The organism is Arthrobacter sp. zg-Y1110, from assembly GCF_025244865.1.
GTDB lineage: Bacteria > Actinomycetota > Actinomycetes > Actinomycetales > Micrococcaceae > Arthrobacter_B.
In genome coordinates this window covers 2279044-2336714 of sequence record NZ_CP104272.1, presented here as the reverse complement: position 1 = coordinate 2336714, position 57671 = coordinate 2279044, and the positions used below count along the sequence as shown (strand labels likewise).

General features: G+C 65.0%; 50 protein-coding genes, 2 tRNA genes and 3 rRNA genes (2 of these 55 only partly in view). 39 read left to right on the top strand and 16 right to left on the bottom strand.

Features of this window, described 5'->3' with window-relative positions; genetic code table 11:
* The 5 genes from N2K99_RS10915 to metG all read left to right on the top strand — a co-directional run.
* Positions 1 to 1415, top strand: the 3' portion of a protein-coding gene (locus tag N2K99_RS10915) for an acetolactate synthase large subunit (RefSeq protein WP_227933216.1). Its footprint begins 493 nt before the window's first position; only the last 1415 of its 1908 coding nucleotides appear in the window; its start codon lies beyond the left edge, outside the window; the stop codon is at positions 1413 to 1415.
* A gap of 3 nt (positions 1416 to 1418) precedes the next feature.
* Positions 1419 to 1931 carry an acetolactate synthase small subunit gene (gene ilvN / locus N2K99_RS10910; protein ID WP_227918205.1) on the top strand — a complete coding sequence of 171 codons (513 nt, stop codon included), beginning with the start codon at positions 1419 to 1421 and terminating at the stop codon, positions 1929 to 1931.
* 58 nt (positions 1932 to 1989) lie between these two features.
* The gene (gene ilvC / locus N2K99_RS10905) at positions 1990 to 3015 is read left to right on the top strand and encodes a ketol-acid reductoisomerase (protein ID WP_227918204.1); all 1026 of its coding nucleotides are present in this window, start codon (positions 1990 to 1992) and stop codon (positions 3013 to 3015) included.
* Between the two features lie 136 nt (positions 3016 to 3151).
* Entirely contained in the window at positions 3152 to 4795 is a 1644-nt protein-coding gene (serA, locus tag N2K99_RS10900; protein WP_227933217.1) for a phosphoglycerate dehydrogenase, read from the top strand.
* A 333-nt stretch (positions 4796 to 5128) separates the two neighbouring features.
* Entirely contained in the window at positions 5129 to 6694 is a 1566-nt protein-coding gene (gene metG / locus N2K99_RS10895) for a methionine--tRNA ligase (protein WP_227933218.1), read from the top strand.
* Between the two features lie 64 nt (positions 6695 to 6758).
* Here metG and N2K99_RS10890 read toward each other — a convergent pair whose 3' ends face one another.
* The 6 genes from N2K99_RS10890 to N2K99_RS10865 all read right to left on the bottom strand — a co-directional run bounded on the left by N2K99_RS10890 (position 6759) and on the right by N2K99_RS10865 (position 12956).
* Positions 6759 to 7262, bottom strand: coding sequence for a hypothetical protein (locus N2K99_RS10890; protein WP_227918201.1), 504 nt, complete (start codon positions 7260 to 7262; stop codon positions 6759 to 6761).
* 111 nt (positions 7263 to 7373) lie between these two features.
* Positions 7374 to 9878 carry an ABC transporter permease gene (locus N2K99_RS10885; protein ID WP_227933219.1) on the bottom strand — a complete coding sequence of 835 codons (2505 nt, stop codon included), beginning with the start codon at positions 9876 to 9878 and terminating at the stop codon, positions 7374 to 7376.
* 2 nt (positions 9879 to 9880) lie between these two features.
* Positions 9881 to 10651 (bottom strand): ABC transporter ATP-binding protein, encoded by a 771-nt coding sequence (locus N2K99_RS10880; RefSeq protein WP_227933220.1) that lies wholly within the window; start codon positions 10649 to 10651, stop codon positions 9881 to 9883.
* A gap of 67 nt (positions 10652 to 10718) precedes the next feature.
* Complete coding sequence (locus N2K99_RS10875) at positions 10719 to 11033, bottom strand: MmcQ/YjbR family DNA-binding protein (RefSeq protein ID WP_227918198.1); 315 nt, start codon at positions 11031 to 11033, stop codon at positions 10719 to 10721.
* Between the two features lie 4 nt (positions 11034 to 11037).
* The gene (locus tag N2K99_RS10870; protein ID WP_312847336.1) at positions 11038 to 11652 is read right to left on the bottom strand and encodes a response regulator transcription factor; all 615 of its coding nucleotides are present in this window, start codon (positions 11650 to 11652) and stop codon (positions 11038 to 11040) included.
* Between the two features lie 113 nt (positions 11653 to 11765).
* Positions 11766 to 12956, bottom strand: coding sequence for a sensor histidine kinase (locus N2K99_RS10865; protein WP_227933221.1), 1191 nt, complete (start codon positions 12954 to 12956; stop codon positions 11766 to 11768).
* A gap of 145 nt (positions 12957 to 13101) precedes the next feature.
* On the opposite strand from N2K99_RS10865, the gene N2K99_RS10860 reads away from it, so the two are divergent.
* The 14 genes from N2K99_RS10860 to thiL all read left to right on the top strand — a co-directional run bounded on the left by N2K99_RS10860 (position 13102) and on the right by thiL (position 28425).
* Positions 13102 to 14166 carry a 3-isopropylmalate dehydrogenase gene (locus tag N2K99_RS10860; RefSeq protein ID WP_227918195.1) on the top strand — a complete coding sequence of 355 codons (1065 nt, stop codon included), beginning with the start codon at positions 13102 to 13104 and terminating at the stop codon, positions 14164 to 14166.
* 61 nt (positions 14167 to 14227) lie between these two features.
* On the top strand, positions 14228 to 15334 hold the full coding sequence (locus tag N2K99_RS10855) for a branched-chain amino acid aminotransferase (protein WP_227918194.1): 1107 nt from the start codon (positions 14228 to 14230) through the stop codon (positions 15332 to 15334).
* 7 nt (positions 15335 to 15341) lie between these two features.
* Positions 15342 to 16130 carry an MBL fold metallo-hydrolase gene (locus N2K99_RS10850; RefSeq protein ID WP_374200036.1) on the top strand — a complete coding sequence of 263 codons (789 nt, stop codon included), beginning with the start codon at positions 15342 to 15344 and terminating at the stop codon, positions 16128 to 16130.
* Between the two features lie 643 nt (positions 16131 to 16773).
* Positions 16774 to 18301: ribosomal RNA gene (locus tag N2K99_RS10845) — 16S ribosomal RNA — on the top strand.
* A 527-nt stretch (positions 18302 to 18828) separates the two neighbouring features.
* Positions 18829 to 21963: ribosomal RNA gene (locus N2K99_RS10840) — 23S ribosomal RNA — on the top strand.
* A 274-nt stretch (positions 21964 to 22237) separates the two neighbouring features.
* Positions 22238 to 22354, top strand: a 5S ribosomal RNA gene (rrf, locus tag N2K99_RS10835).
* Together the 16S, 23S and 5S rRNA genes form the textbook arrangement of a ribosomal RNA operon.
* Positions 22355 to 22433: 79 nt before the next feature.
* Positions 22434 to 23183 (top strand): DUF1648 domain-containing protein, encoded by a 750-nt coding sequence (locus tag N2K99_RS10830; RefSeq protein WP_227933754.1) that lies wholly within the window; start codon positions 22434 to 22436, stop codon positions 23181 to 23183.
* A gap of 45 nt (positions 23184 to 23228) precedes the next feature.
* Positions 23229 to 24002, top strand: coding sequence for a fumarylacetoacetate hydrolase family protein (locus N2K99_RS10825; protein ID WP_227923562.1), 774 nt, complete (start codon positions 23229 to 23231; stop codon positions 24000 to 24002).
* Entirely contained in the window at positions 24002 to 24604 is a 603-nt protein-coding gene (locus tag N2K99_RS10820) for a hypothetical protein (RefSeq protein WP_227933753.1), read from the top strand. The genes N2K99_RS10825 and N2K99_RS10820 overlap by 1 nt, the downstream gene beginning before the upstream one ends.
* A 39-nt stretch (positions 24605 to 24643) precedes the next feature.
* Positions 24644 to 26161: a glutamate--tRNA ligase gene (gltX, locus tag N2K99_RS10815; protein ID WP_227923567.1), complete on the top strand. Its 1518-nt coding sequence runs from the start codon at positions 24644 to 24646 to the stop codon at positions 26159 to 26161.
* A gap of 11 nt (positions 26162 to 26172) precedes the next feature.
* Positions 26173 to 26898, top strand: a complete 726-nt coding sequence (locus tag N2K99_RS10810) for an HAD family hydrolase (RefSeq protein ID WP_227933752.1) — start codon at positions 26173 to 26175, stop codon at positions 26896 to 26898.
* A gap of 112 nt (positions 26899 to 27010) precedes the next feature.
* Positions 27011 to 27082: transfer RNA gene (locus N2K99_RS10805), tRNA-Gln, on the top strand.
* A 124-nt stretch (positions 27083 to 27206) separates the two neighbouring features.
* A tRNA-Glu gene (locus N2K99_RS10800) sits at positions 27207 to 27279 on the top strand.
* Positions 27280 to 27411: 132 nt separating this feature from the next.
* Positions 27412 to 28425, top strand: coding sequence for a thiamine-phosphate kinase (gene thiL / locus N2K99_RS10795; protein ID WP_227923572.1), 1014 nt, complete (start codon positions 27412 to 27414; stop codon positions 28423 to 28425).
* A 1-nt stretch (position 28426) separates the two neighbouring features.
* Here thiL and N2K99_RS10790 read toward each other — a convergent pair whose 3' ends face one another.
* Both N2K99_RS10790 and N2K99_RS10785 read right to left on the bottom strand, forming a co-directional pair.
* Positions 28427 to 28855 carry a potassium channel family protein gene (locus N2K99_RS10790; protein WP_227923575.1) on the bottom strand — a complete coding sequence of 143 codons (429 nt, stop codon included), beginning with the start codon at positions 28853 to 28855 and terminating at the stop codon, positions 28427 to 28429.
* Positions 28856 to 28908: 53 nt separating this feature from the next.
* On the bottom strand, positions 28909 to 29628 hold the full coding sequence (locus N2K99_RS10785) for an IclR family transcriptional regulator (RefSeq protein ID WP_227923577.1): 720 nt from the start codon (positions 29626 to 29628) through the stop codon (positions 28909 to 28911).
* A gap of 113 nt (positions 29629 to 29741) precedes the next feature.
* Here N2K99_RS10785 and leuC point away from each other — a divergent pair, with 113 nt between their 5' ends.
* From leuC to N2K99_RS10755, 6 genes are all read left to right on the top strand, one after another.
* Entirely contained in the window at positions 29742 to 31196 is a 1455-nt protein-coding gene (gene leuC, locus N2K99_RS10780; protein WP_227933751.1) for a 3-isopropylmalate dehydratase large subunit, read from the top strand.
* A gap of 10 nt (positions 31197 to 31206) precedes the next feature.
* On the top strand, positions 31207 to 31806 hold the full coding sequence (gene leuD, locus N2K99_RS10775) for a 3-isopropylmalate dehydratase small subunit (protein WP_227923581.1): 600 nt from the start codon (positions 31207 to 31209) through the stop codon (positions 31804 to 31806).
* A gap of 274 nt (positions 31807 to 32080) precedes the next feature.
* Complete coding sequence (murA, locus tag N2K99_RS10770) at positions 32081 to 33421, top strand: UDP-N-acetylglucosamine 1-carboxyvinyltransferase (protein WP_227933750.1); 1341 nt, start codon at positions 32081 to 32083, stop codon at positions 33419 to 33421.
* Between the two features lie 9 nt (positions 33422 to 33430).
* Positions 33431 to 34225 carry a 1-acyl-sn-glycerol-3-phosphate acyltransferase gene (locus tag N2K99_RS10765; protein WP_227923586.1) on the top strand — a complete coding sequence of 265 codons (795 nt, stop codon included), beginning with the start codon at positions 33431 to 33433 and terminating at the stop codon, positions 34223 to 34225.
* Positions 34222 to 35265 carry an NAD(P)H-dependent glycerol-3-phosphate dehydrogenase gene (locus N2K99_RS10760; RefSeq protein WP_227923588.1) on the top strand — a complete coding sequence of 348 codons (1044 nt, stop codon included), beginning with the start codon at positions 34222 to 34224 and terminating at the stop codon, positions 35263 to 35265. Before N2K99_RS10765 ends, N2K99_RS10760 begins: the two co-directional genes overlap by 4 nt.
* On the top strand, positions 35262 to 36419 hold the full coding sequence (locus tag N2K99_RS10755; RefSeq protein WP_374200054.1) for a D-alanine--D-alanine ligase family protein: 1158 nt from the start codon (positions 35262 to 35264) through the stop codon (positions 36417 to 36419). The genes N2K99_RS10760 and N2K99_RS10755 overlap by 4 nt, the downstream gene beginning before the upstream one ends.
* Here N2K99_RS10755 and N2K99_RS10750 read toward each other — a convergent pair.
* On the bottom strand, positions 36416 to 36895 hold the full coding sequence (locus tag N2K99_RS10750) for a DUF3515 domain-containing protein (RefSeq protein WP_227923597.1): 480 nt from the start codon (positions 36893 to 36895) through the stop codon (positions 36416 to 36418). The two genes, N2K99_RS10755 and N2K99_RS10750, sit on opposite strands and share 4 nt — an antisense overlap.
* 81 nt (positions 36896 to 36976) lie before the next feature.
* On the opposite strand from N2K99_RS10750, the gene N2K99_RS10745 reads away from it, so the two are divergent.
* The 4 genes from N2K99_RS10745 (at position 36977) to rsmD (ending at position 42034) form a co-directional block, all read left to right on the top strand.
* Positions 36977 to 37999 (top strand): LCP family protein, encoded by a 1023-nt coding sequence (locus N2K99_RS10745; RefSeq protein ID WP_227933749.1) that lies wholly within the window; start codon positions 36977 to 36979, stop codon positions 37997 to 37999.
* A 203-nt stretch (positions 38000 to 38202) separates the two neighbouring features.
* Positions 38203 to 39162, top strand: a complete 960-nt coding sequence (locus N2K99_RS10740; protein ID WP_227933756.1) for a DAK2 domain-containing protein — start codon at positions 38203 to 38205, stop codon at positions 39160 to 39162.
* Positions 39152 to 41377 (top strand): ATP-dependent DNA helicase RecG, encoded by a 2226-nt coding sequence (locus tag N2K99_RS10735; protein ID WP_227933748.1) that lies wholly within the window; start codon positions 39152 to 39154, stop codon positions 41375 to 41377. The genes N2K99_RS10740 and N2K99_RS10735 overlap by 11 nt, the downstream gene beginning before the upstream one ends.
* A 48-nt stretch (positions 41378 to 41425) precedes the next feature.
* Positions 41426 to 42034, top strand: coding sequence for a 16S rRNA (guanine(966)-N(2))-methyltransferase RsmD (gene rsmD, locus N2K99_RS10730; RefSeq protein WP_227923601.1), 609 nt, complete (start codon positions 41426 to 41428; stop codon positions 42032 to 42034).
* On the opposite strand, the gene N2K99_RS10725 is transcribed toward rsmD, so the two are convergent.
* A complete protein-coding gene (locus N2K99_RS10725) occupies positions 42031 to 42837 on the bottom strand; it encodes a spermidine synthase (RefSeq protein ID WP_227933747.1) in 807 nt (268 codons plus the stop codon). The two genes, rsmD and N2K99_RS10725, sit on opposite strands and share 4 nt — an antisense overlap.
* Complete coding sequence (locus tag N2K99_RS10720; protein WP_227933746.1) at positions 42834 to 44087, bottom strand: aminotransferase class I/II-fold pyridoxal phosphate-dependent enzyme; 1254 nt, start codon at positions 44085 to 44087, stop codon at positions 42834 to 42836. The genes N2K99_RS10725 and N2K99_RS10720 overlap by 4 nt, the downstream gene beginning before the upstream one ends.
* 40 nt (positions 44088 to 44127) lie before the next feature.
* On the opposite strand from N2K99_RS10720, the gene coaD reads away from it, so the two are divergent.
* The 5 genes from coaD to mutM all read left to right on the top strand — a co-directional run bounded on the left by coaD (position 44128) and on the right by mutM (position 47396).
* Positions 44128 to 44598 (top strand): pantetheine-phosphate adenylyltransferase, encoded by a 471-nt coding sequence (gene coaD, locus N2K99_RS10715; protein WP_227923606.1) that lies wholly within the window; start codon positions 44128 to 44130, stop codon positions 44596 to 44598.
* Positions 44599 to 44825: 227 nt separating this feature from the next.
* Positions 44826 to 45392: a DUF177 domain-containing protein gene (locus N2K99_RS10710; protein ID WP_227923697.1), complete on the top strand. Its 567-nt coding sequence runs from the start codon at positions 44826 to 44828 to the stop codon at positions 45390 to 45392.
* 2 nt (positions 45393 to 45394) lie between these two features.
* A complete protein-coding gene (gene rpmF / locus N2K99_RS10705; RefSeq protein WP_146364453.1) occupies positions 45395 to 45598 on the top strand; it encodes a 50S ribosomal protein L32 in 204 nt (67 codons plus the stop codon).
* Between the two features lie 85 nt (positions 45599 to 45683).
* Entirely contained in the window at positions 45684 to 46391 is a 708-nt protein-coding gene (gene rnc, locus N2K99_RS10700) for a ribonuclease III (RefSeq protein WP_227923609.1), read from the top strand.
* A 12-nt stretch (positions 46392 to 46403) separates the two neighbouring features.
* Complete coding sequence (gene mutM / locus N2K99_RS10695) at positions 46404 to 47396, top strand: bifunctional DNA-formamidopyrimidine glycosylase/DNA-(apurinic or apyrimidinic site) lyase (RefSeq protein WP_227923611.1); 993 nt, start codon at positions 46404 to 46406, stop codon at positions 47394 to 47396.
* On the opposite strand, the gene N2K99_RS10690 is transcribed toward mutM, so the two are convergent.
* Positions 47332 to 47784, bottom strand: a complete 453-nt coding sequence (locus N2K99_RS10690; protein ID WP_227933745.1) for a glyoxalase/bleomycin resistance/extradiol dioxygenase family protein — start codon at positions 47782 to 47784, stop codon at positions 47332 to 47334. The two genes, mutM and N2K99_RS10690, sit on opposite strands and share 65 nt — an antisense overlap.
* 202 nt (positions 47785 to 47986) lie before the next feature.
* Between N2K99_RS10690 and N2K99_RS10685 the strand changes: the two genes are divergently transcribed.
* The 4 genes from N2K99_RS10685 (at position 47987) to N2K99_RS10670 (ending at position 51877) form a co-directional block, all read left to right on the top strand.
* A complete protein-coding gene (locus N2K99_RS10685; RefSeq protein WP_227933744.1) occupies positions 47987 to 48499 on the top strand; it encodes a helix-turn-helix domain-containing protein in 513 nt (170 codons plus the stop codon).
* 1 nt (position 48500) lies between these two features.
* A complete protein-coding gene (locus tag N2K99_RS10680; protein ID WP_227923618.1) occupies positions 48501 to 49586 on the top strand; it encodes a serine hydrolase in 1086 nt (361 codons plus the stop codon).
* Complete coding sequence (locus N2K99_RS10675; RefSeq protein ID WP_227933743.1) at positions 49586 to 50257, top strand: hypothetical protein; 672 nt, start codon at positions 49586 to 49588, stop codon at positions 50255 to 50257. The genes N2K99_RS10680 and N2K99_RS10675 overlap by 1 nt, the downstream gene beginning before the upstream one ends.
* Positions 50258 to 50377: 120 nt before the next feature.
* Positions 50378 to 51877, top strand: a complete 1500-nt coding sequence (locus N2K99_RS10670) for a DUF222 domain-containing protein (RefSeq protein WP_227933742.1) — start codon at positions 50378 to 50380, stop codon at positions 51875 to 51877.
* A gap of 11 nt (positions 51878 to 51888) precedes the next feature.
* Here N2K99_RS10670 and N2K99_RS10665 read toward each other — a convergent pair whose 3' ends face one another.
* Genes N2K99_RS10665 through N2K99_RS10650 form a run of 4 tightly spaced genes read right to left on the bottom strand, consistent with a single transcriptional unit; the run spans position 51889 to position 57356 of the window.
* Positions 51889 to 52707 carry a serine hydrolase gene (locus tag N2K99_RS10665; RefSeq protein WP_227933741.1) on the bottom strand — a complete coding sequence of 273 codons (819 nt, stop codon included), beginning with the start codon at positions 52705 to 52707 and terminating at the stop codon, positions 51889 to 51891.
* A gap of 10 nt (positions 52708 to 52717) precedes the next feature.
* Positions 52718 to 53716 carry an NAD(P)-dependent oxidoreductase gene (locus tag N2K99_RS10660; protein WP_227933740.1) on the bottom strand — a complete coding sequence of 333 codons (999 nt, stop codon included), beginning with the start codon at positions 53714 to 53716 and terminating at the stop codon, positions 52718 to 52720.
* Positions 53713 to 56337: an alpha/beta fold hydrolase gene (locus tag N2K99_RS10655; protein ID WP_227933739.1), complete on the bottom strand. Its 2625-nt coding sequence runs from the start codon at positions 56335 to 56337 to the stop codon at positions 53713 to 53715. Before N2K99_RS10655 ends, N2K99_RS10660 begins: the two co-directional genes overlap by 4 nt.
* Positions 56331 to 57356 (bottom strand): 3-oxoacyl-ACP synthase III, encoded by a 1026-nt coding sequence (locus tag N2K99_RS10650; RefSeq protein ID WP_227923699.1) that lies wholly within the window; start codon positions 57354 to 57356, stop codon positions 56331 to 56333. The genes N2K99_RS10655 and N2K99_RS10650 overlap by 7 nt, the downstream gene beginning before the upstream one ends.
* A 214-nt stretch (positions 57357 to 57570) precedes the next feature.
* On the opposite strand from N2K99_RS10650, the gene smc reads away from it, so the two are divergent.
* On the top strand, positions 57571 to 57671 hold the start of the coding sequence (smc, locus tag N2K99_RS10645; protein ID WP_227933738.1) for a chromosome segregation protein SMC. The gene runs 3517 nt beyond the window's last position; only the first 101 of its 3618 coding nucleotides appear in the window; it begins with the start codon at positions 57571 to 57573; the stop codon falls past the right edge of the window.

Sequence of the window (57671 nt, the reverse complement as noted above, 5' to 3'; positions counted from 1 at the left end):
CCTTCCAGGAAGCCGACATCGTGGGTATCACGATGCCCATCACCAAGCACTCCTACCTGGTGACGGATGCCGCCGACATTCCCCGCGTGCTGGCCGAGGCCTTCCACATTGCGACGTCGGGCCGTCCCGGTCCGGTCCTCGTCGACATTGCCAAGGACGCGCAGCAGGCGAAGACCACTTTCTCTTGGCCGCCGAAGATCGATCTGCAGGGCTACCGCACCGTGGTCCGCGGACATTCCAAGCAGGTGCGCGAGGCTGCCCGCCTGATTGCCGCCTCGCAGCGGCCCGTCTTCTACGTGGGCGGCGGTGTGCTCAAGGCCAACGCCTCGGCGGAGCTGCTCGAACTGGCCGAACTGGTGGGCGCTCCGGTGGTCACCACGTTGATGGCCCGCGGCGTTTTCCCCGACTCGCACGAACTGCACGTCGGGATGCCCGGGATGCACGGTGCGGTTTCGGCCGTGACCGCCCTGCAGCAGTCGGACCTGCTGATCACCCTCGGCGCCCGCTTCGATGACCGGGTCACCGGGGTGCTGAGCTCCTTCGCACCCGGCGCCAAGGTCATCCACGCGGACATCGACCCGGCAGAGATCTCCAAGAACCGTCCGGCGGATGTGCCGATTGTCGGCTCGGTGAAGGAAATCATCCCCGAGCTGGCCGACGCCGTGCGCGGACAGTTCGAAACCGCGAAACCCGACATTTCGGCCTGGTGGGCCGTGCTGAACCGGCTGCGCGAAACCTACCCGATCGGTTACGCCACACCCGAAGACGGACTGATTGCCCCGCAGAAGGTCATCGAACGCATCGGTGCGATGACCGGCCCAGAAGGCGTCTATGTCGCCGGCGTGGGCCAGCACCAGATGTGGTCCGCACAGTTCATCAAGTACGAGCGCCCCCGGGCATGGCTGAACTCCGGCGGCCTGGGCACCATGGGCTATTCGGTGCCCGCGGCCATGGGCGCGAAGGTGGGCGCACCGGACCGGGTGGTCTGGGCCATCGACGGCGACGGCTGCTTCCAGATGACCAACCAGGAACTGGCCACCTGCCTGATCAACAACATCCCGATCAAGGTCGCCATCATCAACAACTCCTCGCTGGGCATGGTCCGGCAGTGGCAGACCCTCTTCTACGAGTCCCGCTACTCCAACACGGACCTCAACACCGGGCACGACACCGTGCGGGTCCCGGACTTCGTCAAGCTGGCGGAGGCATACGGCTGCGTGGGCCTGCGCTGCGAACGCGACGAGGATATCGACGCGACCATCGCCCAGGCGCTGGAGATCAATGACCGCCCTGTAGTGATCGACTTCGTGGTCAGCCGCGACTCCATGGTGTGGCCGATGGTTCCCACCGGTGTCAGCAATGACCTGATCCAGATTGCCCGCAACATGACTCCCACCTGGGAAGAGGAGGACTAGGAGATGGCCCGCCACACCCTTTCCGTGCTGGTAGAAGATGTTCCCGGCGTGCTGACCCGGGTCGCCTCGCTGTTTGCCCGCCGGGCATTCAACATCAATTCGCTCGCTGTAGGCCCCTCGGAGGTGCCGGGCATGTCCCGCATCACCGTGGTGGTCGACGCCGAGGGTGACCTGCTCGAGCAGGTCACCAAACAGCTGAACAAGCTCATCAATGTCATCAAGATTGTCGAGCTGGTTCCAGATTCTTCCGTGCAGCGGGACCACATCCTGGTCAAGGTCCGCGCGGATGCCGCAACCCGGCTGCAGGTAACCCAGGCAGCCGAGCTGTTCCGCGCCTCGATAGTGGATGTCTCCACCGACTCGCTCATCGTCGAAGCAACAGGCACCGCCGACAAACTCAACGCACTGCTCTCGGTGCTTGAGCCCTTCGGCATCCGCGAAATAGTCCAATCCGGAACCCTGGCCGTAGCCCGCGGTTCAAAATCCATGAGCGACCGCGCGCTGCGCAGCGCCTGAGTTCCACCACAGACCCTTGTCCTTAGACACCAGTAGACACCAGTAGGAGATAACCAAAGTGACTGACATGTATTACGACGACGACGCAGACCTGTCGATCATCCAGGGCCGTACGGTCGCCGTCATCGGCTACGGAAGCCAGGGCCACGCCCATGCCCTCAGCCTGCGCGACTCCGGCGTGGACGTCCGCGTGGGCCTCAAGGAAGGTTCCGCCTCGCGTGCCAAGGCAGAGGCCGAGGGCCTGCGGGTGCTGAACGTGGCGGACGCCGTCGCCGAAGCGGACCTGATCATGGTGCTTACCCCTGACCAGGTGCAGCGTTTCGTCTACGCCGAGGACATCGCCCCGAACCTGCAGGCCGGCGACGCCCTGTTCTTCGGGCACGGCTTCAACATCCGCTACGGCTACATCCAGCCGCCGGCCGACGTCGACGTCGCGCTCGTGGCACCCAAGGGCCCGGGCCACATTGTGCGCCGCGAATTCGAAGCCGGCCGCGGCGTCCCGGACCTGATCGCCGTGGAACAGAACCCCTCCGGAACCGCCAAGGAACTGGCCCTGTCCTACGCCAAGGCCATTGGCGGCACCCGCGCCGGCGTCATCGAAACCACCTTCACCGAAGAAACCGAAACGGACCTCTTCGGCGAGCAGGCGGTCCTCTGCGGCGGCGCGTCTCAGCTGATCCAGTACGGCTTCGAAACGCTGACCGAAGCCGGCTACCAGCCGGAGGTCGCCTACTTCGAGGTACTGCACGAACTGAAGCTGATCGTGGACCTGATGGTCGAAGGCGGCATCGCCAAGCAGCGCTGGAGCGTCTCGGACACCGCCGAATACGGCGACTACGTCTCCGGCCCGCGCGTCATCGACGAGCACGTGAAGGAGAACATGAAGGCCGTCCTGGCCGACATCCAGAACGGTGCCTTCGCCAAGCGCTTCATCGATGACCAGGACGCCGGTGCCCCCGAGTTCAAGGCACTGCGTAAGAAGGGTGAAGATCACCCCATCGAATCCACCGGCCGTGAACTGCGCAAGCTCTTCTCCTGGATCAAGAATGACGACGACTACACCGAGGGTTCGGTAGCCCGCTAGCCGGACCGTAATCTCCGGCGCCGATTCGTCCTGCGCCCGCACCTGCGCGATAAGCTCGAAAAGCAAGCCGAATCGGCAAGGAGGCCGGACCCCACGGGTCCGGCCTCCTGCACGAAATGCCCCATCACATCTTCCAATGCAAAGAAATCTTCAAAGAAATCTTCCAAGTGTAAAGAGGTCATCGGTGTCTGCCACCAAACCAGTCGTACTCCTTGCGGAGGAACTCTCGCCCGCCACCGTCGAGGCCCTCGGCCCCGACTTCGACATCCGCACCACCGACGGCGCCGACCGCTCCCAGCTCCTGGCCGCGATTGCCGACGTCGACGCCATCCTCGTGCGGTCCGCCACGCAGGTGGATGCCGAAGCGATCGCTGCCGCCAGGAACCTCAAGGTTATTGCCCGGGCCGGCGTGGGCCTGGACAACGTGGATATCAAGGCCGCCACCCAGGCCGGCGTGATGGTGGTCAACGCGCCGACGTCGAACATCATCTCCGCGGCGGAACTGACGGTGGGGCACATCGTGTCCCTGGCCCGGAACATTCCGCAGGCCAGCGCCGCCCTGAAGAACGGCGAATGGAAGCGCTCCAAGTACAGCGGCACCGAACTGTTCGAAAAGAAGATCGGCATCATCGGCCTGGGCCGCATCGGCGCCCTGGTGGCCGCACGCATGCAGGGCTTCGGCACCGAGATCCTCGCCTATGACCCGTACGTCACCTCCGCCCGCGCCGCCCAGCTGAATGTCCGGCTGGTGTCCCTGGATGAGCTGCTCGCCGAGTCGGACTTCGTCACCATCCACATGCCCAAGACCCCGGAAACCCTGGGCATGCTCGGCGCCGAGGCGTTCGAGAAGATGAAGGACACCGCCTACGTGGTGAACGTGGCCCGCGGCGGCCTCGTGGACGAAGCGGCCCTGTTCGAGGCACTGCAGGCAGGAAAGATCGCCGGCGCCGGCGTGGACGTGTTCGTCAAGGAACCCAGCACCGACCTGCCCTTCTTCGCCCTGGACAACGTGGTGGTCACCCCGCATCTGGGTGCCTCCACCGCCGAAGCCCAGGAAAAGGCCGGCATCTCGGTGGCGAAGTCCGTCCGCCTGGCCCTGGCCGGGGAATTGGTGCCCGACGCCGTGAATGTTGCCGGCGGCGTCATTGCCGAGGACGTTCGGCCCGGCATCCCGCTCATCGAAAAGCTGGGCCGGATCTTCACTGCTCTGGCCTCCGACTCCGTGACCGCCATCGACATCGAAGTAGCCGGAGAAATTGCCGCCCTTGATGTGAAGGCACTGGAGCTGGCGGCGCTGAAGGGGATCTTCACGGACATCGTGTCCGAGCAGGTCTCCTACGTGAATGCTCCGGTCCTCGCCGAACAGCGCGGCATCGAGGTCCGGCTGCTGACCACCCCGGACGTGGATGACTACCGCAACCTGCTGACCATCCGCGGCGCCCTGTCCGACGGGACCCGGCTTGAGGTCTCCGGAACCCTTACGGGTCCGAAGCAGATCCAGAAGCTCGTGGGCGTGAACGGCTACGACCTGGAAATCCCCATCAGCGAGCACCTCATTGTGCTGATCTACCAGGACCGTCCCGGCGTCATCGGCGCCTTGGGCCGGGTCCTGGGCGAAAAGGAGATCAACATTGCCGGCATGCAGGTGGCCCGCAACTCGGAGGGCGGCCAGGCCCTGTCCCTGCTGACCGTGGATTCCTCGGTGCCGCAGGACGTGCTGGAGGCACTGAAGCTCGAAATCGGTGCCACCGTGGCCCGCGAGGTGGACCTGCAGGACTAGCAGCACAGCCACTGTCCGGAGGGCAGCGCAGCACACCGGAAGGCCGGTCCCGAAGGGGCCGGCCTTCTCGCTACGCTGGGGCCATGTCACAGTCCCCGGCGGAGCAGGCCAGGCCGCCGCACGAGCGGCCCTGGACGGCGGGCGCCCTGCTGCTGGCGGCGTGTATCGGGCCGAGCGAGTCCTCCTGCCGCAGGGGGACTCCTGGTTGCCTTACCGCAGCATCGTGGGAACGGCGTGCACCATCAGCCTTTTTTACACCGTCGTCCTTCCGGGCCTCGCCCGCCGGACAGGACCGAAGCGACAAGTCCCGCTAAAACAGGGTAATTTTCTTATGTGACTTCTTCCGATTCCAAGACCCCGTTCTACATCACCACGGCCATCTCCTACCCGAACGGCGAACCCCACATCGGGCACGCCTACGAGCACATCGCCACGGACGCCATGGCCCGCTTCAAGCGCCTCGACGGCTACGACGTGTTCTTTATGACGGGCACGGACGAGCACGGCCTGAAGATGCAGCAGTCCGCGGACAAGGAAGGCGTTACCGCCAAGGAACTCGCGGACCGCAACTCCGCCGCCTTTAAGCAGATGGAAGCCGACATGGGCACCTCCTACGACCGGTTCATCCGCACCACCGACGCCGACCACTACGCCGCTGCGCAGGCCATCTGGAAGCGGATGGAGGAGAACGGCGACATCTACCTCTCCAAGTACTCCGGCTGGTACTCCGTACGGGATGAGGCGTACTACACCGAGGACGAGACCGAGGTCCGCGACGACGGCGTCCGTTACTCCAAGGAAACCGACACCGAGGTGACCTGGACGGAAGAGGAAAGCTACTTCTTCCGCCTCTCCGCCTACCAGGACCGGCTGCTGGCCCTGTACGAGTCCCAGCCGGACTTCGCAGCCCCGCGCTCGCGGTTCAACGAGGTCATCAGCTTCGTCAAGGGCGGCCTGGAGGACCTCTCCATTTCCCGGACCACCTTCGACTGGGGTGTTCCCGTGCCGGGCAACCCGGACCACGTGATGTACGTGTGGGTGGATGCCTTGACCAACTACCTCACCGGCGTCGGCTTCCCGGATACCGAAAGCGAAGCGTTCAAGAAGTACTGGCCGGCCGATGTGCACGTGATCGGCAAGGACATCTCCCGCTTCCACGCCATCTTCTGGCCGGCGTTCCTGATGTCCGCCAAGCTGGAGCTGCCTCGGCGGATCATGATCCACGGCTTCCTGCACAACAAGGGCGTTAAGATGTCCAAGTCCCTGGGCAACGTGGTGGCTCCGAAGGCCTGGGCCGAGCAGTACGGCCTGGACTCGGTGCGGTTCTTCCTGCTGCGCGAGGTGCCCTTCGGCGCGGACGGCTCCTACAACCACGACGCCGTCGTCGGGCGGATGAATTCCGACCTCGCCAACAACCTGGGCAACCTCGCCCAGCGCTCACTGTCCATGGTGGCCAAGAACTGCGGCGCAGCGGTGCCGCAGCCCGGAGCGTTCACCCCTGAGGACACTGCGCTGCTGGAAGCGGCCGGAAACCTGCTGCAGATCTCCCGCGAGGCCTACGAGGTCCAGGATTTCCACGGCGCACTGGAAGCCACCTGGAAGGTCCTCGGCGACACCAACGCCTACTTCGCCGATCAGGCACCGTGGGTGCTGCGGAAGACCGACGTCGAGCGCATGAACACCGTGCTCTACGTGACCCTCGAGGTGCTGCGCATGGTGGCCATCCTGATCCAGCCGGTGATGCCGGAAAGTGCGGCTAAGCTGCTCACCGTCCTGGGCCAGCCCGACGGGGACGCCCGCCAGTTCACGGCCATCGGCACTCCGCTGGTGCCGGGCACCGGACTGCCGGCTCCGACCCCCATCTTCCCGAAGTACGAGGAACCGGCCGAACAGGCCTAAGACATAAAAACACCCCCGGCAGGTTGCCGGGGGTGTTTTTGTCCTACTGGGCAGGTCAAGCAGGTTAGGCGGATTCGAGGAACCGCTCTGCGGCCGTCCGTTCCATCACGCCGGCAACGTCTTCCTGCTGCCGGCGGGCGGTTTCGGTGAGTTCCTGCAGGCGGGCCGTATTGAACCGGGGGTCCTTGGCCGAGAGCACCAGCAGGGTCCGCCACAGGGATTCCTTCATCCGGACCAGGGACTGCAGGGACTCCAGTTCCAGCTGTCCCGTGGCACCGCCGCCGGTGCTGAGCGGATTCAGCGGACCCAGCTTGCCGGCTGCGGCCCCCACCATGGCCGCAGCCGCCTTCACCTTGCTGCGCGAATAGCCCAGCGCATGGATCAGGGATTCCAGTTCGTCACGTTCATCGGAAATCTCTTCCGCGAGACGGGCGAAGGTCTCCTCATAGGGGGATCCCTCCCAGGTGCGCTGAGCGGCGGTGAACAGGCGGACACCCGTTTCCGCCCCGACCAGGTGGTCGTCCAGATAAGCGGCCAGGGATTCGTGTTCCGTCTGGAACTGCTGCATGTGCTCTCCTCACGTCGTCCGGATGCATCTCGTGGTGCCGGCTGAACTCAGCCTGCTTAGTAATTCATCCTGTTCAGTATCCTTGCAGATCGGCGCCCGGACCGCGAGGAGCTAGTCCGCTGCCAGCCCCGCCACGGGGGAGAGCCGTGCCGCCCGGCGGGCGGGAAGCACGGACGCCGCCAACCCGGCCAGGAGTGCTACGGCCAGGACTGCGACCAGCTGCAGCCACGGCAGCGACAACGCCACGGTGGTAAAGGAACCCAGCGCGGATTCCGCTCCCAGCCAGCCGTAGAGCGAGCCCAGGATGCTGCCCATCAGGGCGGCCACCCCGGCGATCAGCACGGCTTCCAGCGCGAGCATGCCGCGCAGTTGTCCCCGGGTCAGGCCCAGTGCGCGCAGCAGTGAGGACTCGCGGGTGCGTTCCAGTACAGACAGGGAGAGGGTGTTGGCCACACCCACCAGGGCAATCACCACTGCCACTCCCAGCAGTCCGGTGACCACCATCAGCAGGACGTTGATGACCTGTTCAAAAGCCCCCCGCTCAATGGCCGAGCCCGAGACTGCGTAGTCCTCCACGTCCACCGCCGCGGCGAGGTCGGTGCGCAGGTCCATCAGCTCGTTGGTGTTCAGGCCGTCGACCGCTGTAAGCCACAACTGTGGCTGCGGGGGATACATGTCTTCCGCCGCCGAGGCGGGCAGGCCGCCGAGGGCTTCGGCCGTGGAGGCGCTGATCAGCGGCTGCATCTGGCTGCTTCGTGAAACCACCACCTTCAGCTCGACGCTCTTGGACGCACCCTGAACCGTAAGTGTTTTTTCCGAGGTTCCCTGCGGCATCAGGATGACGCCTGACTCCAGTACCAGGGCGGAATCCTGCAGTACCTTCGCCGCGTCGGCAGGGTCCAGCGCATACACACCGTACGGTCCGTATTCCGTCTCGGTCATGCCAGCCGGCGGAACCAGCACCGCTTCCTCCACGCCCTCCACGGCACCGGAAGCTTCGGCGTCGGTGGAGGTGAACGGCGACTCGTCGGAGGGCCCGCTGATGCTGATATCCACCGGGTACTCGGCGGCCAGCACGTCGTCGAGGGAGGTCCGGACGGTTGCAGCACCCGTCATCATCATGGTCACCAGGGTGACGCCGATCAGCAGGGCGGAGGAGGTGGCGGAGGTGCGCTGGGGGTTGCGGACGGCATTGAGTGCCGCCAGTCTGCCCGGGACGCCCAACGGCGCGGCTATCCGGCCGACGGTACGCACCAGGGAAGGAACAAAGAGGGTGGCGCACATCAGCACGCCCACAAAGCTCAGCATGCCGCCGGGCAACGCAATCAGGAGGTTGCCTTTCACCGCTCCGACAGCCAGCAGTGCTGCGCCGCCGGCGAGCAGGACCATGCCGATGCCCAGGCGGACCCGGCCGCGCCGGGTCCCGGCACGGACGTCGTCGGCCGGACGCAGTGCGGCAAGGGGTGCTACGGCGGTGGCGGCGCGTGCCGGAACCAGCGAGGCCAGCACTGTCATCAGAATGCCGACACCCAGTCCGGCGATGACGGCCAGCGGGGAGACCGAAAGCGTTGCGAAGCCGCTCTCCGGGATGGTTTTCAGGTAGGCGATAATGCCGCCAACGAGTGTAATGGCTGCGAGGACCCCGGCAACTGAGGCCACGATGCCAACGATCAGTGCTTCCACGATGACGGAGCGGCGGATCTGCGAGCGGGCGGCGCCAATGCACCGGAGGAGGGCAAGTTCCCGCGTGCGCTGGGCCACCAGCACCGAAAAGGTATTGGAGACCACAAGGGCACAGACCAGCAGGGCCACGGCAGCGAAGGCCAGCAGGATGGTGGTGAGGATGTCCTCCCCTCCGGTGAAGGAGGCAACCACAGCGTCCGTCTGTTCCTGCGCGGTGCGGACGTACACACCCTCCAGGCCGCTGATGTCCTGCTCCAGTGCTGCGCGGACGTCCTCCACTGAGGCGCCGTCGGCCAGTGCCACCTGGATACTGGTGAAACCGGACTCGGGCTCACCGAATTCAGCCGCCGTCGCAGAGGTCGAATACAGCTGCGGGGTTCCCATGAGCTGCGGGTCCTTGGACGCGGACACCAGGGCAGTGACCGTGAGCTCGGCCGTTTGTTGCTCACCTGTGGGGTCATCGATAAAGGCGGTGAGGGGTAGCACCGACCCCTCGGTCAGCTCCTGGCGCTCGGCCGTATCCTTGTCCACGGCCACTTCGTTGTCAGCGACCGGGAGCGTTCCCTGGAGTATGTCCACGGGGAAGAGGTCCGCGTGCTCAGAGGTGTTGCCCAGCTGGGCGACGTTCAGGTCCTTGCCGAAGGCGACGTAGGACTGCCGGGCCGCGTAGATGCCCTCCACGCCGGGGGTGTCCCGGACCAGGGCGGCGGTTTCTTCATCCAGTACGGCCGCGTCCGCACTGTACATATCCCTGGTGACGAGCAGATCGGCGTTCCGGTACGCCTCCCCGACGCTCTGCGTCAGCGAGGCCTTGGACGAGGAATTGATGATGAGGGTGGCGGTGAGGAAGCCGACGGCTATCAGCACCGCCAGGGAAACGGCGATGAACCGCCGGGCGTTCAGGCGCACCTGCGCCAGGGCTACCTGCAGCATGCTTATGCCCCCAGCTTGGTGAGGGCGGCGAGCACGGACTCGGGGGTGGGCTGTGCCAGTTCCCCGACCAGGGCGCCGTCGTTCATCAGGAGCACACGGTCCGCATAGGAAGCGGCCACGGGGTCGTGCGTCACCATGATGATGCTCTGGCCGAACTCCTTGGTGGAGCGGCGAAGGAGCGAGAGCACCTCGGCGCCGGACTTGGAGTCCAGGTTGCCGGTGGGTTCGTCGCCGAAGAGTACATGCGGGCGCGTCAGCAGGGCCCGGGCCACCGCCACGCGCTGCTGCTGGCCGCCGGAAAGCTCGTGGGGGCGGTGCCGAAGCCGGTCCCGCAGGCCGAGGGTTTCGGTGATGAAGTCCAGCCATTCACGGTCCACGGTGCCGTTGGCCAGGGATACCGGCAGTGTGATGTTCTGCTCCGCGGTCAGCGTGGGCACCAGGTTGAAGGACTGGAACACAAATCCGACGCTGTCGCGGCGAAGGCGGGTGAGCTCGGCGTCCTTCAGCCCGGTGATTTCAGTGCCGCCTACCCAGATGCGGCCCGAGTCTGCGGTGTCCAGGCCGGCCAGGCAGTGCATCAGGGTGGATTTTCCGGAGCCGGAGGGGCCCATGATGGCGGTGAACGTACCGGATTCGAAGCTTACGTCCACGTCCTTCAGGGCGTGGACGCGGGTGTCGCCGGTTCCGTAGGTCTTGTTCAGGAGCTGTGCGGCGGCGGCGAGACGCGGTTTTCCGGAGCCGGCCGCAGGGGAATGCTGTGCAAGTGATGTCATACCGCCACAGTATTGCCGGGGCGCATGCGGTTACATCGGAGGGCAGGAGGTCATTTTTCTCCCCGTCTCATACCGTGGGTGGAAGGGGGCCGGCCAGCCGGTAGGACTCGCGGAGCAGCTCGGACAGTTCGTCCGGAGGCAGATGCTCCAGCCGGGCCAGGAGGAGCAAGGGGGACCGGTTGTGGTGCGGCGTCCAATAGAACAGGTCCGGCTGCAGCGCCGCCAGCGCCTCACGTTCGGCGCTCTTCACGGTCAGGACATCTTCCTCCCACATCCGCGCCATCAGGGTACGGGCGAACCAGGCCGGCTGCTTCCAGCTGAGGCGCTCCGTCACGCCGGGGAGGGAGAGGCAGATGGAGCGAACGTCGTCGACGGTGACCATCTCCCTAGGGTGCGACAATCCCCGTCTCGTAGGCAATGACCACGGCCTGGACCCGGTCCCGGGCCTCCAGCTTGGCCAGGATGTGTCCCACATGGGTTTTCACGGTGGCTTCGGACAGGTACAGCTTCGCCGCGATTTCCGGATTGGACAGGCCCTGCGCAATCAGGGTGAACACCTCGTGTTCGCGCGGGGTCAGGGAGGCGACGGCGTCGGCATGCCGGCTGCCCGGCGCACCGGCCGTGCGCAGCAGTGGAGCGACGTGGTCCAGCAGGCGCCGCGTGGTGGACGGTGCAATGACGGCGTCCCCGCGGTACACGGTCCGGATGGCCTCCAGGAGTTCCTCGGGCGGTGCGTCCTTCAGGAGGAATCCGCTGGCACCGGCCTGGATGGCGGTGAGCGCGTATTCGTCCAGGTCGAAGGTGGTCAGGACTACGACCTTCGGTCCGCCGCCGGTGTCTCCGTCCAGAATCCGGGAGGTGGCTTCGATGCCGTCCATCCCGGGCATGCGCACGTCCATCAGTACGACGTCGGCAGACACGGCTGCCAGCGCGGCCAGCGCCTCGCGGCCGTTACCGGCTTCGGCAACAACCTTGAGGTCCGGCTGTGAATTGATCAGCATCCGGAACCCGCCGCGCACCAGTTGCTGGTCATCAACGAGGAGTACCCGGATGCGGGCTGCGGGCTCGGTGGACGGGTCGGACGCTGCAGTCCAGGGGGAATCCGGCACTGGTGCTAGGCCTCCGTGTAGGGAATGAATGCTTCAACGCGGAATCCTCCGCCGGCCGCAGGGGCGGCCTTCAACGTTCCATCGTAGAGGGACAGCCGCTCGGCCATGCCCTTGATGCCCTGCCCGGCGCCGTCGTCGTATAGTGCCGACGCCGCGCCCAGCCCGTCGTCGTCGACGCCCAGTTCCAGTCCGCCCGGAGTCCACCGTAGGGTGACCTCGGCGCTCGCATCCCGTCCCGCGTGTTTGAGTACGTTCGTCAGGGATTCCTGGACCACACGGTACGCCGTCAGCTCTGCCCCCGGAGGAAGGGGGCGGCGGGGTGTTCCCGTGATGCTGAGGGTGGTTTCCATTCCGCTGCGCTTGACCGTTCCCAGCAGTTCCTCGAGGTCGGCGAGGGAAGGGAGGGGACGGGTGGAAGCGGCTTCATCGCCACGCAGGACGCCAAGCAGGCGGCGCATCTCCCGCAGGGAACCACGGCCCGTTTCCGCAATGACGCCCAGCGTCTTCGGTGCGATCTCCGGGTCCTCGGCGCTCGCATACCGGGCACCGTCGGCCTGGGTGATGATCACGGAGAGTGAGTGCGCCACGATGTCGTGCATTTCCCGGGCGATATGGCTGCGCTCATCGGCGGCGGCGAGTTCACGTTCCTGTTCGCGTTCCACTTCGAGCCGATGTGCCCGGTCCTGGAGCGCCTGCACGGCCAGCCGCCGGGTGCGGGTCAGGTCGCCGAACGTCCATGCCACCAGGACCACCGCTTCGACGGCGACGAGGTCGATGACGGCGATGACGGAAGTGCCCTCCCCGGCGATGTCGGGGAAGATATACCGGATCAGGAAGAGTGCCCCGCCGATGGCGGCCAGGGCCAGTCCGGCAATGCTCGCCCAGCGCGGGGCGAAGGCAGCCAGGGAATACACAGTGACCAGCACGAAGATGTCTGCCGGCAGGCCGGTGACCGGGACCAGGAAAAGCTGGAGGACACAGGCAGCGGCTTGGACGGCGGCTGCCGCCACCGGGCGGCTGCGGCGCCAGGCCAGGCTCATGCAGATGGCCGCGGACAGGAAGAACTCGACGTTTTGTCCTCCTCCCGTCAGCAGGAAGGGGACGGCGAAGATGAGCGTGGCAGCGATTGCCTGCCAGAAGTTCACTTTCCCGGAGTTCGCCTGCAGCCAGGCATAGAGTCGTCGGTGCACGAGCATGGAAACCAACTTTAGGGGTGTTCGGGCGTCCGCGCGTCATACTGCGGGTTGAACTCCCGGGGTGGCGTCCCGGAGGTCCGTCCCGGGTGTCCACGATGCGGGACGGGTTGCCCGGTATCTGGACCGGTTTCCTAGGATGGGCAGCATGAGCGACGAAACACCCCGAACCATTTCCCTGGCCGTCATCCCCGGAGACGGGATTGGCCCTGAGGTCACCGCGGAAGCAGTGAAGGTGCTGCTGGCGGTTACCGGCGGCAGCCCCGTCCGGTTTGAGCTGACGGAGTACCCGCTGGGGGCGGAGCACTGGCTGGAAACCGGAGAGACGCTTCCGGAGCACACACTGGAAGCACTCAAGGGACACGATGCCATCCTGTTCGGCGCCGTGGGTGCCGCACCGGGGGACACGCTCGTCCCGTCCGGCCTGATTGAACGCGAACTGCTGCTGAAGCTGCGGTTCAGCCTGGACCACTACGTCAACCTGCGGCCGTCCCGCCTGTACCCGGGTGTGCGCGGCCCGCTCTCTGCTCCGGGCAATGTGGACTTCATTGTGGTGCGCGAAGGTACCGAGGGTCCCTACGCCGGAAACGGGGGAGTGCTGCGGGAGGGCACGCCGCAGGAAATCGCCACCGAGGTATCCCTGAACACCGCATACGGCGTGGAACGGGTGGTCCGCGATGCCTTCCGCAGGGCCGCTGCCCGGCCGCGCCGCCACCTGACCCTGGTCCACAAGCACAACGTACTGGTGAATGCCGGCAGGCTCTGGAAACGCACCGTGGAGAAGGTGGCCGCGGAGTTCCCGGAGGTGACGCATGACTATCTGCACGTGGATGCCGCAACGATCTTTATGGTGAGCGATCCGTCACGCTTCGACGTGATTGTCACCGACAACCTGTTCGGCGACATCATCACGGACCTCGCAGCGGCGATCACCGGCGGGATCGGCCTGGCTGCCTCCGGAAACATCAACATGGACCGGACCTTTCCGTCCATGTTCGAGCCGGTCCACGGCTCCGCTCCGGATATCGCCGGGCAGCAAAAGGCCGATCCCACTGCAGCCATTCTTTCGGCCGCGCTGCTGCTGCAGCACCTCGGCTTCGACAATGAAGCGGCCAGGGTGGAGCGGGCAGTGGAAAAGGACCTTGCCGGGCGGGACGGAACGCGGCGTACCACCGCTGAGGTCGGCGATGCCATTGCCACCGCAGTGTCATAAGCTCGTGCATAGCCAATAAGCAGTCGTAGAACGGGTTTTTGCCGTTCACAGTGGAGGAATCATGACCGTCAGCGCACTGGAGTTTTCCCAGGAGCTTTCCACCAATCCCAAGCCCGCCGCCGAGCGTGCAGCCATCCTGGCAAACCCCGGGTTCGGCGACTACTTCACCGACCACACCGCCGTCATTGACTGGAAGGCGGGGGAGTCCGGCGAGCAGGAGTGGCAGAACGCCCGCATTGAGCCCTACGGCCCCATCTCCATTGATCCTGCCGCCGGCGTGCTGCACTACGGCCAGGAGATTTTCGAGGGCCTGAAGGTCTACCGCCATGCAGACGGCTCAGTGGTGAGTTTCCGTCCGGAAGCCAACGCCGCTCGCCTGAACCTTTCCGCCCGCCGGCTTGCCCTGCCCGAACTGCCCGAGGAACTCTTCCTGGAGTCCATCCGCCAGCTGGTGGCACTGGATAAGGACTGGATCCCGGACGGTGAAGGCGCTGCGCTGTACCTGCGTCCGTTCATGATCGCCACCGAGGCCTTCCTCGGCGTGCGTCCTGCCCGCGAGGTGTCCTACCGCGTCATTGCTTCCCCGGCCGGAAACTACTTCGGCGGGGAACTGAAGCCTGTATCCATCTGGCTCTCCACCAAATACGCCCGCGCAGGCCGCGGCGGCACCGGGGAAGCCAAATGCGGAGGTAACTACGCGGCGTCGCTCATCGCCCAGATGGAAGGCGAAGCGAACGGCTGCAAGCAGGTGCTGTTCCTGGACGAATTCAATGACAACGCCGTTGAAGAACTGGGCGGCATGAACGTCTTCTTCGTCTTCAAGGACGGCCGCCTGGTCACGCCCGCCCTGTCCGGCACCATCCTGCACGGCATTACCCGCTCTTCCGTGCTGCAGCTGGGCCGCGACCGCGGCATGGACGTCCAGGAACGAAAGATCACCCTGGACGAATGGCGCGAAGGCATTGCCTCCGGCGACATCACCGAAGTCTTCGCCTGCGGCACGGCCGCCGTCATCACCCCGATTGGCCAGCTCAAGTCCGAGGACGAGGTCATCGGCTCCGCCGACTCCAAGCCCGGCGAGGTCACCATGTCCATCCGCGAGCAGCTGCTCGGCATCCAGACCGGCACCGTGGAGGATACCCACGGCTGGCTGACCCGCCTGGCCTAGGAAGACCATGCCCATGCTTCCGGAATCCGGAGTGGTCCGCAGCAGTGACCTGACCCGCGTAAGGCTGGCGCCGAACCCGGGCCCCATGTCGCTGGACGGCACCAACAGCTACATCGTGGCTGCCCCCGGATCCGGAAGCACGGTGGTTGTGGACCCGGGTCCACAGGACGAAGGGCATCTGCAGGCCCTGGCGGATGCCGGAACCGTCGAGCTGGTGCTCATTACCCACCGGCATTCCGATCACACGGAGGCCAGCCGGCGGTTCGCCGAACTGACCGGCGCTCCGGTGCGGGCCTTCGATCCCGCTTTCTGTGTGTCAGGCAAACCGCTGGCGGCTGATGAAGTGATCTCTGCCGCGGGCGTGGACATCCGGGTCCTTGCGGCTCCGGGCCACACGTCCGATTCGGTGTGCTTCTGGCTTCCCGACGACGGCACCAACGGTTCCGTCCTGACGGGGGACACCATTCTGGGGCGGGGGACTACCGTGCTGGATTACCCGGACGGAACCCTCGGCGATTATCTGGACACGCTGGATATGCTCTCTAACCTTGGACCGGCCATGGTCCTTCCCGGACACGGGCCGGCCCAGGCGGACCTCAGTTCCCTGGTCCTGACCTACCGCGACCACCGCGAAGAGCGTCTGGAGCAGATCCGGGCAGCCCTGGAACAAGCCGGGCCGGACACCGGTGCGGGGGAGATCGCTGACCTGGTCTACTCCGATGTGCCGGCGAACGTCCGCGGTGCCGCGGAGCTCTCGGTGGCCGCGCAGCTCGCCTATCTGCGGAAGCGCAGCTGACGAAGGCCGCCGGGCCCGGAGACGTCCGTACGGTGTGACGAGGAAAACCGGCTGCCGGCTTGCATGGGGGCAACCGGACAGTCCTAAAATGGAAACATCGGTTGCAGGGCAGGGGACGGAAAACCGTTCCCGGGCCCAGTGCGGCAGGTCACTCCGATCCGGTTTGCAAGGACCGGAAGCGATGTGTAAAGTTACATGAGTCGCCGCGGCCGGGACGCTGGAAAAGCGCCCGAGCATGGCGGCCAAACCCCAACAAAAAACAGAGTCCAACCAGTGCGCGCCCTTTGCAGGGCCGGTGGAAAGACTCCGTTGGATGCTGGGTCCGGAACGGCGTAAAACGCTTCTCACGGGCTCCCGACAAGGGAAACCGCGAATTGCAAATAACGCCGGAATGGAATAAGATATAAAACATTGCAGCGAAGAAGAAAAGGAAAACATTGTTTTCCCGAGTATTTTCGGATTGCGTCTGTTGTTTGAGAACTCAATAGTGTGCCAAGTTTATTGATACCAATTTATTTTGATTGGTTGAACAGGCCGTTTCCGCCCACCCCGTGGGTATGGGACGGTTTTTTTAGCCGGTTTCGAATTTAGTGCAGTGTCTGCAGCCAATTTTCCTTGGCTTCGGCACTGTGTCTGTAACACATTTACGGAGAGTTTGATCCTGGCTCAGGATGAACGCTGGCGGCGTGCTTAACACATGCAAGTCGAACGATGACTTCTGTGCTTGCACAGAATGATTAGTGGCGAACGGGTGAGTAACACGTGAGTAACCTGCCCCTGACTTCGGGATAAGCCTGGGAAACCGGGTCTAATACCGGATACAACGGACCACCGCATGGCGGTCCGTGGAAAGCTTTATGCGGTTTTGGATGGACTCGCGGCCTATCAGCTTGTTGGTTGGGGTAATGGCCCACCAAGGCGACGACGGGTAGCCGGCCTGAGAGGGTGACCGGCCACACTGGGACTGAGACACGGCCCAGACTCCTACGGGAGGCAGCAGTGGGGAATATTGCACAATGGGCGGAAGCCTGATGCAGCGACGCCGCGTGAGGGACGAATGCCTTCGGGTTGTAAACCTCTTTCAGCAGGGAAGAAGCGAAAGTGACGGTACCTGCAGAAGAAGCGCCGGCTAACTACGTGCCAGCAGCCGCGGTAATACGTAGGGCGCAAGCGTTATCCGGAATTATTGGGCGTAAAGAGCTCGTAGGCGGTTTGTCGCGTCTGCTGTGAAAGCCCGGGGCTCAACCCCGGGTCTGCAGTGGGTACGGGCAGACTAGAGTGATGTAGGGGAGACTGGAATTCCTGGTGTAGCGGTGAAATGCGCAGATATCAGGAGGAACACCGATGGCGAAGGCAGGTCTCTGGGCATTAACTGACGCTGAGGAGCGAAAGCATGGGGAGCGAACAGGATTAGATACCCTGGTAGTCCATGCCGTAAACGTTGGGCACTAGGTGTGGGGGACATTCCACGTTTTCCGCGCCGTAGCTAACGCATTAAGTGCCCCGCCTGGGGAGTACGGCCGCAAGGCTAAAACTCAAAGGAATTGACGGGGGCCCGCACAAGCGGCGGAGCATGCGGATTAATTCGATGCAACGCGAAGAACCTTACCAAGGCTTGACATGAACCGGAAAGGCCTGGAAACAGGTCCCCCACTTGTGGCCGGTTTACAGGTGGTGCATGGTTGTCGTCAGCTCGTGTCGTGAGATGTTGGGTTAAGTCCCGCAACGAGCGCAACCCTCGTTCTATGTTGCCAGCGCGTTATGGCGGGGACTCATAGGAGACTGCCGGGGTCAACTCGGAGGAAGGTGGGGACGACGTCAAATCATCATGCCCCTTATGTCTTGGGCTTCACGCATGCTACAATGGCCGGTACAAAGGGTTGCGATACTGTGAGGTGGAGCTAATCCCAAAAAGCCGGTCTCAGTTCGGATTGAGGTCTGCAACTCGACCTCATGAAGTTGGAGTCGCTAGTAATCGCAGATCAGCAACGCTGCGGTGAATACGTTCCCGGGCCTTGTACACACCGCCCGTCAAGTCACGAAAGTTGGTAACACCCGAAGCCGGTGGCCTAACCCCTTGTGGGAGGGAGCCGTCGAAGGTGGGACCGGCGATTGGGACTAAGTCGTAACAAGGTAGCCGTACCGGAAGGTGCGGCTGGATCACCTCCTTTCTAAGGAGCACCTCGAAGACCATGTCCTTCCACAGTGTTGGATGTGTGCTTTGCAGGAGATGCCCATATCGGAGACATATGTTCTCCGGTGGGTGCTCAAGGGTGGAATATCAATGGATAGGCGCCGGCATGCCGGCCGCAACGGATCAGTACGTTCCCTCCTTGGAGGGTTCCTGGAACCTCCTCTGCGGCCCTGGTAAGACCGGTTAGTCGTTTGGCACACTGTTGGGTCCTGAAGCAACAGGCACCCGGGTCTTCTCCTTTCCAAGGGGAGGTACCGCGGGTTTGCCGGTTTGTTTCTGTTTGTTCCTGCGCAGGCCGGAACCGTGTCGTTGGCAGTCCCTTGCGGGGTTGCCGGGTGCGGGGACGGGTGTGACGGGGTTGTTGTTTGAGAACTACATAGTGGACGCGAGCATCTTAAAATATTAAGTGCAATTTCAGAAAAACCTGGTAGATCCGGGTGCCCCTTACAGGGTGCCTGGTGAGACCGTGGTTTTCTCGATAGCGATAATAAATTGATCTTTTGTGGTCAAGTTTTTAAGGGCACACGGTGGATGCCTTGGCATCAGGAGCCGAAGAAGGACGTAGGAATCTGCGATAAGCCTGGGGGAGTTGATAACCGAACTTTGATCCCAGGATGTCCGAATGGGGAAACCCCGCCCGGCGCGCGAGTGACCGGGTGACCCGCATCTGAACACATAGGGTGCGTGGAGGGAACGTGGGGAAGTGAAACATCTCAGTACCCACAGGAAGAGAAAACAACAGTGATTCCGTTAGTAGTGGCGAGCGAACGCGGAAGAGGCTAAACCAGTGGTGTGTGATAGCCGGCGGGCGTTGCATCACTGGGGTTGCGGGACTTTCCGTACCGATTCTGCCGGATCGGTGAAGTGAGTGCAGATGTATAGGTGAACCGGTTTGAAAGCCGGGCCGTAGAGGGTGTTAGCCCCGTAACCGGAATGCATGCTGCCGCTTGGAGAGGATCCCAAGTAGCACGGGGCCCGAGAAATCCCGTGCGAATCTGCCAGGACCACCTGGTAAGCCTAAATACTCCCTGATGACCGATAGCGGACAAGTACCGTGAGGGAAAGGTGAAAAGTACCCCGGGAGGGGAGTGAAATAGTACCTGAAACCGTGTGCCTACAAACCGTTGGAGCAGCTCTGATTGCTGTGACAGCGTGCCTTTTGAAGAATGAGCCTGCGAGTTAGTGTTACGTCGCGAGGTTAACCCGTGAGGGGAAGCCGTAGCGAAAGCGAGTCTGAATAGGGCGATGCAGTGGCGTGATCTAGACCCGAAGCGGAGTGATCTACCCATGGCCAGGTTGAAGCGACGGTAAGACGTCGTGGAGGACCGAACCCACTTCAGTTGAAAATGGAGGGGATGAGCTGTGGGTAGGGGTGAAAGGCCAATCAAACTCCGTGATAGCTGGTTCTCCCCGAAATGCATTTAGGTGCAGCGTTGCGTGTTTCTTACCGGAGGTAGAGCTACTGGATGGCTAATGGGCCCTACAAGGTTACTGACGTCAGCCAAACTCCGAATGCCGGTAAGTGAGAGCGCAGCAGTGAGACTGTGGGGGATAAGCTTCATAGTCGAGAGGGAAACAGCCCAGACCACCAACTAAGGCCCCTAAGCGTGTGCTAAGTGGGAAAGGATGTGGAGTTGCCCAGACAACCAGGAGGTTGGCTTAGAAGCAGCCACCCTTGAAAGAGTGCGTAATAGCTCACTGGTCAAGTGATTCCGCGCCGACAATGTAGCGGGGCTCAAGTACACCGCCGAAGTTGTGGATTTCAGATATAGATAAGCCTTCGTGGTTCAGTCGTCTGGAGTGGTAGGGGAGCGTCGTGTGGGCAGTGAAGCTGCGGTGTAAACCAGTGGTGGAGCCTACACGAGTGAGAATGCAGGCATGAGTAGCGAAAGACGGGTGAGAAACCCGTCCGCCGAATGATCAAGGGTTCCAGGGTCAAGCTAATCTGCCCTGGGTAAGTCGGGACCTAAGGCGAGGCCGACAGGCGTAGTCGATGGACAACGGGTTGATATTCCCGTACCGGCGAAGAACCGCCCATACCAAGCAGGGGACACTAACCGTCCGGAGCCTGCCCGATCACCCTTGTGGTGTGAGGGTTTTGGCCGAGCACGGGACCTGATCCTGGGAGGTAAGCGTATTAACAGGTGTGACGCAGGAAGGTAGCCGGGCCAGGCGATGGTAGACCTGGTCTAAGGACGTAGGGTCCGTGATAGGTAAATCCGTCACGGTGTCTTTGATGACGAACCTGAGATCCGACGGGACCCCCTCACGGGGGGATCCGGTGATCCTATGCTGCCTAGAAAAGCATCGGCGCGAGGTTCCAGCCGCCCGTACCCCAAACCGACACAGGTGATCAGGTAGAGAATACTAAGGCGATCGAGAGAATTATGGTTAAGGAACTCGGCAAAATGCCCCCGTAACTTCGGGAGAAGGGGGGCCCCAACCTTGATGGACACTTGCTGTCCGGAGGGGATCGGGGCCGCAGAGACCAGGGGGAAGCGACTGTTTACTAAAAACACAGGTCCGTGCGAAGTCGCAAGACGATGTATACGGACTGACTCCTGCCCGGTGCTGGAAGGTTAAGAGGACCGGTTAGCCCTTACGGGCGAAGCTGGGAATTTAAGCCCCAGTAAACGGCGGTGGTAACTATAACCATCCTAAGGTAGCGAAATTCCTTGTCGGGTAAGTTCCGACCTGCACGAATGGAGTAACGACTTCCCCGCTGTCTCAACCATAAACTCGGCGAAATTGCAGTACGAGTAAAGATGCTCGTTACGCGCAGCAGGACGGAAAGACCCCGAGACCTTTACTATAGTTTGGTATTGGTGTTCGGTGTGGCTTGTGTAGGATAGGTGGGAGACTGTGAGACCCGGACGCCAGTTCGGGTGGAGTCATCGTTGAAATACCACTCTGGTCATACTGGATATCTAACTTCGGCCCGTAATCCGGGTCAGGGACAGTGCCTGATGGGTAGTTTAACTGGGGCGGTTGCCTCCTAAAGAGTAACGGAGGCGCCCAAAGGTTCCCTCAGCCTGGTTGGCAATCAGGTGTCGAGTGTAAGTGCACAAGGGAGCTTGACTGTGAGAGAGACATCTCGAGCAGGGACGAAAGTCGGGACTAGTGATCCGGCGGTACATTGTGGAATGGCCGTCGCTCAACGGATAAAAGGTACCTCGGGGATAACAGGCTGATCTTGCCCAAGAGTCCATATCGACGGCATGGTTTGGCACCTCGATGTCGGCTCGTCGCATCCTGGGGCTGGAGTAGGTCCCAAGGGTTGGGCTGTTCGCCCATTAAAGCGGTACGCGAGCTGGGTTTAGAACGTCGTGAGACAGTTCGGTCCCTATCCGCTGCGCGCGCAGGAAATTTGAGAAGGGCTGTCCTTAGTACGAGAGGACCGGGACGGACGAACCTCTGGTGTGTCAGTTGTACTGCCAAGTGCACCGCTGATTAGCTACGTTCGGATGGGATAACCGCTGAAAGCATCTAAGCGGGAAGCCCGCTTCGAGATGAGATTTCCATACACCTTGTGTGTGAGAGGCCCCCAGCCAGACCACTGGGTTGATAGGCCGGATGTGGAAGCGGGGACTAAAGACCCGTGAAGCTGACCGGTACTAATAGGCCGATAACTTACACCACACCAGCACCTGGACGGACACGACTTCAAACGGTCCGTCAAAGTATAAAGGGTGTTGTTAGATCATGCTGCTTGCGTCCACTATGTGGTTCCCGGACAACAACCGTTGGTTGCTGCCCTGGAACACCGAATCCTTGCCCCTTGTCCAGGGGGCGGGTTCACAATTTACCGCACTGCCGGCACCCCTCATTGCGAGGTGGTTCCGGGACGTGTTGTAACCATTGTTTTCCCCACGCATACCCTGTTTTCGCGGGTGTGTGGTGCGGGTAGAAGGGTTACGGCGGTCATAGCGTGGGGGAAACGCCCGGTCCCATTCCGAACCCGGAAGCTAAGACCCACAGCGCCGATGGTACTGCATCCGGGAGGATGTGGGAGAGTAGGTCACCGCCGGACAATAATTGAAGGTTGAGCCCGTACCAGTGTTGGTACGGGCTCTTCCTGTTTAACCCTCCAATCCGGATAGATTAAGTACATGGAATCCAAGGTCGAGACAAAAATCACCAGCGGGCGCGGGGTCTTCTGGCTGATCCATTTCGCTGCACTGCTTGTTTCGGCGTCCTGTTTCGCCTACGGAGCCACGATTTACGATTCCCTGCCGGAGACAATTCCGACCCACTGGGGCGCCGGCGGCCGCCCGGACGAGTGGGAAGCAAAATCTTTCGGCACCGCCTTCTTCCCTTTGATGATGGGCGCCGGCCTCAGCGTCTTGGTGGCCCTGGTGGCCGCCGTCGTGCCTGCCATGGTTCCCCCGGAGAAGGATCCGTCGGACTGGGAACTGTATCGGCGGGAGGGGATGATCCGCGGCACGGTTGCTGCCCTGGGCGGAACCTCTTTCCTGATAGCGGCGCTGATCGGCGTGCTTACGGTCGCCGGCTGGCGCACCCCGGACCATGTCCCGGCCGGACCGGCCCTGATGATGGTTCCCTTGATCCTTGGCTGCCTGGTCCTTTCCTACACGTCTGCCTCCCGCTGGGCGAGGCGCACGGCTGAGCGGGACGGTGTCCGCCCGACAACAGAGGAACAGGAAGAGGACAGGCGATGGGTGGGCGGTATCCTCTACAACGATCCGGCTGACCCGCACATCCTGGTACCCAAGCGCGCCGGGTCCGGCACCGGCTTGACGGTGAATATCGGCAACCGCGCCGGACGCACCGCCGTCGTTGTGTTCCTGGCGGTTTTCGTTGTCCTTCCTGCTGTTTTCGGAGTCTTCCTGGCCCTGTAGGTACCGCCTGCCGGCTTGGTCCGTTTCTCCACTAGGCTTATACCCATGCGTATTGCTCGATTTGTACAGGACAGCGACCCCGCCTTCGGCGTGGTCGGCGGAGAAGAAGGCAGCGAAGAAATCGCCGTCATTAAGGGTGACCCGTTCTTTTCGGGCGTCCAGCTGACGGGGGAGCGGCACAAGCTGGAAGACGTGCGCCTGCTGGCCCCGATCATCCCGCGAAGCAAAGTGGTCGGCATCGGCCGCAACTACGCGGACCACGCCAGCGAAATGGGCAACGACGTGCCGCCGGCGCCGTTGATGTTCCTCAAGCCGAACACCTCGGTGATCGGCCCCAACGATCCCGTGGTGCTGCCCTCCTTCTCGGACGAGGTTTCCTACGAAGCCGAACTCGCCGTCGTCATCGGACGCATCTGCAAGGATGTCCCGATTGAACGCGTGGACGAAGTCATCTTCGGCTACACCTGCGCCAACGACCTCACCGCCCGCGATGCCCAGCGCACCGACGACCAGTGGGCCCGCGCCAAGGGCTTTGACACCTCCTGCCCGCTGGGTCCGTGGATCGAAACCGAACTGGATCCCGAGAACACGGCGGTCCGTGGCTACCTCAACGGCGAACTGGTCCAGGATGGCAACACCAACTCGATGATCTGGGGAGTCAAGGAACTGGTTTCCTATGTCTCGCAGGCCTTCACCCTGCTGCCGGGCGACGTTATCCTTACCGGCACCCCCGCCGGCGTCGGCATCATCAGCGACGGCGAACGGTTCGAGGTCGATATCGAAGGCATCGGCCGGCTGGTCAACACCGTCCGCAGCTGATGCCCCGCGGAGCGGCCCGGGAGTCCGGCCGGAACGCAGCCATGGCTGCGCTGATCTGGTCCTTCATCCTCCTGGCCGCTCCGTTTCTCGGCTTTCCACCCGGCGCCGCCCTGCGTTGGGGTGCAGGGGCAGCGCTGCTGATGGGCGTTTTCCCTGCGGTCCTGGTCGCCTACCTGCAGCGGCACAACGACCTCCGCAGCCTGCCGCCGTCGTCGCTGCCGCCCACCGTGCTTGGGGTGGCGGCTCTGGCGTTTATGTTCCAGCGGCTCATCCTCTGGCTGGACGGTCCGCTGCCGCTTTCTGCGGCGGTGTTCGCCCTGCTGGCCGCAGCCCTCGTGCTGCTGGTCGCCAATGCGTTCACGTCCTGGTCCTGGCTGGACCTCACCCTGGGGGCGGGCATCGTGATCCTCGGTTCGACGGCGGCCCTGCTGTTCCCGGGACTGTCGGGGACAGTGTCAGGTGTTGTCATTGCCGGCGGGCTGGCGCTTTTCCTCGCCGCCCGGCTGCCGCAGGGACGCCCGGCAGGCCATCTCTTCGCAGCGGCCGCCGGAGCGGCAGCCGGCGGCGGAGTCTTCCTCTGGCTGCTGTCCTACGCACAATAAGGCGGCTACCGGACGGAAGAGTCTAAACTGGGAAACATCATGACTAACGCTCCCACTCCCTTAGCTGACCTTCCCACCGTTACCGATGACACGCCCGTACGCGTGCGCTTCTGCCCGTCTCCCACGGGTACCCCGCACGTCGGCCTCATCCGGACCGCCCTTTTCAACTGGGCCTATGCCAAGCACACCAAGGGCACCATGGTGTTCCGCATCGAAGATACCGACACTGCGCGTGACAGCGAGGAGAGCTACCTCCAGCTCCTCGACGCGCTGAAGTGGCTTGGCATCACGTGGGATGAAGGCGTGGAAGTGGGCGGCCCGCACGAACCGTACCGGCAGTCCCAGCGCGGCGAGATCTACCAGGACGTCATCGCGAAGCTGCGCGAGGCCGGCTACGTTTACGAGTCCTACTCCACACCGGAGGAAATCGAAGCACGCCACCGCGCCGCCGGACGCGACATCAAGCTTGGCTATGACAACTATGACCGCGACCTGACCGCGGAGCAGATCGAGGCCTTCCGGGCCGAAGGCCGCTCGCCCGTGCTGCGCGTCCGGATGCCGGATGAAGACATCACCTTCACCGATCTGGTCCGCGGCGAGATCACCTTCAAGGCCGGCACCGTTCCCGACTTCGTAGTGGTCCGGGCCAACGGTGCACCGCTGTACACGCTGGTCAACCCGGTGGACGACGCGCTCATGGGCATCACCCACATCCTGCGCGGCGAGGACCTGCTGTCCTCCACCCCGCGCCAGGTTGCGCTCTACCGCGCCCTGATCGACGTCGGCGTGGCCAAGTACATGCCGCTGTTCGGACACCTCCCGTACGTGATGGGTGCCGGCAACAAGAAGCTGTCCAAGCGCGATCCGGAGTCCAGCCTCTTCCTGCACCGGGAACGCGGCTTCATCCCCGAAGGCCTGTTGAACTACCTGTCCCTGCTGGGTTGGTCGCTGTCCGCAGATGAGGACATTTTCACCGTCGACCAGCTGGTGGAGAACTTCGACATCCACAACGTGCTGGCCAACCCCGCCCGCTTCGACCTGAAGAAGGCCGAGGCCATCAACGGCACCCACGTGCGGATGCTCGAGGCCGAAGACTTCCGCAACCGGCTGGTGCCGTACCTGCAGCAGGCCGGTTTGGTAGGGGAGACCCTCACACCGCGTGAAGAGGAAATCCTGACCGAAGCCGCCCCGCTGGTACAGGAGCGCATCACCCTGCTGGGTGAGGCCCCGGACATGCTCGGCTTCCTCTTCAAGGCCGACGACGCCGTCGACGTTGCCGATGACGCCCGCAAGGGCCTGCCGGCAAACCTGGGCGAGGTCCTCGACGCGGCCCTGGCGGCCCTGGAGTCCGTGTCCGACTGGACCGCGGAGAACATCCAGGCAGCGCTGCGCCAGGCACTGGTGGAAGACATGGGCATCAAGCCCCGCCTGGCCTTCGGCCCGGTGCGCACTGCCGTCTCCGGACGCCGGATTTCACCGCCCCTGTTCGAGTCCATGGTCATCCTTGGCCGGGAATCCTCGCTTGCACGGATCCGCGCGTTCCGCGCAGCAGCCTAGGGAACACCGAAATGGGCAGGTTCATCGATGCGGTGCTGTTCGACATCGACGAGACCCTCATCGATCTTCAGGCTGCCATGGGCACCACGCTGCAGGCGGTCAGCGCCGATGACCTGACCCACTTCACGGCGGCGGACTGGGAGGCCTACACCTCCCTGTTCGCCGCCGACCCCCAGGGGCACTATGACGCCTACCTGGCCGGACGGCTGGGCTTTGCCGACCAGCGGGTGCTGCGCCTGCAGCATGCCCGCGAACAGGCGGGGCTGGCACCCCTGGACAGCGACGCGGCACGGGCGTGGAACCAGGCCTATGAACAAGCCCTGCCGCAGTACTTCCGCGCCTTTGACGACGTCGCACCGTTGCTCGATGCCTTGGAAGACCGCGGCATCGCGTACGGGGCAGTCAGCAACAACGTGCACGACTACCAGCGGGCCAAGCTGGACGCCGCCGGGCTGCAGCGCATCAAGGTCCTGGTCGGCATCGACACCGTCGGTGCCGCCAAACCGGAACCGGCAATCTTCCATGAAGGAGTACGCCTGCTGGGCAGCAGGTCGGAGCGGACCGCCTACGTAGGGGACAATCTGCAGGTAGACGCCGTGGGAGCGGCAGGCGCCGGCCTGCTGGGCGTTTGGCTCGACCGCACGGGCAATCCTTCTCCGGTGCGCGACGACGGAGCAACAGCGCCGTCGGAAGTGCGCACCATTGGCTCGCTCGGCGAGCTGCTGGAGCTTATCTGATGCGGGCACCGGGCCCGTTTTGTACTTGGTCCGGAACCCGTGTATAGTTATATCTCGTGCTGAGGGGCTGCGGCCGGGGATAACTCCTCGAGAAGCAGCCGGAAAAGTGCATTGGGATATGGTGTAATTGGCAACACATCGGTTTCTGGTACCGACATTCTAGGTTCGAGTCCTGGTATCCCAGCGGTAATCAATTGGTGGTTTAGCCCCGATTGGTCTCCTCTGACAGAGTATGAAATACTCTACAGGCCGGTTCTCCGAAACCGGCAAGGAAGTGCCTGGGTTGAAAGACTCGGAGCACTGTACACGGCCCCATCGTATAGCGGCCTAGTACGCTGCCCTCTCACGGCGGTAACGCGGGTTCGAATCCCGCTGGGGTCACAGAATACCGGCTCCGGACAATATGTCCGGGGCCGGTTTTGTTTTGCCCCGGTGATAATGGCCGCGGCTCAGGATTGTCACCGTGCTAATTTCGAAACGGTAGCCGCAAAACAATAACCAGAGGAACAGCCTGTGCCGCTCGAAGCCCTGACCGTGGACCAGCTCGATGAAAAGGCACTCCTGGCCCGGATCTTCCCAAGGCTCGGACCGACGACGGCACTCGTGGGTCCCGGTGATGACGCCGCAGTGATCGCTGCTCCGGACGGGCGAACGGTGATCTCCATTGACACCTTGGTCCAGGACGCCGACTTCCGCCTGCTCTGGCCCTCGGGGTACCGCACTACCGGATATGACGTGGGCTGGAAATGCGCAGCGCAGAACCTGTCCGACATCAACGCCATGGGTGCCGTACCTACCTCGTTGGTGGTCAGCCTCACGCTTCCGGGCAGCACCGAGGTGGCATGGGTCGAGGACCTGGCGACCGGACTTGCGGCGGCGGTCCAAACCCTGATGTCCGACGCCGGCCGCTGCTCGGTGGTCGGCGGAGACCTGGGCAGGGGCAGCCAGATTGTCGTCACGGCCGCCGTCACCGGCGATCTCGAGGGCCGCCGGCCGGTTCTGCGCTCCGGAGCCCGCACCGGAGACGTGCTGGCACACTCCGGGGCGCTGGGGGCCGCGGCAGGTGGGCTGGCCGTGCTGGAAAGCGGCCTGGACTACTCAGCTGTCCGTGCGGAAGCCGACCAACTCCTCGCGGCCCTGGTGGCCTCGCAGAACCGGCCACATCCGCCCGTGCACAGGGGTCCGCGGGCGGCAAATGCGGGCGCGACTGCAATGCTGGACGTTTCCGACGGCCTCGTGCGCGACGCCGGCCGCATCGCCCGTGCCTCGGGCGTGGCCATTGACCTCGACGCCGGCTATCTCACCTCCCGGGCGGAGCTGCTGGCGCCGGCAGCTGCGCGCCTCGGTGCGGATCCGCTGGCGTGGGTGCTCGGCGGGGGAGAGGACCACGGTCTCCTGGCAACCTTCCCGCCGGACGCGGTCCTGCCGGCAGGGTTTGTCCGTGTGGGAGAGGTAACGGACGGCGGGGGAGTTACCTTCGGCGGAGAGGTGCCGCCGGCCACCGGCTGGGACCACTTCGCCGGCTAGCTCAGGAGTCCGGCATGATGCGCCGGTTGCGGATCCGTTCGGCCAGGTCCAGCAGCTGCTCCCGTGACAGGTCCGGCAGGTGCTCCAGCTCCTTGACGAAGTCATCCAGTGCGTTGGTGGCCCGGGCCTTAAGGAGTTCGGTGTAGAAGCCAACGATGATGCCGGTCATGAGGGCCACCACGAGGATCCCGTACAGGGTCACCACCACCGTGATAATCCGGCCTGCCGGTCCGGTAGCCACATAATCGCCGAAGCCGACGGTTGTGAAGGAAACGAACAGGTACCAGAGGCCGTCGCCGAAATCGGAGAATTGCGGTTCGAGCCGCGGCAGCAGGAAGCTGGCGACCCCAAGGACAATCAGGAAGCCAAAGAAAATGTAGTCGGCGCCGGAGATTCGGACAATGTGCCACAGCACCCGCATCCGCTTCATGGGAACTCCCTTGGGTCTTCGATCCCCAACGGTTCTAGGTTCCCAATATAGGGTTACTCGCCGCTGTTGCGCAGTGCCTCGGTGAGCTGGGCTCCGGCCTTGGCCACCACTTCGGCGTGAACGCGGCCCGGCTGGCGGGTGAGGCGTTCTATCGGCCCGGAAATCGAAACGGCGGCAATCACCCGGCCGGACGGCCCGCGCACCGGAGCGGAAACGGAGGCAACACCGGGTTCGCGTTCGCCCAGGCTCTGGGCCCAGCCGCGGCGCCGGACACCAGCGAGGACGGTGGGGGTGAAGCGGGCATTCTGCAGGCCCTCGAGGAGACGGTCATGGTCCTCCCAGGCCAGCAGGCACTGGGCGGCGGAACCGGCTTTCATGGACAGCTGGGTGCCCACCGGGATGGTGTCCCGCAGGCCGATGGGCCGCTCGGCGGAGGCGACGCAGACCCGCCACTCGCCCTGCCGCCGGAAGACCTGGGAGCTTTCGCCCGTTGCGTCACGCAGCGACAGCAGCACCGGCCCGGCGGAGGCTATCAAACGGTCTTCGCCGGCCGCGGAGGCCAGTTCCACCAAGCGTCCGCCCAGGACGAACCGGCCCTGGATATCGCGGCCGACCAGCCGGTGGTGCACCAGTGCCAGCGCCAGCCGGTGCACTGTGGGGCGCGCCAGCCCCGTAGCGGAAACCAGCTGCGCCAGCGTGGTGGGGCCGGCTTCCAGTGCATCCAGCACCATGGCCGCTTTGTCGATAACGCCTACCCCGCTGACTGTGTCCATAAGTTGATACTGCCGTCTCACTATCTGAGATGCAAATCGGAAAGCTGGACCGTCGGCTCTGCCTGCTGGTTCTCTTGAGGAACTACGGATTGAACCAAATAAGGGGTACCGGTATGGGTGAGCATGTGGCAGGCAGGACGCTTGCGCAGAAAGTCTGGGACGAGCACGTGGTGAGCAAGGGGGAGGACGGTGCTCCCGACCTGCTCTACATCGACCTCCACCTCGTCCATGAAGTCACCTCTCCGCAGGCCTTCGAAGGCCTGCGGCTGTCAGGGCGCGGACTGCGCCGCCCGGACCTGACCATTGCCACCGAGGACCACAACACTCCCACGCTGGCCATCGACAAGCCCATTGCCGACCCGGTGAGCCGCACCCAGATCGAAACGCTGCGGGCCAACTGTGCCGAGTTCGGCGTGCGGCTGCATCCGCTGGGGGACGCCGAGCAGGGCATCGTCCATGTGGTGGGCCCCCAGCTTGGCCTGACCCAGCCCGGACTCACTGTGGTCTGCGGCGACTCCCACACCTCGACACACGGTGCGTTCGGTGCGCTGGCGATGGGTATCGGCACCTCCGAGGTCGAGCACGTCATGGCCACCCAGACACTGTCCCTCAAGCCGTTTCGGACCATGGCGATCAACGTCGAGGGAACCCTGCGGCCCGGTGTTACGTCCAAGGACATCATCCTGGCGGTGATCGCCAAGATCGGCACCGGCGGCGGACAGGGCTACGTGCTGGAATACCGCGGCTCCGCCATTCGCGCCCTGTCGATGGAGGCGCGGATGACCATCTGCAACATGTCCATCGAGGCCGGTGCCCGTGCAGGGATGGTCGCCCCGGACGAAACGACCTTCGCCTACCTTCGGCACCGCCCGCACGCACCACAGGGCCGGGACTGGGACGCCGCCGTCGAGCACTGGAAATCGCTTGCCACGGACGCTGACGCCGAGTTCGACGCCGAGGTTTTCCTGGACGCCGACACCCTGGAGCCTTTCGTCACCTGGGGAACCAACCCCGGGCAGGGAGTTTCGCTCTCCGAAGCCGTTCCCGCACCCGAAGATTTCAGCGACGAAAACGCGCGCGCCGCCGCCGAACGCGCGTTGGCCTACATGGACCTGGCTGCCGGCACACCCATGAAGGACATCCGCGTGGACACCGTCTTCCTGGGCTCCTGTACCAACAGCCGCATCGAGGACCTGCGGATAGCCGCGGACATTATCCGCGGCCGGCAGAAGGACCCCGCAGTCCGGATGATGGTGGTGCCCGGCTCCGCGCGGGTGCGCCTGGAGGCCGAGGCCGAAGGACTGGACCGGGTGTTCAAGGACTTCGGCGCCGAATGGCGGTTTGCCGGCTGTTCCATGTGCCTGGGCATGAACCCTGACCAGCTCGAACCGGGGGAGCGCTGCGCCTCCACCTCCAACCGCAACTTCGAGGGCCGGCAGGGCAAGGGTGGACGGACCCACCTGGTCTCCCCGGTGGTGGCAGCGGCCACTGCCGTCAGGGGAACCCTCAGCTCACCCTCCGACCTCGACCCGCTGCCGGGCGCCGTCGTCGGCACCGCCGCAGCCTAGGAGAACCGTTATGGAAAAGATCACCACCCACACCGGAATCGGCGTCCCGCTGCGCCAAAGCGACGTGGACACCGACCAGATCATTCCGGCCGTCTACCTCAAGCGGATCACCCGCACCGGATTCGAGGATGCGCTCTTCGCCGGGTGGCGGAAGAACGAGGACTTCATTCTGAACCGGGAACCCTACAGCCAGGGATCCGTGCTGGTGGCGGGGCCGGACTTCGGCACCGGTTCCTCCCGCGAACATGCCGTCTGGGCGCTGAAGGACTATGGCTTCCGGGCCGTGCTCTCCTCCCGCTTCGCCGACATTTTCCGCGGGAACGCCGGCAAGCAGGGCCTTGTCGCGGCCCAGGTTGCGCAGGACGACATCGAGCTGATCTGGAAGGTCCTGGAAAATTCCCCGGGAACAACGGTCACCGTTGATCTGCAGGCCCGGACCGCGGTCTGCGGCAGCGTCACGGCTCCCTTCGAAATTGACGAGTACACCCGTTGGCGCCTGCTGGAGGGATTGGACGACATTGCCCTGACCCTGCGCCATGAGTCCGACATCACCTCGTTCGAGGCCGAGCGACCCGCGTACAAGCCCACCACGCTCCCCGCCCTGCACTAGGGCGGTCCAGGCAGGGCCGGCGGACCCGGGAATGATCAGCAGGCTTCCGGTTTGCACTCCGGAGGTTTTTCTGCCTCTCTCCCCGCCCCGATATCATTGATAGGCCCCGCTTCGGCGGGGCCTATCCGCTTTCAATCGCGGGCATGACCGGAATCACATCGGTTCCAGCCTGCTGGGGGGCGGCGTTATTTCAGTAAGCAGACCCTTGCTCATATGCTTGAGTGCAGTCTCTTATTGCTTCCGGGGCCAATCTATTTTAAGAAATCAGGTGTTCATGGGTAGCGTCCTCACCATCCGAGGCGGTGTTCCTCTCTCAGGGAAGGTACCGGTCCGCGGGGCGAAAAATCTGGTCCCCAAGGCGATGGTTGCGGCCCTGCTTGGCAACGGCCCGTCCACACTGCGCAACGTTCCTGAAATCAAGGACGTCGAGGTAGTTACGTCGCTGCTGCAGCTGCACGGCGTTGAGGTCACCAAGGACCCTGTCACGGGCGATCTCACCATGGATCCGAAGAACGCCAAGACGGCGGCGTCCAAGGACATCGACGCCCACGCCGGCGATTCCCGCATCCCGATCCTGCTCTGCGGGCCCCTGATGCACAGCCTGGGCGAAGCCTTCATTCCTGACCTCGGCGGCTGCAAAATCGGCGACCGGCCGATCGACTACCACCTGCAGATGCTGCGCAACTTCGGTGCCGTGGTGGAAAAGCGCCCCGGCGGCATTTCCATTTCCGCGCCCAAGGGCCTCAGCGGTGCCAAGCTTGAACTGCCGTACCCGAGCGTCGGAGCCACCGAACAGGTGCTCCTGACGGCGGTCAAGGCCGTGGGTATCACCGAGCTTCGCGGCGCGGCCGTGGAACCGGAAATCATGGACCTGATCGCCATCCTGCAGAAGATGGGCGCCATCATCTCCGTGCAGACGGACCGCGTGATCCGCATCGAGGGCGTTTCCGAACTCACCGGGTACAACCACCGGGCGCTTCCGGACCGCAACGAGGCTGCTTCCTGGGCCTCCGCCGCACTCGTCACCAAGGGTGACATCTACGTTGAGGGTGCGGAGCAGAAGGACCTCACCGCCTTCCTGAACACCTACCGCAAGATCGGCGGCGCGTTCGACGTCGACGACGGCGGCATCCGGTTCTACCACCCGGGCGGCGCCCTGAACCCGCTGGTGCTCGAAACCGACGTACACCCCGGCTTCATGACCGACTGGCAGCAGCCCCTGGTTGTCGCCCTGACGCAGGCCGAGGGCGTCTCCATCGTGCACGAAACCGTGTACGAGAACCGTTTCGGGTTCACGGATGCGCTGATCCGCATGGGTGCCAACATCCAGGTGCACCGTGAGTGCCTGGGCAGCGTGCCGTGCCGTTTCGGCCAGCGCAACTTCCTGCACTCGGCAGTTATTGCCGGATCCGTGCAGCTGCGCGGTGCGGAGATCGACATCCCGGACCTGCGCGGCGGCTTCAGCCACCTCATTGCGGCACTGGCTGCCGAAGGCACCTCGCGGGTGACCGGCATCGAGCTGATCAACCGCGGGTACGAGCACTTCCAGGGCAAGCTGGAGGGCCTCGGCGCTGACTTTGACGTCACTTCCGGCGTATCTGCCGGACTCCGGTAGCCTGACGGAATGACGGAATCGAATAAGTCACGGGTTGTTTTTGCTCTGCTGGCCGGATCCCTGAGGCCGGTATTCAATATCTTCCTGAAAAAGCAGTGGCAGGGCGCAGAGAACCTGCCCAAGGACCCGGGCTTCATTGTCTGCCCGAACCACGTGACTGAAATCGATCCGGTGGTGGTGGGGCACTTCCTGTACAACCAGGGCCGCCCGCCGCACTTCCTGGCGAAGGCATCCCTCTTCAAGGTGCCCGTGCTGGGACCGGCGCTGTCCGCCACGAACCAGGTCCCGGTGGAGCGGATCACCACCGGGGCCGCCGGTTCGCTGGATGCCGCCCGTGCAGCCCTGGCGGCAGGGCGCACGCTGGTCATCTACCCCGAGGGCACCCTCACCCGGGACCCCGACCTCTGGCCGATGAAAGGCCGGACCGGGGCTGCGCGGCTGGCCCTGCAGACCGGGGTGCCCGTCATTCCGATTGCCCACTGGGGTGCGCAGGAAGCCTTCCCGCGCTATGCGAAGTTCCCCAAGCTGTTCCCGCGCAAGCGGGTGCGGCTGGTGGTAGGCAAGCCCGTGGACCTGTCCGAATTCTCCGGACTGCCGATCAGCAAGGCAGTGCTGGACGCAGCCACGGAACGGATCATGTCCGACCTTACGGACATGGTCTCCAAGCTCCGCGGCACCCAGCCGCCCACCGAGCGGTGGAACCCCGTGGCCCGGGGCCAGCGGCAGGTGGGACGTTCCTTCGAAAACGGAGCCGGCACATCCGGCACATCAACCAAACCAATCCAACCGGAGGCCGGACAGTGACCCCCCGCAGTGAACACCCCGCCGTCGTCGCCGTACTGGGCGCCGGCAGCTGGGGCACCGCCTTTGCCAAGATTGCCGCCGACTCGGGAGCCGAGCGCGGCACCGACGTCCGGCTCTGGGCCCGCCGCCCCGAGGTGGCCGCTGACATCAACGGCAGGCACCGCAACACCCAGTACCTCAAGGACACCGTCCTGCCGGCCAACCTGCGCGCCTTCACGGACCTCGGCGAGGTGCTCGCCGGAGCCGAAATGATAGTCCTCGCCGTCCCTGCACAGTCCCTGCGCGCTCAGCTTAAGGACGTTGCCGGCCGGATTCCCGCCGACGCCGTCGTCGTGTCGCTGATGAAGGGCCTGGAGCGGGGCACGGACGCCCGGATGAGCCAGGTGATCGCCGAGGAACTGGGACTGCCCGCCGAGCGTATCGCCGTGGTTTCCGGGCCGAACCTCGCCATGGAAATTGCCCGGCAGGAGCCCACCGCGTCCGTGGTGGCCTGCACCGACCTGGATACGGCCGGCTGGATCGCCGAGGCCTGCACGGCGCCGTATTTCCGTCCCTACACCAATGAGGACGTGGTGGGCACCGAGATCGGCGGCATCGTCAAGAACGTTATTGCCCTCGCGGTGGGGATCTGCGACGGCAAGGGCATGGGGGACAACACCAAGGCCTCCGTGATGACCCGCGGACTCGCCGAAACCACCCGCCTGGCCCTGGCACTGGGCGGCAATGCGGAGACCATGGCGGGACTGGCCGGTATGGGCGACCTGATTGCCACCTGTTCCTCGCCGCTGTCGCGCAACCACACGGCGGGTACGCTGCTGGCCCAGGGCCTGAGCCTTGCCGAAGTCAACGCGTCCATGACCCAGACCGCCGAGGGCATCAAGTCCGCGCAGGCCGTGCTGGACCGCGCCACCCAGCTGGGCGTCTACATGCCCATCACCGAAAACGTTGTCGCCGTACTGCAGGGCGTAATTACTGTTGACGAACTGGGCCCGCGGTTGCTGGCCCGAGAACTGAAATCCGAAGGTGTGTCCGCCCCGTGACTGTTGAACCCCTGCCCGCCGGTACCGTAGAGGACCGTCCCGGAACTGAGCGCCCCCGGGTTGCCGTCCTCTTCGGCGGACGCTCCAGCGAGCACGCCGTCAGCTGCGTGACCGCGGCCGGTGTGCTGCAGGCCATTGATACGTCCAAGTACGACGTCGTTCCCATCGGCATCGCGAAGAACGGCCAGTGGAGCCTGGTGTCGGCTGACCCGGCCGAGTGGTCCCTGCGCGCCGCGACCCTGCCCGAGGTTCCGGTGTCGGAGGAATCCGTAGTGCTCTCCTCGCAGGACGGCAGCCGGGAACTGGTGGCACACGCCGCCGGCAGCCTGCCCCGCAGCCTCGGCCCCATCGACGTGGTGATGCCGCTGCTGCACGGTCCCTTCGGTGAGGACGGAACCCTCCAGGGCATGCTGGAAATGGCTGACATGCGGTATGTGGGAGCAGGTGTCCTGGCGTCCGCCGTCGGGATGGACAAGCACTACATGAAGGTGGTCTTCGAATCCGCCGGCCTGATGGTAGGCCCCTATGAGGTCATCACCGACCGGCAGTGGCTGCGCGACCCGCAGTCCTGCCTCGACCGTGCCGGCGCCCTTGAATTCCCGCTGTTCGTCAAGCCGGCCCGCGCCGGTTCCTCCATGGGCATCACCCGCGTTACGGACGCAGCGGAACTGCCGGCTGCCATCGAAGCGGCACGCCTGCACGATCCGAAGGTGGTAGTCGAAGCCGGGATCATCGGCCGGGAAATCGAAGTGGCCGTCCTGCAGGGGCGCGGCACGGAGGATCCGCGGACCAGCCAGCCCGGCGAGGTTGCCGTGCGCGACGGCGGCCACGAGTGGTACGACTTCGAAGCCAAGTACGTGGACGGGGCAGCAGCAGACCTGAGCTGCCCGGCCGACCTCCCGGCGGATATTACCGCCCGGGTCCGCAGGCTTGCCGGGATTGCCTTCGATGCAGTGGGCGGTGAAGGCCTGTCCCGGGTGGACTTCTTCTACACTCCGGACGGCGAACTGATCATCAACGAGATCAACACCATGCCCGGCTTCACACCCATCAGCATGTATCCGCAGATGTGGGCCAAGTCCGGGTTGCCGTACACCGAGCTGATCGACGAACTGATCTCCCTGGCGCTGGCCCGGAAGACGGGGCTGCGCTAGCCCTGCCCGGCTTCGAGCTCCAGGGTGTCCTCGGGGCTCAGGCACTGGCTGGTGGGCTCGATTTTGGACACTGCGTTCTGCAGCTGGACCAGGAGGGTGGACGAGGCCACCTCGTTCGGATTGAAGATCACTTCCACAGCCGGTTCCCGGCCGTAGGTGGTGGCGGTCCAGGTGTCTTCGCCCTCACGCAGGATCCAGTCGACGCCGTTCACTGAGGCGCACGGATCGGTGGTCGGTCCCGGCACAGGGACACCGCACTTCAGGATCGCCCGCGACGGGTTGCCCCACGCAGCCGTCGACTGGCTGTCCGTGTCCCGCAGCGCGTAACCAGCCATCTCGTCCGGCAAGGCCACCATGACGGCGGCGCAGTCCGGGTTGGCAGCGTCCGGAGCCGATTCGATGCTGGCTACCGGACTGCAACCGGTGGCGGCCACTGCAGAGAGAATAAGTACTGCTGGTAACGCATAGAACTTCATGATTCCAGCGTATCCGCCGCGGTGCCCCGGACCGGAATCGGAATGGATAGACTCATACCGCCCCCGAGCTGAGGAAAACACTTGAGCGAGTACCCCTTTTCCCCTGAAACTGACGTTCCCGCAGACACCACGCGCAGGAAGTCACACCCCGTGCGAAATGTGCTGCTGGGTTTTCTGGCCCTCGTTTTGGTTGCCGCGCTGGCAGCCGGTGGCTACCTGTGGCATCTGGCGCGGACCTTCGACAGTTCCACGGACACCATTGCCAATGCGCTTCCAGAGACACGTCCGGAGAAGGGCACGGCAGCAGGAGACTCGCAGAACATCCTGCTGATGGGCAGCGATACCCGCGATCCCGCTTCGGGCGATGCACGGTCGGACACGATGATGCTGGTCCATATTCCGGGGGATCGAAGCGGCGTGTACGTTATGTCGATCATGCGGGACACCTGGGTGGAGATTCCCGGGCACGGGGAACACAAAATCAATGCCGCCATGGCTCTCGGCGGAGTGTCCCTGACGGTTGACACCGTACAGACCCTGTTCGATGTCCCCATCGACCACGTGGCGATTATCGATTTTGAAGGTTTCCAGGGTCTGACGGATGCCCTGGGCGGGGTTACCCTCAACAACGACATCGCCTTCCAGTCCGAGGGCGGCCATGGCGAGTACTTTGCCGCCGGGCCGATCACCGTTGAGGGAGAGTCGGCACTCAAGTACGTCCGCGAGCGGTACGCCTTTGCCGACGGGGACTACCAGCGGGTCAAAAACCAGCAGGCTTTCCTGAGCGGCGTGATCTCCGGTGTCCTCAACACGGAAACCCTGACCGACCCGGTAAAGGTCAGCAACATCGTGGGCGAAATTTCACCGTACCTGAGCGTTGATGAAGACCTGGACGCAGCGGCGGCAGGGGCGTTGGCGGTCAGCCTCCGCAACGTCCGGTCCGGAGATGTCCATATGTTCACCCTGCCGAACGCCGGGGTGGGCACGTCCTCCGACGGGCAGTCGATTGTGGTGCCGGACGAGACCGCCATCGCCGAAATCGGTGCTGCGCTGGACGCTGACGACCTCGCCGGCTACCTCCGGTCCGCCGCTCCGCAGAGTTGACCGGCCCAACCGGCGGCAAATCGTTATCGGCCACTGTCAGTGCCCTGCGGTAGGCTTCCTAATGACATAGACGGTTAGCGGCAATGACGACGAAGACCGGATAGGACGGGCCTCCATGAGCGGCACCAGCAGGAGCAGAGACAGCTCTACAAGCAGGAAACGGGATTACCTTGCAGACTAAAATCACCGCCAACGCGCAAGCGCTGAAGCGATGGTTGAGTAACGCAGAGGTCTCCTTGGGTAACCACAGCGACCGCCTCAACGCCATCAATATCTTTCCCGTGGCCGACGGCGATACCGGTACCAACCTCTACCTGACGCTCCGCTCCGCCTCGAGGGCTATTGCGGAAGAGGACACCGCCGACATCGGCGAGCTGCTGTCGACCGCCGGGCGGGCCGCGATGGAAGAAGCCCGCGGCAACTCCGGAACCCTGTTTTCAGTCTTCCTCACCTCCATGGCAGAACCCCTGGCCGGCGCAACCCGGCTCTCCGCGCCGTTGCTCGCATCCGCCCTGCAGCGCGCGCAGCTGCGCTCCTGGTCGGTGCTCAGCGACCCGGTGCCCGGCACCATGCTCTCCGTCCTCGAAGCGGCAGCCCACGCCGCCTCCGACAGTGAAGCGGCAGTCACCGGAGATGACAGCAACGTGGGACTCGCGATCACGCTGCGCGCCATGATGGACGCCGCCCTGACCGCCGTCATCCGCACCGAAAGCCAGCTGGACGCGCTCGCCGCGGCCCACGTGGTGGACGCCGGCGGCGTCGGGTTCCTGCTGGTACTGGATGCCCTGCGAGCCGCAGCCCTAGGCGAGGAACTGCAGGAAGAACTGCTGGACGGACTGCACGGCTACGACGTCCAGGACCCGCACATCCACGCCCACATGCCCCGCATGGAAGGCGTGGAGGTCATGTGCACCATCACCCTCAGCCCGCTGGATGCCGCCACGCTGCGGCTCCAGCTGGACGAGCTGGGGGACTCCGTCATCATGAGCGCCGTCAGCCCGGTGGGAGAAGGTTACCGCTGGCGGATCCACGTCCACACGCCCGACGCCGGTGCCGCCATCGACCTGCTGCGCACCCTGGGCGATCCCGAGAACCTGACCATCACCGAGCTGTCCGCAGACGGACACGAGACCAAAGAAGTCCCCGAGGCACATGGACTCTAGGCTCCCCGGAGAACTCGACTTTCCGCTGGACCGACGGATCGGCAAAACCACGGCCAATGCCATGGAGAAGTACCTCGGCCTGAAAACCGTCGGCGACCTGCTCCACCACTTCCCGCGGCGCTATCTGGAACGCGGCGAGCTGACCCCTATCGCCGAAATCCCGTTCGATGAGGACGTCACCCTGATCGCCCGGGTGCAGAGCAACAACCGGCGGCAGATGCGGGCCCGCAAGGGGACCATCGTCGAGGTAGTGGTCACCGACGATACCGACGGCAGCCTCGGCCAGCTGCACCTGACGTTCTTCAACGGGTTCAACGCGTTCAAGGAACTCACCGTCGGCACCCGGGCCATGTTCTCCGGCAAGGTGGGCGCCTACCGCGGCCAGCTGCAGCTGACCAATCCCAGTTACGCGCTGTTGGATGATGACGCCGTGGATGAAGAGGAGGCCAAACGGCCTATTCCCGTGTACCCGGCCTCGGCCAAAATAGCCAGCCCAACCATTGCCAAGTCCGTGTCGATGCTGCTGGACGTGCTTCAGGCAGCCCGGCTGCGCGATCCGATCCCGGAGTCGATCCGCCGTCGGGAGCACTTCCCCGACATCACGGAGGCCTATCAGCGGATCCACCGCCCGGCCACCATGGAGGAGGCCTACGCCGCCCGGCACCGGTTCCGGTACCAGGAAGCCCTGGTCCTGCAGACCGCACTGGCCCGGCGTCGTGCCCTGACCGCCGAAGAGGAAGCCACCGCGCGTCCGGCAGTGCCCGGCGGCCTCCTGGACCGCTTTGACGCGTCCCTTCCCTTCACCCTGACTCGCGGCCAGGCCGAAATCGGGCTCGACCTTTCCACCGAACTGGGCGGGGACCATCCCATGAACCGCCTCCTGCAGGGCGAGGTGGGCTCCGGCAAGACCCTGGTGGCCCTGCGCGCCATGCTGCAGGTGATCGACGCCGGGGGACAGGCGGCGCTGCTGGCACCCACCGAGGTCCTGGCCGCCCAGCACTACGAATCCATCAGCGCCATGCTGGGACCGCTGGGCCGCGGCGGCCAGCTCGACGGCGATCCGGACGGCACCCGCGTGGCCCTGCTCACCGGGTCGATGAACACCGCCGGGCGGCGGGCGGCCATGCTGGATGCTGCCAGCGGCGCTGCAGGAATCATCATCGGCACGCACGCCCTGCTGTCCGAGAACGTCTCCTTTGCCGACCTCGGCCTGGTGGTGGTGGATGAACAGCACCGGTTCGGCGTCGAGCAGCGCGATGTGCTGCGCACCAAGGGACACAGCACCCCGCACCTGCTGGTCATGACGGCTACCCCGATTCCCCGTACCGTGGCGATGACTGTCTTCGGTGACCTGGAGGTCTCCACCCTCACCGAGCTGCCCGCCGGGCGGGCCCCCATCTCCACCTACGTCTCGCCGCTGGCCGAGAAGCCGCAGTGGGAGCAGCGGATCTGGGCCCGCGCCCGGGAAGAGATCGACGCCGGCCGTCAGGTGTACGTGGTCTGCCCCAAGATCGGAGCCAAGGAAGAGGAACCCGGTACGGAGCTGGACCTGTTCGACGAGAGGGAAGCAGCCGCCGGCCGGGAGCGTGCCCAGCGGCAGGAGCTGACCTCCGTCACGGAGCTGGTCGAGTATCTCACCACCGTGCCGGCGCTCGCAGGGAAGGTCATTGCGCCGCTGCACGGCCGGCTGGACCCGAACGACAAGCACGAGACCATGGCCGCCTTCAACCGCGGCGACATTGACGTGCTCGTCTCCACCACCGTCATCGAAGTGGGGGTGGATGTGCCTAATGCCTCGCTGATGGTGATCATGGACGCTGACCGCTTCGGCATCTCCCAGCTGCACCAGCTGCGTGGCCGGGTGGGCCGCGGCGGGCTGCCCGGCACGTGCCTGCTCGTGACGCAGCTGGAGCCCGGACATCCGAGCCGTGAGCGGCTGGAGGCCGTGGCGGCCACCACCGACGGTTTCGAACTGTCCCGCAAGGACCTCGAACTGCGCCGCGAAGGCGACATCCTCGGCGCCAGCCAGTCCGGCGGCCGCTCCACCCTGAAACTGCTGCGCGCCGTCCAGGACGAAAAGCTCATTGAAAAGGCACGTGCCGACGCCGTGGCCCTGGTGGCCGAGGATCCGGACCTGCGCGACTACCCGGCCCTGGACGAAGCCATCGAGGCCTACCTGAACCCCGAAGCCGAGGCGTTCCTGGAACGCGGCTGACGCCCGCCTCCAGTCCTGACGGCTTCCGGCAACGGATAAAGTGAAGGCATGAGCCGCATTATTGCCGGGGCTGCCGGCGGATCCTCCTTGTTCAGCGTTCCCGGTGACGGAACGCGTCCCACCACGGACCGGGTGAAGGAAGCCCTCTTTTCCCGCCTCGAGTCCTACGGCATCCTGCAGGAAGCCCGCGTGCTGGATCTGTTCGCCGGGTCCGGTGCCCTGGGTGTGGAGAGCGCCAGCCGCGGGGCGGCCGCCGTCGACCTGGTGGAACTGGCCGACAAGCCCGCGGCGACCTGCCGGCAGAACGCGGAACTGGTCAACAAGATCCTGGGCCGGACCTGCGTAAACGTGCACCGGGCCAAGGCTGAAACTTTCCTGCTGCGGGTTCCGGCGGACGTGCGCTGGGACGTGGTGTTTATTGATCCGCCCTACGCGTTCACCGAAGCGGAGCTGGCTACGGTCCTCACCCCGCTGGCCGGGCACCTCGCAGTCGGTGCGGTAGTGGTGCTCGAGCGCTCCACGCGTTCCCCCGAACCGGTCTGGCCGGAAGGCCTGGAGCGCTTCAGCGAGCGTAAATACGGTGAAACCACCCTGTGGTTCGCCGAACCTGCCGACGATGACGCAGAGTCCGACGACGCCGAGGCCGCGCAGGCCTAGCCTGCGAAGCGGTCCAGGTCCTCGCCGGTCAGCACTGCTGCCGGGTGCGGACCGGCAGCCAGGAGCTGCTGCGTCCACTCGGCGGGCCAGCGGAACCGGGTTGCCGCGAGCACGATGTTGCCGGGGTAGCGTCCCGTGAACATGTCCCGCTGTGCCAGCGCCGCCACGTCGCCGTCTGCAACCTCGCCGTCCGCAGCCTCACCGGCCGTGCCCAGCGAGGCCTGGACCTCGCGGACCTGCCGGCGGGCGAAGGCCAGCGGCGGATCGTCCCCGACATTGACCAGCAGCACCCCGGCGGGGGAGAGCAAGGCAATCAGCTCGGCGTAGAAGTCCGACGTCGCCAGGTGCGCGGGCGCATCGGGGCCGGCGAAGATGTCCAGGACAATGGCATCGAAATGCTGGCCGGCAAAGCGGTCCAGTGATTCCCGCGCGTCCCCGATGACGGTCTCCAGCCGGGTGCCCTCCGGCAGGGGAAGCTGCGCCAGCACGAAGTCCAGCAGTTCGCGTTCCAGTTCCACCGCCGCCTGCTCCGACCCGGGGCGGGTGGCCTGGAGGTAGCGGGCGAGGGTCAGCGCTCCGGCGCCCAGATGCAGCGCACGCACCGGCTCCCCGTCCGCTGCGGCCAGGTCCAGGACGTTGCCTATCCGGCGCAGGTACTCGTAGGAAATCTCCTGCGGGCGGGCCAGGTCCACGTGGGACTGCTCCGCGCCGCCGATGCTCAGGATGTAGGCCCCGGGGGTGAAGCCGTCTTCGGTGATGGTGGCGTGGGCGCCGATGCCCCGCAGCAGCCGGGACGCGTTCACAGCAGCCCGCCCAGCCGGGCGAGGCGCTCGGAGGCGGAGTCCAGGACGTCCGTTTTCTTGCAGAACGCGAACCGGAGCAGGGACCGGGTGCGCTGCGCTCCTTCCGCATGGCAGAACACGGCCACCGGAATGGCCGCCACGCCGATCAGTTCCGGCAGCCGCCGAGCCAGTTCCGTGGCGTCGGTAATGCCCAGGGGCGACGTGTCGGCGGTAACGAAGTATGTTCCGGAGGAGGGCAGGACTTCCATTCCGGCCGCCCGCAGCCCGGATCCGAGCAGGTCCCGCTTCGCCTGCAGTGCCGCGGCGGCTCCGGTGAAGTAGGAATCCTCCAGTCCCAGGCCGACGGCGACCGCGGACTGGAAGGGGGTGCCGGAGGTGTAGCTCAGGAAGGTCTTGACGGTGCGGACCGCAGCCACCAGCGGTGCCGGACCCGTGAGCCAGCCGATTTTCCAGCCGGTTACGGAAAACGTTTTGCCCGCCGAGGAAATGGTCAGGGTCCGTTCCGCGGCACCGGGCAGCGTGGCTACGGGAATGTGCACCGGCCCGAAGGTCAGGTGTTCGTACACCTCGTCGGTGACGATCACGGCGTCGTGCTTCGCTGCCAGGTCCACGATCTGCTGCAGGACCTTGCGGGGAAGGACTGCGCCCGTGGGGTTGTGCGGGTTATTGACCAGCACCACCCGCGTGCGGTCGGTGAACGCCGCTTCGAGGGCGCCGTCGGCGGGGAGGAAATGCGGTGCGTCGAGGGCGACGGTGGTGTGCGTGGCACCGCTGAGCCCAATGACCGCGCCGTAGGAATCGTAGAAGGGTTCGAAGGTCAGCACCTCGTCTCCGGGACCCGTCAGGGCCAGGAGGGTCGACGCAATGGCTTCCGTGGCGCCGGTGCTGACGATGACCTCGCTGTCCGGGTCCACGTGCAGCCCGTAGAACCGCTCCAGGTGGGCCGCGACGGCGTTGCGCAGGACCGGCAGGCCCTGTCCCGGGGCGTACTGGTTGGCGCCGGAGGCAATGGCCTTCCGTGCGGCGTCGAGCATTACGGCCGGCCCGTCCTCATCGGGAAAACCCTGGCCGAGGTTGATGGCTCCGTGCTGTCCGGCAAGGGCGGTGATTTCCTCGAAAATGGTCACCCCGAGGTTGCCGTCCGCCGCGAGCAGGTTGGCTCCCGCGGCGGTCCGCTGCCAGGGCTGGGCGGCGGCCGTGCCGGTGCCGGGCCGGGCACGGAGCAGGGACGCGGCTGTGCTGATACTCATGCCTCCAGTATTACCCGCCCGCACCCGGTAGATTCGACCTATGCGACGCGCTGTATGCCCTGGTTCCTTTGATCCCATCCACAACGGCCACGTGGAGGTGATTGCCCGTGCGGCAACCCTCTTCGACGAAGTCATCGTGGCGGTGTCCACCAACTATGCGAAGAAGTACCGTTTCAGTGCCGAGGAACGCCTGGAACTGGCAGCGGAAACCTTTGAGGCTCTGGGCGGGGTTTCCGTGGTCCCCATGGGGGACGGGCTCCTGGCCGACTTCTGCCGGGAACACGGAGCCTCCGCGATCGTGAAGGGGCTGCGGTCCGTCCAGGACTACCAGTACGAACTGCCCATGGCAGTAATGAACAGGCAGCTCACCGGCGTCGAAACCGTCTTCCTGGCCGCGGAAAGCAGCTACACCCACCTTTCCTCGTCCCTGATCAAGGAAGTGGCCGCCCTGGGCGGCGACGTCGCCGGCTATGTTCCCCCCACGGTGCTGAAGCGCCTGACGGACAGCTAGACGGGGTTGGCTCGGATGCACCGGAAGGGAAGCACCAGGCACGCCGATTAGCCGGATGCCCCTTGGCGGGTAAACTGGACTATGGAGCACGTGCCCGCACGTGTTCCTTGGCTGCGGTGCAGCCGCAGTTTGAGAGATTCCGGCAAGTCAGGCTAAGATGATATGTCGGTCTATGTTCTACAGGAGTTCTCATTAGCGAATTTTCGCGGTCCAATCCGGAAACTCCCCTGGCTATCAACGTCAGGGACCTCGGGCGCAGCCCGGGAACGATGCGGACCTTGCATGAACATGTACCGGCACCGAAAGACTTCGGTGTTGCGCTTATCGGCGTTCCGGAAGGATCCGGCCTCGAGCTCGATCTGAGGTTGGAGGCCGTGCACGAAGGGATTCTGGTATCCGGCGTAGTAATCGCCCCCGTAAAGGGCGAATGCGGCCGCTGCCTGAAGCCACTCGCGTACGACCAAGAAGTCGATGTGCAGGAACTCTTCTACTACGAGGACGCTGAGTCCTTCGAAGAAGAAGATGAAGAAGAGCAACACCGGATCGAGCGAGATGTCATCGATCTTGAGCCGGTATTGCGGGACGCAGTGGTTCTTACCATGCCGTTCCAGCCGGTGTGCCGGGAAGACTGCGAAGGCCTTTGCTCCGAATGCGGAGCGCGCCTTGAGGAGGATCCGGGTCACCACCATGAAGCAGTGGATCCTCGCTGGGCAGCCCTCGCCGGGCTGACCGGCACGGCCGCAGAAGATACTGCGGCACCAAGTACAGAGTCAGACGAGAGAGAAGAGAGTTAGCCGTGGCTGTTCCGAAGCGGAAAATGTCCCGCGCGAATACACGTGCACGCCGGTCCCAGTGGAAGGCGACCGCGCCCAACCTGGTGAAGACCGTGGAGAACGGCCGCGTCACCTATAGCCTGCCGCACCAGGCCAAGGTCGTAACCGACTCCGCCGGCACCGCGCTGTTCCTTGAATACAAGGGCCGCAAGGTCGCGGACGTCTAAGACCAGTGTTCGGCCCGGCTTTGCGCATCATTAGTGTTGTTGCGGACGGGCACGTGAATACTGCTTTTCGGGTTGTATCCAAAAAGTGAAGAATACTGAAGAGCTTATGAAGCGTCTCGGTGTCGATATCGACGCCGGGACGCTTCGTCTTGCACTCACGCACCGTTCCTACGCTTACGAGCAGGGCGGCATCCCCACGAACGAGCGCCTGGAATTCCTGGGTGACTCCATTCTGGGGTTCTCGGTAACCGATGCGCTCTACCGGGATAATCCTGATCTTTCCGAAGGCGAGCTGGCCAAGCGCCGCTCCGCCGTCGTGAGTACCCGTGCCCTCGCCGGCATTGCCCGCGGTCTGGGGCTGGGGGAGTACATCCTGCTGGGCCAGGGCGAAAAGCTGACTAACGGGCGCGACAAGTCCTCTATCCTTGCGGACACCACCGAGGCAATCATCGGTGCCGTGTACCTCGATCACGGAATAGAGGCCGCGCGGCAGATGGTGATGCGCCTTGTCGGTCCGCTGCTGTCCAACGCCGAGGCATTGGGTGCCGGGACGGACTGGAAGACGAGCATCCAGGAGATCGCTGCCGGCCGGAAAATGGGCGACATCGAATACCGGGTCTCCGGATCCGGTCCCGACCATTCCCGCAGCTTCGTTGCTGTCCTGCATATCGGCGACAAGGCCTACGGCACCGGCGTTGGCCACTCCAAGAAGGAAGCCGAGCAGGAAGCCGCCGCTGCTTCCTGGAAGATGATCAACGCCAAGGAAGCCGACTCCGCGGCTGCCGGTTCCTAGGCACTCCCGGCGATGCCTGAGCTTCCCGAAGTCGAGGTGGTCCGCCGCGGACTGGCATCATGGGTCCGCGGCCGCACCATCACCGGCGTCGAAGTCGTGGATCCCCGTTCCGTGCGGCGCCATGCGCCCGGCCCGGCCGACCTCGTTGCCAACCTTGAAGGCGCGGTGGTGGCCGACGTCGTGCGCCGCGGGAAGTTCCTCTGGCTGCCGCTGCTCGAGGCTGCTCCTTCACCGGCCGGTGCCGCTTCCGGCGCGGACGACGACGTCGTACCCCCGTTTGCGTTGATGGCCCACCTGGGCATGAGCGGGCAGCTGCTGATGGAGGACTCGGCGCTTCCGGACGAAAAGCACCTGAAGGTCCGGTTCACGCTTAGTCCCGCCGTTGATGCCTCCGGTGTTGCGATGCCGGACGAGCTGCGCTTTGTAGACCAGCGGATTTTCGGCGGTGTGTTCCTCACCGATCTGGTGCCGACTCCCGACGGCGCTCCCGGAGGCCTGTCCGAAACCGGACTTCCGCTCGTGGCTGCCGAGGCGGCCCATATCGCCCGCGACCCGCTCGATCCGGCGTTTTCCTTTGACGAGTTCTACCGCCGGCTGCGAGGCAGGAAGACCGGGATCAAACGCGCCCTGCTGGACCAGGGGCTGATTTCCGGGGTCGGGAACATTTACGCCGACGAATCCCTGTGGGCGGCACGGATGCACTTTGCCCGGGCCACGGACACCATGCGCCGGGCCGACGCGCTGCGGCTTGTCGAAGCCGCCCGGGACGTGATGACCCGTGCATTGGCTGCGGGCGGCACCAGCTTCGACTCGCTGTACGTCAATGTGAACGGCGCCTCGGGGTACTTCTCCCGGTCCCTCAACGCTTACGGCCGCGAAGGGCTGCCCTGCCCGCGCTGTGAGGAACTGGGGCTGCATACCCTGATCCGGCGGGATTCGTTTATGAACCGGTCTTCGTACAGTTGTCCCGTGTGTCAGCCGCGGCCCCGGAACGGTCGCTGGTAGTTCTCCGTTCCACGAATTGGATCGGGTGTCCGTCGAAGTCCTCGACGAATGCAACCCGCAGTCTCCCGTCCAGGAACGGGTGCGGTCCTTGGAGGTCTTTTGCTCCGGCGTCGAGTGCAGCGGTGTAGGCGGCTGTGACGTCGTCCGTCCAGAGCGTGAGGCACGCGCGGTGTCCGGCCGTGACCGGGGTGAGCCCGTGGGCTTCGGCCGCCGGTCCAGGCAGTGCGAGCCCGAGCTCGAAGCCTTCCAATGCCATTTCCATTTTGACGGGTGCTGTCCCTGCTCCCGTTGCGCTGAACTCTTCATTGAAGCCGAGGGCCGCGTAGAAGCGTGCCGCCCGCGCGACGTCGGCGACGAACAAGATGACCTGCGGATTGTAGATTTTCACGGCTGTCCTCATCTCGGGCGTTGGCCCGTTCACGGCACCTTTGCGTACGGTAACAAATCCGGCTGGTATCCGTCGCCCAGCAGCCGGCGTCACACCGGGCGCGCTCCGGACGGGCATCCAGGGCCGGTCCCGCCACCAGCGTCAGGAACGGAAAAATTACGAAACTCTTGTAATTGTTTTGGAATTACGTAATTCTCTATCCATGACCGCACGAGACGACGCCCGGCTGCAGGCGCTGGAAGCACGCGTGGCAGCCCTGGAGCAACGCGCGGAAGCCGCGGAGCCGACGTCGGCCGCGGACGAGGCAGACACTTTCTGGGCCCTCGAAGGGGTGCGGAAGCGCCATCCCGAGCCGGGAGCCGTGCTGTTCACCGGCACCGCCACTACCGCCGCCGGTGCCCACTACGAGTACCAGTACGGGTTGGAGACCGGGCATCTGCTCGACGTCGACTGGACGCAGTTCGCCGAAACCCTTGCCTCCCTCGGCCATCCCGTCCGGCTGGCCGTGCTCCGCGCCGTGCTCGGCGGAACCGAGACCGTGGCGGAACTGGTGGAGGAACTGGGTTCCGGAACTTCCGGGCAGATCTACCACCACGTTCACCAGCTGACCGCCTCGGGCTGGCTCGCACCGCACGCGCGGTCCCGCTACCGAATCCCGCCGGCCCGGGTCATCCCGCTGCTGGCGATTCTGACCGCTGCCTCCGGAGGTAACTGACATGCTTCAACGCAGACGCATTATCGTGGCCGTCCTTGCCGCTTCAGCTGTCCTGGCCGGCGGGCTCCTTGCTGCCCCGTGGACACCGCGCCTGTCGACGCAGGTTTCCGGCGACGCAGAACTCGCCGACGCCGTTCGGCCCCTGCTGCAGAAACCTGCCGATGCGGTCAGCGTCGTCTACCTGGAAAACGGCACCGTCCGGTTTGCCGGGTTCGGTGCCGATGAACGGACCGAGTTCGAAATCGGTTCGGTGTCCAAGACGTTCACGGCAGCGCTGCTTGCAAACGCCGTCGAGCGCGGCGAGGTGACGTTGGAGACCACCGTTGCCGAGATCCTGGGCCCGGAGCTGCGGGATCCGGAAGCCGAAATCGGCACGGTCACCCTGGCCGAGCTGGCCAGCCACCGTTCGGGGCTTCCCCGGCTCGCCACCGATCCGGGAGCGCTGGTCTCCCTGCTCGCCGGCACCGCCCTCCACCGCGACCCCTACACCGCCTCGCCTGCCGAGGTGCTGGAGCAGGCACAGAATGCGTCGGTGGGTGGAAGGGGAACGGTGGCCTACTCCAACCTCGGGTATGCCTTCCTCGGGCAGCTGCTCGCCAAGGCAGCCGGGATGGAATACGCCGATCTGCTGGAGCAGCGGATTTTCGAGCCACTGGGAATGAAGGACACATACGTGCCAATGACGGCCGACAACCTGCGCCCCGATGCTCCGACTGGCCGGAATGCAAGCGGACTGCCGGAGGGAGCCTGGACCGGCAACGGCGGGGCGCCGATGGGTGGGATCCGGTCTACCGCAGCGGATATGTCGCTCTACCTCCAGGCGCTGCTGACGGAGACCGCTCCGGGGGCCGCGGCCCTGGAACCGCAGTGGGATACGGGCGAGGACGGCGAGCAGGTGGGCCTGGGGTGGTTCACCCAGGTCTCTCCCTCGAGTGGGCGGGCTGCGACCTGGCACAACGGCATGACCGGAGGCTTCTCCGCCATGGCGGCGATGGACCGGGAGGCGGGCACCGCCGTGCTGATCCTTTCCAACGTGGCTGTCGGGCAGGAAGAAGCTGCCTTGGCTTTGCTGAAGGAAGGTCTCTGATGACATTCACCCTGATGTCCTGGATCCTCGGCGCCTGGCTGGTGGCGACCTGTCTGTCCGTGGCGGTTCCTGTCTGGAAGCGGGCGGGACAGCCTTCCGGCCCCAGCCGGAGGTCGCTGCTGGCCGGTTTGATGGAAGCGGCTTCGCTCGCGGGCCTTTTGCGGCTGGTGGTGCCGTGGACCTCCTGGTCGATGGCCCTCTGGGTAGTGGCCGTCGTCGCACTGGCGGCGGCTGTTGCCGGAGCCGTTCTTCGCTGGCCGGTGCTGCCGGGCCGGGTTGAGTCTGAGGGTCCGTTACGGGAGAAGGTATCCGAGGCTACGACGGGACCGGAGCCTGCCGGTTCGGAGCTGGTTCCGAACCCAGACATCCCTGCGGAGGCGTCGGATCAATCCCGGCTGCCGCAGACCGCGGCGGCACAAGCCGCATCGGTGGAGCGGTCACGGCTACCGTTCTTTCCTGTGCGGGAAAGGGCGGCCGCACCCGACACCGGGAATCCCGACCCCGGAAGCCCCGACCCCGGAAAGCCTGACCGGAAGGCGAAGGCCGGGAAGCCCGGAGGGAAGGCGAAGGCCGGGAAGAAGAAGCCGAAGAAGGAGCCCGGAAACCTCGCGCTGGCGGGGAACGCTGCCCTGCTGCTCGGCGTCGTCGTGGTTTCTTTTCCGGCTGGATAAGGCCGGTTTCGGCCGCAAGAGCATCGCTTGGAAGGCTATAAAAGACAACTGAAAAAACAGGTGGTTGAACGGGTATTTTTCGCCTAGATCCGAGCTCCAGGCCCCGATAGACTCGAACACATGTTCGAATATTCTCACCCTGTGAACCATCAATGGACCGGCGGATTGACTGCCGGTACCGCACTGGTGAACGCGTGGGTCGAGGTACTGGGGGACCAAGCTGAGGACCTTCCCTTCGTACAGCAGGAAGACCGGGAGCTGATTGACCGGATCCGGGCACTTGAGGAACTCAAGGCCGCAGCCTCGGCGGCACAGGCCCGGGCCGCTGCAGCGTTCGACGCCTCCCAGCGCCGGAAGCAGGCCGAGGCCGGAGTGCGGCGCGAGGATCTGGGCCGCGGTGTCGCCGGACAGATTGCCCTGGCCCGCAGGGAATCACCGAGCCGCGGGGGACGGTTGCTCGGGTTTGCCAAGGTGCTGACGGAAGAGATGCCGTGCACGCTGCAGGCGTTGGCCCGCGGGAAAATCAGCGAATGGCGGGCAACGCTGCTGGTCCGCGAGACGGCCTGCCTGAGCCTGGAGGACCGGCGGCGGGTAGATGAAGACGTGGCCGGAGACCCCGACGTGCTTGAAGCCCTGGGGGACCGTCAGATCATCTCCCGCACCAGAGCCGCCGCTTATCGGCTCGATCCGCGAGCAGCGGTCAAGCGCGCAGCCAAAGCCGAATCCGAACGATTTGTTTCCTGCCGTCCGGCACCGGACACCATGACCTACCTGACCGGACTTCTGCCCGTCGCCCAGGGAGTGGGAGTCTTTGCCGCACTGTCCCGTGAAGCAGACCGGCTGCGGGCAACCGGAGATACCCGGGGGCGGGGCCAGATCATGGCGGACACTCTCGTGGAGCGCGTGACCGGCCAGGCGGAGACAGGGCAGCTGAAGGTGGAAGTTCAGCTGGTGATGTCGGACCGGACACTGTTCGGCGGCGATTCCGAGCCGGCCGTGGTCCCCGGGTACGGGCCGGTGCCGGCGCAGTGGGCAAGGGACCTGGTCCGGGGAAGGCGTCCGGGGCAAGAACCCGGGCAGGATACCCGTGGCGCTGAACCGGAACGCGTCCGGGAACAAGCCGCAGGGCGGAAAGCGAAGCAGGACAAGCAGGAAGAACGCTGGATTCGACGGCTCTACACCGAACCGATTGCCGGTCAATTAGTCGCTATGGATTCCCGGGCGCGCTTGTTCCCGGCTTCGCTGGGACGGTTTATCGCGGCACGCGACCAGTCCTGCCGAATGCCGTGGTGCGGGGCGCCGATTCGGCATCTCGACCATATTCGTCCCCATCAGGACGGCGGCCCCACCGAAATCGCAAATGGGCAGGGACTCTGCGAGGCATGCAACCAGGCAAAGGAAGCACCCGATTGGAAGGCGCAAACGCTCCATCCGCCGACGGGATCAACTACACCGCACACCGTCGAGACCACCACCCCAACAGGGCACACCTATCGGTCCACGGCGCCTCCGCTCCCCGGAATCAGGGCCGAGGACAGCGCTGTTGATCGGACGGGAGGCAAGCCGCCCCCGAAGGGTTTCCTGGAAGCCTGCATCGTGGATCTGGTTTGGGCCGCGTAGCAGGCAGAACGCTACCGGTCGGCGAGTTCCGCAAGGACCCCGTCGGTAAAGGGCGGCCAGTCGTCGGCGGCCCAGGGGCCGAAATCGCGGTCGGTGAGGCAGACAGCAGCAGCACGAGCCGCAGGATCCACCCAAAGGAAGGTTCCGGACTGGCCAAAGTGCCCGAAAGTGGCCGGCGAGCTGTTGGCGCCGGTCCAGTGCGGAGACTTCTGTGCCCGGATTTCGAAGCCGAGGCCCCAGTCGTTCTCTTTCTGCCGGCCGAAACCGGGAAGCACGCCCGCCAGGCCGGGAAAGACCACCTGGGTGGCTTCGGTCAGCCGGCCCGGATCCGTGAGCGTGGGAGCCTGCAGCTCGGCCGCAAACCGGCTGAGGTCCGCTGCCGTGGAGACGGCGCCGGCAGCAGGGGAGCCCTCCAGCGTTGTGGAAGACATGCCCAGCGGAACCAGTACGCCTTCGCGCAGATATTCGCCGAAGGTCATACCCGTGGCCTGCTCCAGCGTTTCGCCGAGGACCTCAAAACCCGCATTGGAATACAGGCGCCGGGTACCGGGGGTGTAGCGGACCATGCGCTCGCCGAAGTCGTAGCCGCCGGAATGGGCCAGCAGGTGCCGGACAGTGGAGCCCTCAGGTCCCGCAGGCTGATCGAGCTCCAAGGCTTCCTCATCGAGGGACACCAGTACGGCGTACGCGCTCAGCAGCTTGGTGACTGACGCCAGCCGAAAACGGAGGTCCTGGTCGCCGGCGGTTCCCAGCACCTCGCCGTCGACGGACACGACGGCGGCAGCGGCATGGTCTACGGGCCAGGACTCGATCTTCTGCAGGCTTTTCACGGAAATCATCCTAGGAGTAGTGCCGGGCAAGCCGGATCATGCCGTCTTCAATCGAAACTTCGGGCTTCCAGTCCAGCACTTCGCGGGTTTCGCGCTGGTCAAACCAGTGCGACGTCGAGAGCTGCTCGGCGAGGAAACGGGTCATGGGCGGCTCGTCATGGACCAGACCCCGCCGACCGGCCACCAACCAGGCCTTCTCGATCAGGCTTCCGGCGCCGCGGGCAACCTTGCCGGGAACGCTCCAGCCCGGTGCAGCCACTCCTGCGGCTGCACAGATCCCGGCGATCAGTTCCCCTACCGGCCTCGGCTGCCCGTTCGTCACCACGAGGGCACGGCCCGCCGCAGCATCCATCCGCTCCAGCCCGCGGACTATGGCAGCCGCGGCGTTGTCGATGTATGTGGTGTCAATCAGCGCAGCACCGGCATCCAGCAGCGGCAGGCGGCCGGACCGGGCACGGTCGATCACGCGTTCCACCAGCTGCGTGTCGCCGGGACCCCAGACGATATGCGGGCGGATGGCCGTGACCCGGAAACCGGAGGAGTTCTGCGCCAGCGCAATGAGCTCGGCCTGGGCCTTGGACGCAGCATAGAAACCGCGGGCTCGGGCCGGGTCTGCCGTGCCGGCACCGGCGCCGGCAATCGGCTCGCCGAAGTGCGCCACGGACGGAGAGGAGACGAAAACGACGTCACGGACCCCGGCCGCCTGCGCGGCCTGCAGCAGGACCTGCGTACCAACGATGTTGGTTTCCTCGAACTCGTGCCACTCGCCGGTAAAGGAGACCTTCGCCGCGAGATGGATTACCGCGTCCATCCCGTCGACGGCGTGGGCAGCAGCAGCGGGATCGGCAACCGAACCTGCCACGGAGTCCCGACCCGGGACTCCCGGGCGGCGCTGGAAGGTGCGGACCTTGTGACCCTTGGCTTCCAACAGGTCCGCAACGGCACCGCCCAGCAGACCGCTTGCACCGGTGACGAGGACATTCCGGGGAGGCAGGACGGCGGAGCTCATCGCCGTCCCTTGCCCAGGCCCGGCACCGGACCGCCGGCCAGCAGCCGGGAGGCCCAGTCGGCCAACGCGGTGCGGTCGATCTTGGAATTGTGCCGGATATCGGTAGGCATCTGCGGCAGCACCAGTACTGCCGCCAGATCGAGCCCCACCAGCTGGGCCACACGGGACCGCACAGCTGCGGTCAGCCCGGAGGACGCGGTCCCGGCCCGGCGGGCGGGCGGTTCCGTTTCCAGGACGGCGACGGGCACCTGGGCGCCGGTGGGTCCGACGCCGACCAGCGCAACCCTGCCTACGCCGTCGACCGTCTCGGCAGCCTGTTCGGCTGCCACCGGAGTCCGGACCCCGTCCGCAGTGGTGAGGATGTGCCCCAGGCGGCCCTCGACCCACAGCCGGCCCTCGTCGTCGAAGTGACCGACGTCGCCGGTGCGGTGCCAGCCGTCGATGGAGGAACTGTGGCGTTCCGTGATCCAGAGCCGGTCGTAGCGGTCCTTGACGTGCGGGGCACTGACCAGGATTTCACCGGTGCGGTTCGCGACGGTCAGGGGTTTGTCGCCGACCGTGCCGTCCGGGAAGACTTCGGCAATGGCCACTTCGGCCCGGGACACGGGGGTTCCGACGCAGACGCCGTTGCCGGCACCCGCGGCACGGATGCCCTCGAGGCTGATGTCGGTGACCGGCAGTGCTTCGGTCATGCCGTACGGGGTGTGCAGGGACGCCTTCGGCACCAGGTCCTGCACCTGGGCCAGAAGCGGTTCGGCTATCGGAGCACCGGCGGAAAGCAGCAGTTCCACCTGTGCCAGTGCGGCCCGCTGCGCAGCGTCCAGTTGGCCGGACGTGGCCAGCACGTTGGTCAGCGCCGCAGGGGAAGCGAAGATGGTGGTGGCGTCCACGGCGACGGCGGCATCAGCCAGGGCTGCCGCGGTCAGGGTGCGCGGGGAGGTGACGTCCATGTCCGGAGTCACTGACGTTGCCCCCAGTGCGGGCCCCAGCAGGGCGAACGGCGCGAAGCCGGCCACCAGCGAGGTCCCGGCCCGGAGGTTATAGGTGTCCTTGATGGCGTCGCGCATCGCGGCCAGCTGCCGGTGCGTGTACACCACGCCCTTGGCAGGGCCTGTCGAGCCGGAGGTGAACAGTACGGCGGCGTCGGCGTCGGGGTCCGCGGGATACCACGGCGCTTCGGAACCGGAACCGTCGGCAATGAGACCTTCGACGGAATGCCGCACCCCCAGCAGCCGTTTACGGGCCGGAGACAGCTCGGACACGCTGATCCGGGTTCCCGGCCAGCCAAGCGCCCGGGCACCGATCAGCGCCCGGTCGATGCCGATCAGGAACGCCGGACCGGCGCCCTTGATGGCGCGGCCGAGTCCCTTGGTGCCGAGGCCGGCGTCGGCCACCACAATGACGGCGTTCAGTCGCAGGCACGCGTAAATCAGCGAGGTCAGTTCAATTCCGGGCGGAACCAACAGGTTCACGCGGGTTCCGGGACGCACGCCGGCCGCGGCAAGTCCCGCAGCGAGGGCATTCACGCGTTCCGCAAGCCCTGCCCAGGACAAGGTGCGCGGAGCCGTACCTTCGCCTCCGCCCAGCGGTGCCATGTCGACGACGGCGGGGCTCGTATCACGCGCGCGCTCATCAAGCTCGGCAAGCATGGGGCGGAAGGGATCAGTGCGCCGGAGGGCGGAATCCGCAGGCTCTTCGACGGCGGTCCGCAGCCAGGAGAAGACGGGGGAGGCGATGTCGACGTCTTCGGGGAGCAGGTGCCCGGCCCCCTCGAACCGGTGCACGGAGGATTCCGGCAGCCGCTCCAGCAGGTCGCGCAGGTAGCGGTCGGAAAAGACCGGATCCCGAGGACCCCAGAGAACCAGCGAGGGAACGTTGAGCCGGCGGATGCCCTCGGCCACGGTGTTCAGTGCGCGCCAGCTCGGGTGGGAATCGACGGCGGGAATATCGGCAACGAAGTTCGCGACGCCCTGCCGGCGGGCCGCACCGCGGTACGGCAGCGCGAAGGCCTCCCGCACGGGAGCCGGGAGTGCGGGCTGCGCGAGGGAATGCGTGACCCGGATAAAGGCATCGGTGCTGCGCGTGCCCCAGGGGTGGACGGCCGGATGCAGGGCCAGCTTCAGGGCCGGCGGCAGCGAGTAGCCGGCCGGATGCACAGCGGTGTTGGTCAGGACGACACCGGCCAGCTGGCGGCGGTGCCGCAGCGCCCAGCCCAGGGAGATCACGCCGCCCCAGTCATGACCGACAGTGACCACGGGGCCCGTGATCCCGAGCGTGTCCGTGAGGTTGCCGAGGTCGGTGATCCGGTCTTCCAACCGCCGGAAGGCACCGGTGCGTTCGGAGAAGCCCATATCCAGCTGGTCAACGGCCACTACGCGCCACGGCTTGTCGGCGGACGCCCCGGCAGCCAGCAGGGTGCGCCAGAGGTAGGACCAGGTGGGGTTGCCGTGCACGCAGAGCAGGGTTCCGGCCGGTTCAACCCCGGCGGCGGCCAGGTCAGGGCCGTTGTCGAGGATGTGCCACTTGCGCACAGTGCCGGCGACGTCGACGGCGGCGGTGGAGGGAACGTGGACAAACGTGGACCAGGCGGGGTTAACGTCGGGCCAAAGCTCCTCTACCACGCAATCTCCATCATGGTTGTGTTCAGTCCGGAGCCCACGCCCATGCACAGCACGCGGTCGCCGGGGTTCAGGGAACGGGATTCCTGGGCCAGGGTCATCGGCAGCGACGCCGGACCCACGTTGCCCCAGTTCGGGAACGTGATCGGCACCTTTTTCCGGTCCAGGTCCACGGCCTTGATGATGGCATTGGTATAGGAGTTGGACACCTGGTGGGTCACGTAGCGGTCCATGCCGGACCAGTCCCAGCCGTTGCCGTGGGCTTCGTGCCACGCATCAACCACGAGTTCCAGGCCGCCGTCCAGCAGGCCCTTGGTGTCGGTGTACATGCCGTCGATGCCGCCCACGCACAGCTCGTGGTGCTGGGTGCCGGCACGCGAAACCCCGCCGAGGATGCGGTGCGAGCCGGGATGCCGGTCCGCCCGGCCGATGACGGCCGCCGCGGCACCGGAGCCGAGGGTGAGGGTGGCGAATTCCCGCAGGTAGTCGTCGCGGGTGGAATCGGGGGCGTTCAAGCGTCCGAAAGTGGCTTCCTGCACGCCCTGGGAATCTTCGCCGGCCACAATCAGGGCATAGTTGATCTGCCCGGAGTCGATCATGTTGGACGCCAGTGTGATGCCGTTGACGAAGCCCAAGCAGGCGTTGGCAAGGTCGAAGTTCATGGCGGAGGAGGGCAGTCCCAGGCCGTTGTGGATCTTCACGGCTACGGACGGCTCAAGGTTCCGGCGCGTCACCGAAGTGTTGATGAGCAGTCCGATTTCGGAAGCTTCGACGCCGGCTTCGGCCAGGGCCTTGGCACCGGCCTCGGTGGCACCGTCGTCGAACGCGGTGCCGGGAGCCCACCAGCGGCGTTCGCTTACGCCTGCCACCCGCTCAAGCAGGCGCTTGGAGAGCCGCAGCCGCTTGAGTGACGGCTCGAGGCGCTCGTCGAATTCACTGGAACTCATAACCACCGGAGCTTCAACGCTATTCACGCTGAGGATGGCGGAGTTGGAGTGCTGGAAGTTGAAGTTCCCGGTCAAAATGCCTGCCTTGTCTGCTGCTGAACCTATCGCGCTGGCGGCCGCCGTGAAGCCTGCATCCACGCCCTAAAATCATATGACTCTTGTAGAAGCCTACTTACCGGCCCCGCGATTCCGCAGGCAAAAGGCGGATTACGCTCTCCGAGTAGAGCGGAATTTTGACGCTAACCGCGTAGATTTAAGGAATCAACCCCGGCAGGAGAGATTAACCCCCGTGCATCTGAAGACCCTGACCATGCGAGGATTCAAGTCCTTTGCATCGGCCACCACCTTTGAGTTCGAACCCGGTGTGACGGCGGTGGTTGGCCCCAACGG

Excerpts from the sequence above, each read along its gene's own strand:
- ilvN (WP_227918205.1), top strand. The coding sequence starts at position 1,419 with ATGGCCCGCCACACCCTTTCCGTGCTGGTAGAAGATGTTCCCGGCGTG.
- serA (WP_227933217.1), top strand. The coding sequence starts at position 3,152 with ATGCAAAGAAATCTTCAAAGAAATCTTCCAAGTGTAAAGAGGTCATCG.
- N2K99_RS10890 (WP_227918201.1), bottom strand. The coding sequence starts at position 7,262 with ATGCAGCAGTTCCAGACGGAACACGAATCCCTGGCCGCTTATCTGGAC.
- N2K99_RS10885 (WP_227933219.1), bottom strand. The coding sequence starts at position 9,878 with ATGCTGCAGGTAGCCCTGGCGCAGGTGCGCCTGAACGCCCGGCGGTTC.
- N2K99_RS10880 (WP_227933220.1), bottom strand. The coding sequence starts at position 10,651 with ATGACATCACTTGCACAGCATTCCCCTGCGGCCGGCTCCGGAAAACCG.
- N2K99_RS10875 (WP_227918198.1), bottom strand. The coding sequence starts at position 11,033 with ATGGTCACCGTCGACGACGTTCGCTCCATCTGCCTCTCCCTCCCCGGC.
- N2K99_RS10870 (WP_312847336.1), bottom strand. The coding sequence starts at position 11,652 with ATGCTGATCAATTCACAGCCGGACCTCAAGGTTGTTGCCGAAGCCGGT.
- N2K99_RS10865 (WP_227933221.1), bottom strand. The coding sequence starts at position 12,956 with ATGCTCGTGCACCGACGACTCTATGCCTGGCTGCAGGCGAACTCCGGG.
- N2K99_RS10860 (WP_227918195.1), top strand. The coding sequence starts at position 13,102 with ATGAGCGACGAAACACCCCGAACCATTTCCCTGGCCGTCATCCCCGGA.
- N2K99_RS10855 (WP_227918194.1), top strand. The coding sequence starts at position 14,228 with ATGACCGTCAGCGCACTGGAGTTTTCCCAGGAGCTTTCCACCAATCCC.
- N2K99_RS10850 (WP_374200036.1), top strand. The coding sequence starts at position 15,342 with ATGCCCATGCTTCCGGAATCCGGAGTGGTCCGCAGCAGTGACCTGACC.
- N2K99_RS10830 (WP_227933754.1), top strand. The coding sequence starts at position 22,434 with ATGGAATCCAAGGTCGAGACAAAAATCACCAGCGGGCGCGGGGTCTTC.
- N2K99_RS10825 (WP_227923562.1), top strand. The coding sequence starts at position 23,229 with ATGCGTATTGCTCGATTTGTACAGGACAGCGACCCCGCCTTCGGCGTG.
- N2K99_RS10820 (WP_227933753.1), top strand. The coding sequence starts at position 24,002 with ATGCCCCGCGGAGCGGCCCGGGAGTCCGGCCGGAACGCAGCCATGGCT.
- gltX (WP_227923567.1), top strand. The coding sequence starts at position 24,644 with ATGACTAACGCTCCCACTCCCTTAGCTGACCTTCCCACCGTTACCGAT.
- N2K99_RS10810 (WP_227933752.1), top strand. The coding sequence starts at position 26,173 with ATGGGCAGGTTCATCGATGCGGTGCTGTTCGACATCGACGAGACCCTC.
- N2K99_RS10790 (WP_227923575.1), bottom strand. The coding sequence starts at position 28,855 with ATGAAGCGGATGCGGGTGCTGTGGCACATTGTCCGAATCTCCGGCGCC.
- N2K99_RS10785 (WP_227923577.1), bottom strand. The coding sequence starts at position 29,628 with ATGGACACAGTCAGCGGGGTAGGCGTTATCGACAAAGCGGCCATGGTG.
- leuC (WP_227933751.1), top strand. The coding sequence starts at position 29,742 with ATGGGTGAGCATGTGGCAGGCAGGACGCTTGCGCAGAAAGTCTGGGAC.
- leuD (WP_227923581.1), top strand. The coding sequence starts at position 31,207 with ATGGAAAAGATCACCACCCACACCGGAATCGGCGTCCCGCTGCGCCAA.
- murA (WP_227933750.1), top strand. The coding sequence starts at position 32,081 with ATGGGTAGCGTCCTCACCATCCGAGGCGGTGTTCCTCTCTCAGGGAAG.
- N2K99_RS10765 (WP_227923586.1), top strand. The coding sequence starts at position 33,431 with ATGACGGAATCGAATAAGTCACGGGTTGTTTTTGCTCTGCTGGCCGGA.
- N2K99_RS10750 (WP_227923597.1), bottom strand. The coding sequence starts at position 36,895 with ATGAAGTTCTATGCGTTACCAGCAGTACTTATTCTCTCTGCAGTGGCC.
- N2K99_RS10735 (WP_227933748.1), top strand. The coding sequence starts at position 39,152 with ATGGACTCTAGGCTCCCCGGAGAACTCGACTTTCCGCTGGACCGACGG.
- rsmD (WP_227923601.1), top strand. The coding sequence starts at position 41,426 with ATGAGCCGCATTATTGCCGGGGCTGCCGGCGGATCCTCCTTGTTCAGC.
- N2K99_RS10720 (WP_227933746.1), bottom strand. The coding sequence starts at position 44,087 with ATGAGTATCAGCACAGCCGCGTCCCTGCTCCGTGCCCGGCCCGGCACC.
- coaD (WP_227923606.1), top strand. The coding sequence starts at position 44,128 with ATGCGACGCGCTGTATGCCCTGGTTCCTTTGATCCCATCCACAACGGC.
- mutM (WP_227923611.1), top strand. The coding sequence starts at position 46,404 with ATGCCTGAGCTTCCCGAAGTCGAGGTGGTCCGCCGCGGACTGGCATCA.
- N2K99_RS10685 (WP_227933744.1), top strand. The coding sequence starts at position 47,987 with ATGACCGCACGAGACGACGCCCGGCTGCAGGCGCTGGAAGCACGCGTG.
- N2K99_RS10680 (WP_227923618.1), top strand. The coding sequence starts at position 48,501 with ATGCTTCAACGCAGACGCATTATCGTGGCCGTCCTTGCCGCTTCAGCT.
- N2K99_RS10675 (WP_227933743.1), top strand. The coding sequence starts at position 49,586 with ATGACATTCACCCTGATGTCCTGGATCCTCGGCGCCTGGCTGGTGGCG.
- N2K99_RS10670 (WP_227933742.1), top strand. The coding sequence starts at position 50,378 with ATGTTCGAATATTCTCACCCTGTGAACCATCAATGGACCGGCGGATTG.
- N2K99_RS10660 (WP_227933740.1), bottom strand. The coding sequence starts at position 53,716 with ATGAGCTCCGCCGTCCTGCCTCCCCGGAATGTCCTCGTCACCGGTGCA.